We start from the raw sequence: 55,345 nt of genomic DNA on the forward strand, positions 1-55,345 counted from the left end.
TCGTAGATGTACTTCGACAGCGCCTCGAAATTGCGGTTGCTGATGCGATCGTCAGAATATTGGACTCTCTCCGCTTGCCCCACGGCGACGCTCCGTTATGCGAATTCTATGGCAGCGCTGCCGGCTTGCGCCAACGCCGTTTCCGCCCCGAGAAGAGGCGTGCGAGATCGACGATCACGACGAAGCCGCCGTTCCTGCGCACGACGCCCGAGATGTAGTCCGAGCGCCAGCGCACGCCGATGTCCGGCGCACCCTCGATCTCATCCTGACGGAAGGGCACGACCTCGAAGACCCGGTCGGCGACCAAGCCGAGCGTCATGATGCGATCCTTCATCGGTACGTCGAGGACCAGTATGCGTGTGTGCGGCGTCTTGACCGTACGGCTCATCCCGAGGCGCAGGCGCAGATCGATGACCGGCACCCCCTGCCCGCGAACGTCCCTGAGGCCCAGCAGATATTCCGGGCCGTGGGGGATCTTGAAAGCTTCCTCGTGGTCCAGGATTTCCCGGACCACCTCGACAGGCACGGCGAAGACCTCCTCGCCGAGGCTGAATGTCACGAACTGGGACTCGGCAGACGTGCTTGCCATGTTATGCGCTCTCCTTGAAATGCGCGTCGTCGGCATCCGGGCCGCCCATCGACATGTCGATGGCAAAGCCCTTCGCGCGCGCCTGCTGCCCGCTCACCGTATTGGTGTGGGAAGAAGTCGGGGCGGGCTTGCGAGCAGGCGCGGCAGCGATTGGCCGTGCAGGTGCCGGCTTGCGGACCTGGGCAGCCGCCTTCTCGCCGCTGCGATCGACACGGAAGAAGGAGATGGAGGCCTGGAGCTCCTCGGCCTGTGCGGCGAGTTCCTCCGACGTGCCGGACATTTCCTCGGACGAGCCGGCATTGACCTGGGTCACCTTGTCGAGCTGCTGGATCGCCTCGTTGATCTGCGAGGCGCCGATGTCCTGCTCGCGGCAGGCGGCCGAGATCTCGGAAACCAGCTCGGCGGTCTTGCGGATGTCCGGAACCAGCCGGTTCAGCATCTCGCCGGCTTCGGTCGCGACGGTTACGGTTTCACCCGACAGAGCGCTGATTTCCGATGCGGCCGCCTGGCTGCGTTCGGCAAGCTTGCGCACTTCCGACGCCACGACCGCGAAGCCCTTGCCGTGCTCGCCGGCACGCGCTGCCTCGACAGCGGCGTTGAGGGCGAGAAGGTCGGTCTGGCGGGCGATTTCCTGAACGATCGAGATCTTCTCGGCGATCGTGCGCATGGCGCCGACGGCACGGCCGACGGCCTCGCCGCTGGCTTCGGCATCCTTGGCGGACTGGCGGGCGATCTTCTCGGTCTGGGCGGCGTTGTCGGCATTCTGCTTGATGTTCGACGCCATCTCTTCCATCGAGGCGGAGGCCTCTTCGGCGGACGAAGCCTGTTCGGTCGCACCCTGCGACAGCTGCTCGGAGCTTGCGGAAAGTTCCTGGCTGCCGGCCGAAACATTGTCGGCGGCCGAGAGCGCATCGGCCACGACGCCGCGCAGGCGTTCGACCATGCTTTCGAGCGCAATGCCGAGTGTGTCCTTGTCGGACAGTGGCTTGGGCGAGACGGTCAGGTCGCCGTTGGCGATCTGGTCGGCAATGGTCGCCGTGTTGCGCAGGTTGCCGGTCATGACGTTGATCGTGTTGACCAGATCCTTGATCTCGTCGTTCGTCTTGATCTCGACGTTCTGGTTGAGGTCGCCGATGGCCACGGCCTCGGCCACGAGGCTGATCTTTCGCAGGCCGTTGTTGATACCGAGCGCGATCCAGACGGCGGCGCCAATGGCAATGAGGAGTGCGGCGGCCGAGAGACCGAGGATGAACGTCCGGGTCGTTGCGTACTGGACGTTGGTGTCCTGGTCGGCCTGATCCATGAGGGCGTTGTTGGCTTCGACGCGAGCCTCGATCCGCTGCTCGATATCGTCCATGATGCTGCGGGCGTCACCCGTGGCGATCCGCACGCCTTCCGCGGCGTTTCCGCTTCTCACCAGCGAGCGAATCCGGTCATCGAGGGAGAAGAGCTTTGCCGAGAGTTCCTTGACTTCCGCCCAGCTTTTCAGTGCCTCGTCGCTCGTCGAAGTTTGCTGGAGTTCCGCCAGCATTTCCGAGAACTTGACCCGGTTGCGATCGCCGGCATCGATGTACTGGTTAATTTCGTCCTGGGTGTCGGCCGTGACGAGGTTCATCTGCGCACGCGCGATGCGCAGCTGGAAGTTGTTCAGTCGCTGAGCACTTTCGAGGCGCGCTGCCGGCCCGAGATGAGATCGGTGATGGCCTGGTTGAGATTGCCGAGGCTGAAGATGCCGTAACCTGCGGTCGCGACGAGCAACAGGATCGTTACTCCGAATGCCAGAGCCAGTTTGAGTTTTATCGTGAATCGCATGTGGGGTCTTCTCCAAGACGTTCGGCGGACACGTTCGACGGCAACATCGCGGCGGTGTCCAAAATTGCGAGAAGACTGATACATTCACCCTTCTGTGAGCAGTTTTCGTTGCGGCTGGCGCCTGCTCACGCCAGCCGAATTGGTTGCGGGGCCCCGGGATGCGGCCCCGTCATTGCGCCTTAGGCGCTTTCCCTGAAATGCACGTCGTCGGCATCCGGGCCACCCATCGACATGTCCAGCGCGAAACCCTTGGCGCGCGCCTGCTGCGCGGCCACCGAGTGGTCCGGGCGGCGCTGCGGCTGGGGCCGTTTGGCCGGTGCGGCCGGAGCCGGCGCCCTTGCCGCCTGCGGAGCAGTCCTTTGCCCAGCCTGCTTGTCGCGCTTCGATGTATTGTCGACGCGGAAGAAGGAGATGGAGGCCTGGAGTTCCTCGGCCTGTGCGGCGAGTTCTTCCGACGTGCCGGACATTTCCTCGGACGAGCCGGCATTGACCTGGGTCACCTTGTCGAGCTGCTGGATCGCCTCGTTGATCTGCGATGCGCCGATGTCCTGCTCGCGGCAGGCGGCCGAGATCTCGGAGACCAGCTCGGCGGTCTTGCGGATGTCCGGAACCAGCCGGTTCAGCATCTCGCCGGCTTCGGTCGCGACGGTTACGGTTTCACCCGACAGAGCGCTGATTTCCGATGCGGCGGCCTGGCTGCGTTCGGCAAGCTTGCGCACTTCCGAAGCCACGACCGCGAAGCCCTTGCCATGCTCGCCGGCACGCGCTGCCTCGACAGCGGCGTTGAGGGCGAGAAGGTCGGTCTGGCGGGCGATTTCCTGAACGATCGAGATCTTCTCGGCGATCGTGCGCATGGCGCCGACGGCACGGCCGACGGCCTCGCCGCTGGCTTCGGCATCCTTGGCGGACTGGCGGGCGATCTTCTCGGTCTGGGCGGCGTTGTCGGCATTCTGCTTGATGTTCGACGCCATCTCTTCCATCGAGGCGGAGGCCTCTTCGGCGGACGACGCCTGCTCGGTCGCACCCTGCGACAGCTGCTCGGAGCTCGCGGAAAGTTCCTGGCTGCCGGCCGAAACGTTGTCGGCGGCCGAGAGAGCGTCTCCGACGACACCGCGCAGACGTTCGATCATCGTGTTTACGTGCAACAGCAGTTCGCCGATCTCGTCCTTGTTGGTGATCTCGGCAAAGTTGGTGAGATCGCCGTCCGCAACGTTCTGGACAGCCGTCGTGGCTCGACGAAGACCGCGGTTGATGGTGAGAACGATCCAGGTAGCGGCTGCAACGGCAATAAGCAGGGCCACTGCCGCAACGCCGATCATGATCGAACGGGTCGCCGCATACTGCGCTTCCGCGGATTCGTCGGCCTCGGTCAGGCGGCCATCTTCGAGCTTGACGACTTCGTCGAGCAACGTGTCGATCTCGCCGGTAACCTTTCGCGCATCGCCCGTGGAGACGCGCACAGCACCCGCATTGTCGCCGGCCAGGACCAGCGAGCGGACACGATCGTCCTGCTTGCGGAATTCCGCGGTGAGACCGGCCAGCTTGTTCCAGTAAGCCTTGCCTGCTTCCGTGGAGATTGCCTGGATTGCGTTGAAATCTTCATCATAGCTAGCCCGGGCGGCATCGCTCGTCTCGATGTACTTGTTAGCCTCGGCAGGGCTCGTCGCCGCCAGCATGTTCTTCTGTTGGCGGATCTGCTGGAGCTGCATGATGTTCAATTGCTGCGTCCACTTGAGACGTGCCGCCGGGCCGGCGAGCACGTCACCGAGCGTCGTATTCAGTCCACCGAGACTGTAGATCCCGTAGATCGCTGTTCCCAGCAACATGGACACGATGAGGCCAAAGGCCACGAAAAGCTTTAGCTTGATTGAAAGGCGCATGGTGTTCTCCTCCCCCTAGTTCGAAGGGGCGGTTTGCGAGCGATCGCGTTGCGACGAAAAAATGGCTTTGAGGTTCGGTAGGATAATGAACTCGCCCCCGCGCTTGACGAGGCAATTGATGTAGTCGGCCCGCCAGCGCATGCCGACGCTCGGTGGCGCCTCGCTGGCAACCCTTGGAAGTGAAGTGACCTCGTAGACCTTGTCGGTGCGGATGCCGATCAGCGTCTCCTCGCCGTCCAGATCCATCTCGATGACGACGATGCGGCTGTCGATCGTGGTCTTGGTCGCCTCCATGCCGAAGGCCAGGCGAATATCCGCGAGCGGTATGACCTTGCCGCGGAAGTTGATCACGCTCGCAACGAAGGGCTTGCTGCCCGGGACGTGCGTTTCCGGCAGGAGATCCAGTATTTCCTGCACGAATTTCGCCTCGATGGCGAAGGTCTCGCCGTTGAGGTTGAAGGTGAGTACGGAGAGCTCGTCCTCTCCGTTCCAGAGGTTTTCGACGTCGTGTCTGCGAATTGCCGTGTTCATCCCGCTGCCCGCAACTGCGCCTCCTGCTGTTGTCCCACGGCCACGAGGTGCGCGACATCGAGGATCAGGGCCACTCCCCCGTCACCGAGAATGGTGGCGCCGGAGAAGGTCACCACGTCGTGATGCAGCTTGGACATGGATTTGATGACTGTCTGGTGGTCGCCGATGATCTGGTCGACGACGAGGCCCACGCGCTCGTCTCCCGTCGAGATGACGACGACCTTCTGATGCGGATCGGGTGGCGTTCCCGTGTCGAAGAGCTCGCGGAGCCTCAGGAACGGAACCAGTGCATCCCGGAGCGAGATGAAGCTGCGGCCGCGCGAACGCAGATCCTGTTCGAGCGAAAGTTCGAGGCACTCCTCCACCGCCGAAAGCGGAATGACGTAGCATCCGCCGCCGACGCGCACGAGCAGGCCGTCGATGATGGCGAGCGTCAGCGGAATGCGCAGCGAGATCTCGGATCCTTCGCCGGGCCGGCTGACGACGTCGATCGCGCCGCGTAGCGCCTCGACGGTCTTCTTGACGACATCCATGCCGACGCCGCGCCCGGAGAGATTGGTGATCTGCTGAGCGGTCGAGAAGCCGGGCTGGAAGATGAGTTGCAGCAGCTCCTGGTCGCTGAGCGTGGCGCCGGGCTGGATTATCCCGGAAGACTCCGCCTTCGCCCTCACCCTCTCGCGGTTGATGCCTCGGCCGTCGTCCTTGATCGTGATGACGACCTCGCCGCCGGTCTGCCGGGCGGAGAGCAGCACCTGCCCGACCGGGGACTTGCCGGCCGCGACGCGTTCATCCGGCTGCTCGAGCCCGTGGTCGATGGAGTTGCGCACGAGATGCACCAGCGGGTCGGCCAGCCGGTCGATGACCGTCTTGTCGACCTCGGTCGTCTCGCCTTCGGTGATCAGCTCGATCTCCTTGCCGGTCTCGCGCGACAGATCGTGCACGAGGCGACGGAAGCGGCTGAAGAGGCTTGCGACGGGCATCATGCGCAACACCATCATCGTGTCGCGCAGCTCGCCGGAGAGCCGCTCGATTTCTTCGGATACCGAGCGCAGTCCGAGATCGGCAGCGGTTCCCGCCAGCTGCGTGAGGCGCGACTGCGCGATCACCAGCTCGCCGACGCGGTCCATCATCTCGTCGAGCCGCTCGGCCGGAACGCGGACGTTCTCCGCGGCCTTGTTGTTGTTATTGCTGTTGCTGGTTTTCGGATCGCTCTGGGGCGCCGGAGCCTCGCGCTCCTGGGCAACCGCGGGCACGGGCGCGCTTGCGGTGGTAGCGGGCTTCGTCTCCTCGGCCGGCGTGACGGACGCCGCGTTGACCTCGGAAATCTCGAGCTGCATCTCGTCCATGACGAAGATGAACACGTCCTCGATATCGGAGCGCGGCTTCTCAGTCGTCAACGTGACATCCCACGCGAGATGGATGTCGGTCGGGTTGAGCATGTCGAAGGAGGGAACAGCGGAAGTATCTGCAACGATCCGGCAATCGCCGAGGTCGCGCATCTCGTCGAGCAGCCCGAGCGGATTGGTTCCGTTCGCCATCGAATTCGCGGGCAGGCTGAAGCGGATCTGCCAGGTTTTGGCACCACCGGCCTTTGGCTTTTCCTCGCTTTTCACGGGCGCGGCCGCCACGGGGGCGGCAGCGACCGGTGCCCCGCCATTGACGGCGCTGTGAAGGGCGGAAAGCAGGGCGGCGCTCCGGGCATCGTGATCGCCGTTCGGCGTCTCCAGGAGCGCTCGCATGTGGTCCTGTGCCGCAAGAACCGCCGAAACGAGCTGTTGCGTGGCGGGGACGTCACCTTTGCGCACGCGGTCGAAGGCTGTCTCGCAGTGATGGGTGAAGGCCGCGAGCGCGTCGAAACCGAACATCGCCCCCGATCCCTTCAGCGTGTGAAGGCCGCGGAAGACCGCGTCGATCTGGTCCTTGTCGTCCAGGGAGTGCGTAAGATCGAGCAGACCTGTCTCGATCTGCTCCAGAAGCTCTGCTGCTTCGGTCCGGAAGACCGAGATTGGGTCCGGATTGCTCATCTGCCGAGAACCTTGCGCACGACCTTGACGAGGTTCTCGGGTCGAAGGGTTTGGTCAACCAACCCGTCGCGCCTGCCGCCTTGGCCTGCGCCTTGAGTTCGCCATCCGATTCCGTGGTGAGGAAGATGACGGGAACGCCCATGTGCGCCGGAAGCTTGCGCAGCTCCCGGATCATCGTCAGCCCGTCCATGTTCGGCATGTTGAGGTCGGTGACGACCAGGTCGAACTGTCCCGCCTTCAACTTGGAAAGCCCATCCATGCCGTCGACGGCCTCGGTCACGTCATAGCTCGCATTGGTGAGCGTCACGCGGGTGGTCAGACGGATGCTGGCGGAATCGTCAACGGTCAAGATCTTGGCGGTCATTGTGCTGTCTCCTGATGCAGCCAGAATTTCGAGGCGTCGGGAGAGATGCTGTCGAGGAAACCGCCTCGCCTCAGAACGTCCAGCAGGGAACCGGAGGCAGGTTTGGCTAAATTCAGCGTCTTCCCCCGAAGTTGTGAATAGGTACGCGCCGCTTCCAATAGCTGCACGAAACTGAGATCGACTTGCGTATCGTCTTCAAATTCCAGCGATATCGCGTTGTTTTCGTCGATTTGTGAAAGAATATTCGCCTTCACGTCAAGTATAGAACGGATTGTAAGGGTCGCCGGCAACTTGAAGCTGGCGACACTTCTATTATCTAACTGCATTTCCGCCTCGGGAGCATTCGATAGACGCGTAAATTCGCGGGAAAAACTTCTCAAGTCACACTTAATGAATTGTGAACAACACTCGGAATCATCCAGCTTTATTAAACTTCGTCAAAAAGACATGCAAAACTCACCCAACGTAAGGAAGGCGCACTATCTATCTGATTTTATGTCATAAAATCTGACGCATCCAATATGTCTAATATTATTTCTCACTCACGAGAACTGAGGAGCACATTTCCGCCTCTCTTCCGCCGCTTTTGTCGCTCGGCAGGGTCGCAACCAGCCTCGAATCGCTCCCAGCGGAAGGCAGATGGGGAGCCCATTTACGAGACGTTTCCTTGTTGCTTTTAGATCTGTCCGGGTTGTGGCTTGCATACGGGGAAAATCGTGGCTGGGAGAACCAATCTTGCACAGGTCCGGGTTCGTTCGGACGAAACGGAACTGGCGCTGCGCCTGGAAGGCGCGAGGTCGCAGATCGAGCAGCGTTTCCTCGATGGCGGCGGCATCCTTCTGTCGGTGCTCGACATTCTGAACAACCTCCTCTCCGCGCTCGACAATCTCGCCGGATCCCTCGACAAGGAAACGGCGGAAGCGACCGTGTCCCAGCTTGCCGAGACGGTCGCCCAGCTATCGGCGCTGCCCGAGCTCGAAAGCAAACGGCAGCTGCGTCTTGCAAGTGTCGCCGAAACCGAGAAATCGCTCGGCGTTCATGTGGCGGACATGCAGGAGACCCTGCGCTATCTGCGCACCTTCGCGATCACCGCCAAGATCACCGGCGCCGGCATCCAGGACTTCTCGAGCTTCGCCGAGGAGATCCTCGAGCGCATCCAGTTCGGGACCGCGCAGGTCGATCAACTCTCCGAAAAGATTACCGTTCTCGGCAGCACGCTTTCCGTCGCCTCCAGCCGTGGCGGCGAAACCCTCGACGGTTACCAGCAATCGGTTCCGGCCATCGTCGAAAGCCTCTCGCGCAACGTTCGCGACCTGATGGCCCACCGGATGCATCTTTCAGACGTTGCGGAGAAGGTGAAGGTCGTCGCGCGCAAGGTGCAGAACAAGGTCGGCATCACGCTGTCCGCCATGCAGATCGGCGATATCACCCGCCAGCGGATCGAGCATTGCCAATCCGCGTTCGACCTGCTCGCAGAATATCTCGGCTCGCCGGATGGCCAGGCACTCTCCTATGCGGACCGCGAACGCCTCACGCAGGCCGTCCGCCATCTTGTCTTCCAGCAGCTCACACAGATCGCCGCCGACTTCGACAGGGAATGCACGACGGTCGTCGGCACCATTGTCGGCTTCAACTCAGAGATATCAGGGCTGCTTTCGCTTCAGGCCGACATGCAGCCGAAGAACGGGCAGGCAACCGATGCCGCCCTGCGCGTTCTGGAAACCGATATCGGCGCTGCCCGCGGGATCGTCCGCGACATCGAGAAGGCAGCCACCGCCTCGAACGAGTTGAGTCTTGCCACGATCGCCACCGTGCGCGAGCTGCTCAAGGGCATCGAGACGATCAAGCTCGTGCGGACCGACATCCAGTACATGGCGCTGAACACGAACCTGCGCTGCAGCAAGCTCGGCGAGGAGGGTCGCGCCATCAATGTGGTGACGGCCGAATTGCGCGCCTTTTCATCCAGGCTCGACGAGACCGCACAAGGAATCCTCGAGGAACTCCAGGGACTGGAGGCCGATGTCGCCAAGCTCGGGGAGACGCGCACGGACAATCCCCCCGGAGACACGCTCGACAACAGGCTCGAGCTCGCTCTTACCAGCATAAGCGGCGTCGGCAGCAAGATGGAGGACGACATGGCACGCCTCAATGCCTGTAGCCAGGATGTCGCGACCAAGGTGACGGCATCCATGGCGAAGCTCGACTACAAGGCCGAGCTCGGCGATGTGCTTTCCGGCTGCGCCGCGGAGGCCGCGGAACTGGCCGGCCCCACCCTGCCGTCCCTCGACGGCCTGGATGCACCGCTTGCGGAAGTCGGCGGCAAGATCGCCAAGGTCTACACGATGGTCTCCGAACGGGAGATCCATGCGCGCATATTCGGAACGACCGTCAGCGCGGAACCGTCGCCGAGCGCGGCACAATCGGACGATGAGCTGTTCGACGACGCCCTGTTCTAAAGCGACGTCCCCAGGTCTTGGAACGCTGCTCAGGCCATGCCGGTCCGGCGCGCGAGATGACGCTCGAGCGCCGAGAGCCCGTCATAGATGAGGACGGCCAGCATCGCCACGATCAGCCCTCCCTGGAGGACGAAGGCGAGGTTATTGGATTGCAGGCCGGCGATGATCACCTCGCCAAGCGTCTTGGCCGCCACCGTCGATCCGATGGTCGCCGTCGCGAGGCTGATGACGGCGGATAGCCTGATACCGGCGAGCACCACGGGCAGCGCCAGCGGCAATTCCACCTTGGAAAGCCGCTGCCAGCCGGTCATGCCCGTCCCACGCGCCGCCTCCATGACGGCGGGAGGAAGCGTGGTCAATCCGGTCATGGAATTCTCGAAGATCGGCAGCAGGCCGTACAGGAACAGCGCGATGAGCGTGGGCTTCTCACCGAAACCCACGGCGGGCACGGCGAGCGCGAGCACGGCGACCGGCGGGAAGGTCTGGCCGATGTTGACGATGCTCCGCGACAGCGGAAGGAACTCGGCGCCGAACGGCCGCGTGACCAGAATGGCAAGCGTCAGAGCCACCACCGTCGCCGCCGCGGTTGCGATGAACACCGTACCGAGATGCGAGAGCGTCAACGAAAGAAGGCTCCCCTGATTGTAGATCGCGGGCGCGTTTTGCTGCACCAGCGGCTTCAGCAGCGGTTCGAAAAGCGCAGGCTGCAAGAGAAACGCGACGAGTATCGCGATCACCGCGAGCCGGGCGAGATTGGCAATCCACCGCGTCATTTCGCCTGCGCCGCCCGTCTGGCCAGCCCCTCGAGCGTCACGCGCCCCAGGATCGCGCCATCGCTCGCCGCAACGGGCAGGGCATCGCTGCCGGTCCAGAGCAGCCTGGAAAGAGCGTCCCGCTGGCTCAGCGTGTCGGGTATCGGCTCGCCATCCGCATTGCCCGGCTCGACGGCGGCACCGGCCGTCTCGATGGAGAGGAGCCGGAAAGGCCGCTCGCTGGCACCGATCAGCGATTCCACGAAGGGCGTTGCCGGAGCGACCAGCATATCGGACGGGCGCGCATATTGCAGAACCTCGCCCGCATCCATCACGGCAATCTTGTCCGCCAGGTGAAACGCCTCGTCCATGTCATGGGTGACGAGAACGATTGTCGTACCGAAGTGCTTCTGGATCGCCAGCAGGTCGCCCTGCGCCTTACTGCGGATGATCGGGTCAAGAGCCCCGAACGGCTCGTCCATCAGCAGCACATTCGGTTCGGCCGCAAGCGCGCGGGCCACGCCGACACGCTGTTGCTGGCCGCCCGAAAGCTCGTGCGGATAGCGCGGGCCGAAGGTCTCGGGCTCGAGCTGGAAAAGCGTCAGAAGCTCGGCGACCTTCGCGTCGGTCCTTGCCCTGTCCCAGCCAAGCAGGACGGGAACCGTCGCGATGTTCTCGGCGACCGTGCGATGCGGGAAAAGACCATGGCCCTGTATCGCGTATCCGATCCGCCGGCGCAGTTCGTGCCCGGGTATCGAGCGGTTGTCCACTCCGTCGAGGCGGATGCTGCCGGAGGTCGCCTCGACGAGCCGGTTGATCATGCGCAGCAGCGTCGTCTTGCCGGAACCGGACGTCCCGACAACAACCGTCACCGTGTGCGGCTCGATCGTCAGCGACACGTTCTTGACCACGGGCGTGTCTTCGTAGCGCTTGGTAACGTTCTCGATCTCTATCATTCAACCCGTCCGTAATTGGCCGTCAGGTCTGTCATCGCGTCGAGACAGATGGCCGCCGCAAATGCGAGCGCGACCGTAGGCACCGCTCCGAGCAGCACCAGATCCATCGCGGTCTGACCGATTCCCTGGAATACGAAGACGCCGAAGCCGCCGCCGCCGATAAGCGCCGCGATGGTGGCAAGTCCGATGTTCTGCACGAGCACGATTCGCACGCCAGTGAGAATGACCGGAAGGGCGAGCGGGAGCTCCACCCCGACGAGCCTCTGCCAGTCGGTCATGCCGATGCCGCGCGCCGCCTCGTTCGCCTCGCGCGGCACGCCGGCGAGACCGACGACGGTATTGGCCACCATAGGCAGCAGAGAATAGAGGAAGAGCGCCACGAATGCCGGGGCGACGCCGATGCCTCGAATGCCGATCGCCGCGGCACCGGGCACATGGACGGAGATCCAGCCGAGCGGTGCGATCAGGAGGCCGAAGAGAGCGATCGAGGGGATTGTCTGGATGATGTTGAGCACGTTGAGGACGCCTGCGCGCAGATGCGGGATGCGGTGGCACAGGATGCCGAGCGGCAATCCGACCACGGCGGCGGCCGCCAGGGATCCGATCGCCAGGACCACATGGCGACGGGCCTCGTTCCAGAATGTGTCGGCGCGGCTGCCGTACTCCTTCATGATCGAGAGGCCGTCCCACATCCCGAGCTTCAGGATGACGACGACGGCAGCGGCGGCGGCGGCGAGCAGGGCCACGCGAAAGAACGGACGGGGCTTCAGCCGCGCGATCGCGTCGGTTGTCAGCAGGCTCAATGCAAAGACCAGCAACCAGAACCCGGAGGCCGGCGCGACGCGGGCATAGGCGTTGTCCGGCGGTGTCAGGAAGCGTGCGCTGAAGCCGATCGCTGCCGCCAGCGCCAGCAGCCCGCCAAGGCTCGCCACGAGCCGGATTGTAACCGGCGTCCGTGCAAGCGCGAGGAGCGCCACGACGAGGAGGAGTGCGACAAGCGCAACGCCGGATCCGGCAGGCAGGGCCGCAAGGATAGACTTTGCCTCGCCGGGCACGATCCGGTTCGCGCGGGAGGTGGCGAAGGGCGCGACGGAGACAGCATAGCCGATGAGCGCCGCGACGATGACACCAAGCTTGTCGATTTGGGCGGCCATGCACGATCCGGCGTTCTGACGCGATGAATATCGACGCGGCCGTCCCGCAAGGACCGGCCGCGGGCTGTCGCTACTTCAGGAACCCGTTCTTCTTCAGGAAGTCCTCTGCAACCGCCTTGGCCGGTTCCCCGCCAACCTGGACGCGGCCGTTCAGCTCCTGCAAGGTGACAAGATCGAGCTTCTCGAATACGGGCTTCAGCAGGGTCTCTATCTCAGGATGGGCCTTCAGCACGTCCTCGCGGATCACGGGCGTCGGCTGATAGACGGGCTGCACCGCCTTGTCATCCTCGAGCACGACGAGCCCCGAGGGGGCAATGCCGCCGTCAGTGCCATAGACCATCGCCGCGTTCGCGCCGTTCGTCTGGTTTGCGGCAGCGGAGATCGTGGCCGCCGTATCGCCACCCGAGAGCGTGATCAGCTGATCCGGCTTCAACGTGAAGGCATAGGTCGTCTGGAACGCAGGCAGCGCCGCGGCGGAATTCACGAACTCGGACGACGCCGCGAGCACGACCTTGCCGCCGCCGGAGACGTACTTTCCGAAGTCCGTAAGGGTCGCGAGCTTGTTGGCATCGGCAACATCCTTCCGCAGCGCGATCGCCCAGGTATTGTTGGCCGGCGACGGTGTCAGCCAGACAATCTTGTTGGCGTCGTAGTCCAGCTTCTTGGCGGCTTCATAGCCCTTGGCCGCGTCCTTCCACGACGGGTCATCAGCCTTTTCGAAGAAGAAGGCGGCGTTGCCGGTATACTCCGGATAGATATCGATCTCGCCAGCCATGATCGCCTTGCGAACGACCGGGGTCGCGCCGAGCTGAACGCGATCAGTTGTCGTGACGCCGTTCGCGTTGAGAACCGCCAGGATGATGTTGCCGAGGACACCCCCTTCGGTGTCGATCTTTGAAGACACCACCACCTGGGCCTGGGCCGCCGATGCGGCAAGGGTCAATGCCAGGGCGGCACCAAGGAACGTTCGTGAGATGCGCATGGGACAGACCTTCCGTTACTGACAACGACGTCCATTCACGTATCGTGCTTCCTGCAGGCACGGCTTCCTTATATGGCACACATACCGCAATAGGGAAGTGCGGCGCGACCTTTGCGCGAAATTCACACGCCATCCGCAGCAGTATTCGCGTTCCAGCTGCGAGCGAAACGCTCCCGTGCCCTGAAAATCCATTGCAATTCTCGATCGCCTCGCACACTCTCCACGCGACCCGGTCTGTATTTAGAGAATTTGTCGATCATCGTGGTGGCGGAATTCTTGCCTGGGGTCCGCAAGACGTAATCGGTTCCGCACCGCAATTTTCTGGGGGAACAGAATTGATTTACGTTTTAGCACTTCTCATCGGAGTCGTTGCCGGCCTGCGGGCGATGACCGCACCGGCTGCCGTCAGCATCGCGGCTGCGGCCGGGTGGCTGCCCGTTGCAAACACCTGGGCAGCATTCCTCGCCTTTCGCTTCACGCCCTATATTTTCGGTCTTCTTGCGATCGTTGAATTCATCACCGACCAGTTGCCCAGCACGCCGAGCCGCAAGGTGCCGCAACAATTCGGCGCGCGCCTTTTCAGCGGCGCCTTCTGCGGCGCCGTCATCGGCACCGCCGGCGGTACGCTTTTCGGCGGGCTCGTGGCAGGCATCGTTGGCGCCGTCATCGGCACGCTCGGCGGATACGAGGCACGCAAGCGGCTGGTCGCCGCCATCGGCGGCAAGGACCTTCCGATCGCCCTCCTCGAGGACGCCGTGGCCGTTCTCCTCGCGCTCTGGGTGGTGTCCTCGGTCCAATGAGCAGGCACTTCGACGCGATCATCATCGGGGCCGGCCAGGCTGGTCCCTCGCTTGCCGGGCGCCTCACGGCGGCCGGCCGCAGCGTTGCCATCATCGAGCGCAAGCTGATCGGCGGAACCTGCGTCAACACCGGGTGCATGCCGACGAAAGCCATGGTGGCCAGCGCCTATGCCGCGCATCTCGCCCGGCGGGGCGCCGACTACGGCGTTTCGGCGGGCACGGTCTCGATCGACTTCCCGAAGGTCATGGCCCGCAAGGACAAGGTGCGGTTCGACGCCCGCGCGGGCAACGAAAGCTGGCTGGCCGGGATGGCGAACTGCACCGTCATCCGAGGCCACGCGCGCTTTGTCGGGCCGAAGGAGGTTGAGGTCGGCGACGAACGGCTCTCCGCCGACCAGATATTCCTGAACACCGGCGGACGCGCTGTCATCCCCGACATGCCGGGGATCGACGCCGTGCCCTATCTCACCAACACGTCGATGATGGACCTTGCGGACCTCCCGCGGCATCTCCTCATTGTCGGCGGCAGCTACATCGCGCTGGAATTCGCGCAGATGTTCCGCCGTTACGGTTCGGACGTGACGGTCATCGAAAGAGGCACCCGGCTCATTGCCCGGGAGGACCCGGACGTTTCGGATGCGGTACGCGAAATACTCGAGAAGGAAGGCATCGACGTCCGGCTCGGCGCGAACGACATCCGTTTCTCGCCGCAGGGTTCGGACATCGCCGTCCACCTTTCCGATGCCGCTCCCATCGTCGGCTCGCACCTCCTCGTCGCCACCGGGCGCCGGCCGAACACCGACGATCTCGGTCTAGACAAGGCAGGTATCGAGACGGACGTGCGCGGCTACATCGTCGTCGACGATGAACTCCGCACCAATGTCCCCGGCATCTGGGCGATGGGCGACTGCAACGGCCGCGGCGCCTTCACCCACACCGCCTACAACGACTTCGAGATCGTGGCCGCCAACCTGCTCGACAATGACAGCCGCCGCGTGTCGGACCGGATCACCACCTACGCCCTCTACACCGACCCACCGCTCGGTCGCGCCGGAATGACCGAGACCGAGGCACGTAAATCCGGACGTAAGCTGCTTATCGGCCGGCGTCCGATGACGCGTGTCGGGCGGGCAGTCGAGAAGGGAGAAACCCAGGGCTTTATGAAGGTCATCGTGGACGCGGAGACCGGGGAGATCCTCGGCGCCTCAATCCTCGGCACCGGTGGGGACGAGGCCGTGCAGAGCATCCTCGACGTCATGTACGCCAAACGGCCCTACACGACGATAACGCGGGCGACGCACATCCACCCGACCGTGTCCGAACTGATACCGACCGTTTTCGGAGACCTGGCGCCAGCATAGGCGGCAGGTGACGATCCCGTCGCCTGCCCCGTCGACACGTCCGTGGATCGGGATGGGCGACAAACCCATTCAGGGACGGGCGAATCGACGGGACCGGAGTCTGCCCCCGCACGCAGCCTTGGGCGGACGCGCGGGGAGATTCCGGTTGTGTTTCCTTTTTCGCGATCCCGAGGGCGGTTCCCCGCTTTCGGGATCACGATGATCAGCGGCGATCAGGACAGGTGGTGCCGTTCCTGCAGATTGTAGACGGGGGTATCGATCCCGACCTGCCGCGCTTTTAGCTGCAGCGACAGGTACTGCGAGTAATGCCGGGACTGATGCAGGTTTCCGCCATGGAACCAGAGCGCTTCCTGTTGTGTCGGTTTCCACATGTTGCGCTGTTCACCCTCCCACGGACCGGGATCCTTCGGCGTGTCGGAGCCGAGCCCCCAGCATTTCCCGACCTTCTCGGCAACCTCCTTGGAGATCAGGTCGGCGGCCCAGCCGTTCATCGAGCCGTAGCCGGTGGCGTAGACGATGAGATCGGCGGGCAGTTCCGTTCCGTCCTTCAGGACCACCCCTTTCTCGTTGAGATGGCTGACGTCCGAGCCGGATTTCAGCTTGATGCTCCCGTCGATGATCAGGTCGCAGGCACCGACGTCGATGTAGTAACCCGATCCCCGCCGAAGGTACTTCATGAAGAGCCCGGATCCGTCGGCGCCCCAGTCGAGGTTGAACCCCGCCTTCTCGAGGTCGGCATAGAACTTGGCATCCTTCTCCCGCATCTTGTCATAGAGGGGGATCTGGAACTCGTGCATGATCCGGTAGGGAAGCGAGGCGAAGATCAGATCCGCCTTCCGGGTTGTCATGCCGTTGGCGACCGCCTGCTCGGAATAGAGCCCGCCGAGGCCGATATCCATGAGTGTGTCCGAGCGAACGATGTGCGTCGACGAACGCTGCACCATGGTGACGTCGGCGCCCCCTTCCCAGAGCGCCGCGCAGATGTCGTGCGCGGAATTGTTCGATCCGATCACCACCACCTTCTTGCCGCGGTATGCATCGGGGCCAGGATGCTTGGAGGAATGCTGCTGTTCGCCCTTGAAGACGTCCTGCCCCTCGAACTTGGGCACGTTTGCCTTGCCGGACATGCCGGTGGCGAGCACCAGCTGCTTCGGCCGCAGCACGACCTCCTCGCCATTCCGGTCGACCACCACGGTCCATTCCCGGGTCTTCTCGTCATAGCTTGCCGACTTGCAGGTGGTGGAGCTCCAGTAGTTGAGTTCCATGACCTTCGTGTACATTTCCAGCCAGTCGCCGATCTTGTCCTTGGGCGCGAAGACCGGCCAGTTTTCCGGGAACGGAATATAGGGCAGGTGATCGTACCAGACGGGATCATGCAGGCAGAGGGACTTGTAGCGCTTGCGCCAGCTGTCGCCGGGCCGCTCGTTCCTTTCGATGATGATGGTCGGCACACCGAGCTGGCGCAGGCGCGCGCCAAGAGCGATGCCGCCCTGCCCGCCTCCGACAATGACCACATAGGGCTGCGTCTCGTAGCCAAGTTGCGCCGCCTCCTGCTCGCGCTTCTCCTTCCAGGTCGTGCGGCCCCGGCCATGGCCGTGTTGGGCTCCTAGAGGCCGGAGCGTCCCCTTCGGCTCCTCGTGGCCCTTCAGCTCCGTCATCGTGGTCAGGAGCGTCCAGATCAGGCCGTTCTTGAGCCGTATGTGCCCACAGCCGCGTGCCACTTCGGTCTCGAATTCGAACCAGCCATCGGTGATGCCGTCGCTGCTGCTCGCCGGCTCCTTCTCGTCCTGGCGGAAGCCCGATGGCTTGATCGCTGCAAGCTGCTCCTTCAGCATGGCGCGGATCTGGTCCTGTCCCTCCATTGTCCGGATGTTCCATGTGAAGGTCACGAGATCGCGCCAGTAGCAGTCCGCCTGGAACAGGTTTACCGCGGCGTCGATGTCGCCTTCCTCCAGCGCTTTCCCGAGTTTGGCGAGCGCCGTGTCGATCCGCGTGTTGGGGCTGTCGTCAAGCATGTGATTTCCTCCGGTTTGCTTGTTGGCTGGACGCGGCGCGCCGCGGACTCCTCTTCCGCAAGCGCACCGGATCAGGTGCCGTACAACAGGAGAGCAAGGGGTGTGCCAGACCTCCTGCCTCGCTTAAGTGACTGAAATTCAAGCCTCTGATGGCAACGCGGCGACAGATGCGCGCAACGCCGTGCAACAGCTGTTGCAGCGACACTGTTGCACGAAACTGGGCATCGGACGGACGGAGCATCCGTGAAAAATTCCAAAGGGCAGAGACCGGGCAACGATCCTCAGTGGCGCTGGATGAGACCGTAGCGTTTGACCTGACGGTGGATTGTCGAACGATCGCAACCCATGCGCCGAGCTGCTTCCGAGACATTCCAGTCGCAGGATTTGAGCAGGGCTTCGAGCCGCGCTGCCGGACCTCGCCCGCTGCCTCCGATACCGGACGCGGCGATGGCTTCCGGCAGGTCCTCGGGCTCCACCACGCCGTCCTCGCAGAGCGCCGCCGCCACGGCGACGGCATTGTCCAGTTCGCGGATGTTGCCCGGCCAGTCATGGGCCTTGAGCGCGGCGAGCGACGCCTGCGAAATGTTCAGCCGGCGGTCGCCGTCACGGTATCTTTCGAGAATCTGCGCGAGAACCCAGTCGAAATCGGGCCTCTCGCGAAGCGGGGGCAGCGACAGTGTCGCAGCGTTTAGCCTGTAATAGAGATCCTCCCGGAACCGCCCCTCGCGCACAAGCGCCTGCAAGGGGCGGTGGGAGGCAGAGACGATGCGGATGCGGACGGGACGCGGCTCCGTGCCGCCCACCGGCAGCACTTCGTGTTCGGCGAGCACCCTCAGCAGGCGGCTCTGCAGCCCGAGCGGCATGTCCCCGATCTCGTCCAGGAACAGGGTCCCGCCGTCGGCCTCCTCGACCAGGCCCTTTCGGCCCTTCGGCGCGGCGCCCGTGAAGGCGCCGGGGACATAGCCGAACAGTTCGCTTTCGATGAGCTGCTCGGGGATCGCCGCGCAGTTGATGGCCACGAACCGCCCCTTGAGACCACTACCCTCGTGGATGGCGAGCGCAAGATGCTCCTTGCCCGTGCCGGTCTCGCCCTGGATGAGAACCGGCAATCGCGTGCGCGCGAGTTTCGCGGCCCTCGCCTGAAGCGCGACGATCTCGGGGGCCTCTCCGCCGATCCGTCGCAAGGGGGGCGGGATCTGTTCGCGCGTCATCGGCGCGCTGCGCGCGCGGACATGCGGCTCGATTGCATGGGCGAACAGCGCGTTGCCATCGCGGGCGAAGACGAGGCGATCCTGCGTCGGGCGGCGGCGCGTGAGATCCGGGAGCCCGTCTATGTCCAGGTCGAGGAACCGTGAGACCGGCTGGCCGATCAGCTTGCGGGTATCGCGCCAGTCGCCGCCGACCGCCCGCGCGAGAATCCGCGCGCCGCCATGCGTCATGCCGATCACCCGCCCCATGCCGTCGATCGAGACCGCCGCTTCAGGATCGACATCGAGAAATTCCGGCGACCGGGCGAACCTCAAGACCCACTCGTTGCGGGTCTGGGCCATGAGGTTGGCGAGCTCGATCCGCCTTGCGGTCGCAGTGACGAGGTGGAGCGCCAGGTTCTGGCTGGCCTTCAGGATGGGCGAGCTCAAGAGCGATATGTCCAGCACCGCCGAGAGGCGCCCGCCCGTGTCGTAGATCGGCGCGGCCGTACACGAAAGCGGCGTGTGCGTGTTGTCGAAATGATCGGTCTGGTGGATCGTCAGCGCCTCGCCCGCCTCGATGCAGGCACCCACCGCGCAGGTGCCGGCCCGTCCTTCCGACCATTCCGAACCGAGATAGAGACCGGCCTTCCTGAGGTTGTTGTCGAAAAGCGGATCGCCCAGGAATTCGACGGTGACGCCCTTGGCGTCCGAGAGCAGGAGCACGTAGTTCTGCCCCGCCACCTGCCGGAAGAGCTGTTCCAGCCCCGAACGGGCAATGGCGACCAGTTCCTCGGACTGCTGGCGATGCTCCTTCAGCTGCGTTTCGGGAACGATGAAGGCCTCGCAGGCCTGGGTCGGGTCGAGCCGATGTTGCTCCAGGCACCGCAGCCAGGATCGCACGACGGTATCGTCGCGCCCCGTCGAACGGCCCAGCGCCACGCTCTCGATCTCGCGTATGTGCTCGGAATGCGAAAACATGAAAAGCCACGACGCACCTCCCAGCACGCCGCCTTCCGTTCCTCCGCGGGCAGTTTGCGCATGAGGGATGCGATTGTAAACGCCCGCCCGAACGATTCCTCTTGCGGAAAGCCCCTTCGCGGTGAACTCTCGCATCAGCAAAGGGAGGTATCATGAGCCGCAATATCGTGCTGGTCGATCCGCTGCCGCGGACGCTCGAACTGATCATGACGCCGGAGGTCCGATCCCGTCTCGAGAAGCTCGGCGAGGTCGTCGTGTCCGAGGATCGCCAGATGCCCGACGAACTGGTCGATGAAATCCTGCCCGACACCGTCCTGATCTTCGGCCAGACGGCGATGCCGAAGGAAAGGCTGGACCGCGCGACGAAGCTCAAGGCGATCATCAACGTCGAGTCGAATTTCCTGCCGAACATCGACTACCAGGCCTGCGTCGAGCGCGGCATCTGGGTCATCACGCCCGCTTCCGCCTTCGCCTCGCCGGTCGCCGAGGCATCCCTTGCCATGGCGCTCGATCTCGCACGCGGCATCACCGTGGCCGACAGGGATTTTCGCGCCGGAACGGAGGAGTATGGCCTCGCGGCCAACAGGGATACGTTTCGCTTCGCGGGCGCAAACGTCGGGATCATCGGCTTCGGCGATCTCGGCAGACAGCTCCGCGAGCTCATCCGTCCGTTCAGGAACGAGGTCCGCGTCTACGATCCATGGCTGCCGAAGGAGATCATCGAGCGCCTCGATTGCAGGCCGGCGACGCTCGAGGAGACGCTGGCCGAGAGCCGGGTCGTCTTCGTCTTCGCAAGCGTCACCAGCGAGAACGAGGGCTTTATCGGCAGGCGCGAATTCGCACTGATGCAGCCTGGCTCGGCCTTCCTGCTGATGAGCCGGGCGGCGGTCGTGGACTTTCCGGCGATGCTTGACGCGGTAAGGTCGGGACATATCCGCGCCGCCACCGACGTGTTCCCGGAGGAGCCTGTCGCAGCCGACGACCCGGTGCGGCAGATCCCGGGTCTGCTTCTCTCCGCGCACCGGACCGGGGGCACGCGGGACGCCTTCTACGAACTCGGCGCGATGAGCGTTGCGGATGCCGAACTCATCATGAGGGGACTGCCGCCGCAGCTTTGCCGCAGGGCCGATCCGGCGACCGCCAGCCGGTTGCGATCGAAGCCCGTAGCCGTTTCGTGAACGGCCACGCCAGTGCGGATTCCCGGCGGTTTGGGCTAGCTCGCGCCGTGGATTTTGATTTTTTCGCAAGTCTTTGTGCCTAAACCAATTTCCACTTTTGCGAGAGGCACCCCGGACTAGTGGAATGCGAAGGGAAATGCCCGGCTTGCCTTCGAGGCGAGTTGGACAAAATTTTTCCTCCATAACGGGAAATTATGTTAATCGCGTTCGCTCGGCGCCGGCACATGATGGGTTTTCTTCTCGAATTGCCACACAGCTTTGGTATCCTTGCGCATCTCTCCATTCACCCCGAAAGGAACGACAATGAGCCTTCGCATCAACGAGACCGCTCCCGACTTCACAGCCGACACCACGCAGGGTTCTGTAACCTTCCACGAGTGGATCGGCGACAACTGGGCAGTGCTCTTTTCGCACCCCAAGAACTTCACGCCGGTCTGCACCACCGAGCTCGGCACGATGGCCGGACTGGAAGGAGAATTCCGCAAGCGCGGCGTCAAGATCATCGGCATCTCGGTCGATCCGGTAGAGAGCCACGGCAAGTGGAAGAACGACATCAAGGTCGCAACGGGTTTCGACGTCGAATACCCGCTGATCGGTGACCGGGACCTGAAGGTCGCGAAACTGTACGACATGCTTCCGGATGGCGCCGGCGACACGTCGGAAGGCCGGACGCCGGCGGACAACGCCACGGTACGCTCGGTCTACGTCATCGGCCCGGACAAGAAGATCAAGCTGATCCTCACATACCCGATGACGACGGGTCGCAACTTCGACGAGATCCTGCGCGCCATCGATTCGATCCAGCTGACGGCAAAGCATCAGGTCGCGACACCTGCGAACTGGAAGCAGGGAGAGGACGTGATCATCACTGCCGCGGTTTCGAATGAAGACGCTGTAAAGCGCTTCGGCTCGTTCGACACCGTCCTGCCCTATCTGCGCAAGACCAAGCAGCCGACCGCCTGAGGCGATCGCCATCTGCCTCCGGGTGCAAGAGCCCGGAGGCAACGCAGGACCCGCGCCTCGCTTGACGCGCAAGACGCGCCAGCGCCCGAAACGGGACAGCCGCAATGCAATCTAGCCGAGAGCCCGCTGCGGCGCCGTCAGCAGGTTGAGCACCAGCTCCCTCAGTTCCTTGATATCCTCGGCGATCCGGTTTTCGCCGCGGCTTTCGGCGGCATGGAAGATGCCGTCGAGATAGACGCCGATCATTCTTGACATCTTGGCGACGTCCACGTGCCGGTAGGTCTTGTCCTCGATGCCGCGGACGAGCGTCTCCTCGATTAGAACGCGCTCGTGCTCGTAGAATTGCGCCACCAGACTGTCCACCTCCGGATCACGCCTGTCGAGGGCGGCGTAGTCGGCCATGATCTTCACCATGCGCGTCACCGTCGGTGCGATGGTGGCCTGGATGTCGAGCCAGGCGCCGATTTCGCCGAGCGGATCATCGCGCAGACTGCCGCACGACGCCGCGTAGCCGGCCATGATCTGGTTGATCGAGTGAGCGAGAACGCTGCGGAACAGGTGATCCTTGTTCTCGAAGTAATGGTAGATCAGCCCAACATTGACCCCGCAGGCGACCGCGATCTCGCGCACCGTGACGATGCTGTAGTGGGACGTGCCAAAGAGGCCAAGCGCCGCATCCAGGATGAGTTCCGCCCTCTTCGCAGGATCGAGTCGCTGGCGCTGTGGTTTGGCATTCATGTCTTTTCCATACTCCTCGGCAGCTGATGCGGGCAGGGTCTCTTCCTCTTCAGCCGGTCATTTCTTCCCTGACGCACAGTCTTTCGCGAGCGGCAAATGATTTTCGTGTCACGATAATAGGCATCTTTCCGGAATTCCTGCCCAAAGTTTCGGCCATATGCTAAATTTTTGATTTCATTTCATTTTCTTTTGAGGTTCGTCATTTTTCCGCTTGCGGAGTCTATTGAACGCTCGCTTAATAGTGGGAACAAACCAGACAATCAAGCAGCGGAGATACGTGATGAGAAGGCTTTTGGGTACCATTCTGATGTCTATTCTCCTGCTGGCGGGAGTCGTCGGGGGAACCACCCGCGATGCAGTCGCCGCGCAGAAGAAGTCGTTCAAGGTCGGCTATTCGATCTACGTCGGTTTCATGCCGATGTCCTACCTCGCGCAGTCCGGCATCCTGAAGAAATGGGCCGACAAGTACGGCATCGAAATCGAGATGGTCGTCGTCAATGACTATGTCGGCAGCATCAACCAGTTCATCGCGGGCGATTTCGACGCCGTCGGCGTAGCCGGGATGGACGGCCTGACGATGCCCGCGGCCGGCGGCGTCGACACCACGCTCTTCCTCATCACCGACTATTCGAACGGCAACGACCAGCTCCTGTCGAAGACTGCGAGCTCCGTCGCCGACCTGAAGGGCAAGGACGTCTACCTCCTCGAATTCAGCGTGTCGCACTACCTCCTCGACCGCGCGCTCGTCACCAACGGCCTGACCGGACTTGGCGAGGTCAAGACCGTCAACATTTCCGATGCCGATATCGCAGCCGCCTACATCTCGAACGCCGAGATCGAACACGCCGTCTCGTGGAAGCCGATGACGGCCGACATGCTCGATTCGAACGATGCAAGCAAGGTGCTGTTCGACAGCTCCAAGATCCCCGGCGAGATCATGGATGCCTTCATCGGGCATACTGAAACGCTGAAGGACAACCCGGACTTCGGCAAGGCGCTGACCGGTGCCTGGTATGAAGCGCTCGGCATCCTGAAGCAGGGCGGCGATGCGGCAAAGCCGGTCAACGAGCTGATGGCCAGCGCCATGGGCACCGACGAGGCAGGGCTGAAGTCCCAGGTGGACACGACCTACTTCTTCTACACCCCGGCCGATGCCTATGCATTCCTGACCGACGCGAAGACCAAGCAGTCCTGGGACTACATCCGCAAGTTCAGCTTCGACCGTGGCCTCTTCGGCCAGGGCGCGGCAAGCGTGGATGCCGTCGGTATCTCGCTGCCCGACGGATCGATTCTCGGCGACACGGCCAACGTGAAGCTCAGGGTGGACGCCACCTTCGCCAAGATCGCGGCAGACGGCGCGCTCTGAGCCGCTCGAAAGCGAACGGGTGTCTCCGTGAAGCGCATCATCAACTATCCACCGAACCGCCGCCAACGGATCATGCTCGGCATCCTGCCGTTCATCGTTGTGCTCCTGGTCTACGTGATGGGCTCCGAAGTCCGGCTTGCCGCCAATGCGGGGGACAAGATCATGCCAGCCTTCTCCTCCTTCTACGCGGCAATGGAGCGCCTCGCCGTCCAGCCCGACAAGGCAACAGGCAACTACCTCTTCTGGCTGGACACCTATCTCAGCCTCTGGCGATTGTTCGTCGGGCTCGGGCTGTCGGCCCTGATCGCGGTTTTCATCGGCATTCCGGTCGGCTTCATCCCGCACCTGAGGGCTACCTTCGATCCGGTGCTGGCGGCACTATCCCTGGTTCCGCCACTCGCCGTACTGCCCATCCTGTTCATCATCTTCGGGCTCGGCGAGATCTCGAAGATCGTGCTGATCATCTTCGGCGTGGCGCCGTTCCTGACACGGGACGTCATCCTGCGGGTGGACGGCCTGCCTCGCGAACAGATCGTCAAGGCCCAGACGCTCGGTGGATCGACATGGCAGATGATGCTGCATGTCGTCCTTCCGCAAGTCGTTCCCGGACTCGTGAACGCCCTGCGCCTGTCGCTTGGCGCGGCCTGGCTCTTCGTGATCGCCTCGGAGGCGATTACCGCGGAGGGCGGGCTCGGCTACCGGATCTTCCTCGTCAGGCGGTATCTCGCGATGGACGTCATCCTTCCCTACGTGGTCTGGATCACGCTTCTGGCCTTCCTTGTCGACTACGGCCTGCGCCGCCTCAACGAGTTCGCCTTCCCCTGGGCGCACCTGAAGGAGGCCTGAGATGACGGAGATCACCTTCGACAAGGTCTGGAAGGAATACGACGACACCATCGTGCTGGAGAACGTGTGCCTCAGCCTGCGCGATCACGAGTTCCTCTCGATCGTCGGTCCGAGCGGCGTCGGGAAGACCACCATGCTGCGCCTTCTGCTGAGCCAGGAGGTGCCGACGAAAGGCACGATCCTGATCGACGGCGAGCCAATCTCTGGCGAACCCGCCGCCGACAGGGGCGTGGTGTTCCAGCGCTACTCGGTCTTTCCGCACAAGACGGTGCTCGGCAACGTCATGATCGGTCCGCAATGGCAGCAGTCCCGATTTCTCGGGCGGCTGTTCGGCGCCCGGCGCCAGGAGGTGACCGAGCGCGCCTTGACGCTCCTCGAACGGGTCGGGCTGAAGGAGGCGGCGGACAAGTATCCGCAGCAGCTCTCCGGCGGCATGCAGCAGCGCCTCGCCATCGCGCAGGCACTGATCATGAAGCCGAAGGTCCTGCTTCTCGACGAACCCTTCGGCGCACTCGACCCCGTCACGCGCAAATCCATGCATGTGCTCATTCGCGAACTGTGGATGGAGAACGCGATGACGATCGTAATGATCACCCATGACATGGCCGAGGCCTTCGAGCTCGGAACCCGCGTCATCGCGATCGACAAGGTGCGCCGCGATCCGCAGGCCCCGGAAAGGTTCGGCGCCTGCGTCGTCTCCGACTTCGAGGCCAAGCCTCGCATCGTGCGCGACAGCCGGCGCTTCGAACTCGTCCGCGCCGCCACCCGTGGCGCTGCATCCGCGGTCGAGGAAGCGGGCGGCGACGTTCTTTCGAATTTCCCTCCGCTCAGCCGGAATTCTTCTCTCTGAAACGACAAGGAGCTTACACAATGGCGCCGAAGCCGATGCACCTCGCATGGTTCATGAATTTCACCCCGGACGAATGGCGCGAACCCTTCGGCAACGGGGGTACCCCCTGGGACGGCCGCTTCTACATCGAGATGGCGCAGGCCCTGGAGCGCGCCTGCTTCGACTACATCATGATCGAGGACAAGCTGATGGTCCCCGAGACCTATGGCGGCTCGCGTGACTTCGCGCTGAAGAACGCGATGATGGTGCCCAAGGCGGACCCGGCACCGCTGGCAACCGCCATGGGCATGGCGACCTCCAGGCTCGGCGTCGTTGCCACCATGTCGACGATGGCCTATCCGCCCTTCCTGCTGGCGCGCCTCTGCTCGACGATCGACAGCCTGACCCGCGGTCGCTTCGGCTGGAACATCGTCACCAGCGCGGAAGACCTGGCGGCGCAGAACTTCAACCTCGACGTTCTGCCTCTGCGCGAGACCCGCTACGAGATGGCTGACGAGTACATGGATGTCGTGCGCAAGCTCTTCGATAGCTGGGACAAGGATGCCGTCGTGCTCGACCGGGCAAAAGGCGTCTACGCCGACCCGACGAAGGTGCACACCATCGATCATGCCGGCAAGTTCTTCAAGGTTCGCGGACCGCTGAACACCGTGCCCTCGCCGCAGGGTCGGCCGGTCTTCGTGCAGGCCGGCGCCTCGCCGCGCGGCCGCGACTTCGCCGCCATCCATGCCGACTCGATCATCTCGGTGGCGAGCGGCGTTTCCGCGATGAAGGCATTCCGGGATGACATCCGCGCCCGCGCGGAAAAATTCGGGCGCAATCCCGACGAGATCAAGGTGCTTTTCTGCATCACGCCGACGCTCGGCGAGACCGAGGCCGAGGCCTACGACAAGTACAACCGCATGGTCTCCTCGGACTACTTCATCACCGACACGCTTTCTTCCATATCGGCGATCACCGAGATCGACTTCTCGAAGTTCGATGTCGACAAGCCGCTGCCGGAGAAGCTGGTGACCAACGGCGAGTCCGGCACGCTGGACAAATTCCAGCAGTGGGGAAGCGGCAAGACGCTGCGCGAACTGGTGGTCGACGGCGGCGGCGGACTGGTCTCGTCCGTCGAGCTGATCGGAACCCCGGACCAGGTCGCCGACAAGATGGGCGAGGTCATGAGCTACGTCGGCGGCGACGGCTTCCTGCTCACGACCCCGGTCCTGCGCGTGAGCCGGCGCTACATCACCGAGATCACCGACGGGCTGGTGCCGGCGCTCCAGCGTCGCGGACTGGCGCGGACCGAATACAAGCACGAACTCCTGCGCGATAACCTGATGGAATTCTGAGGACCCATTCCGCGCGCCGCCCTACCTGCGGCGCGCGGGCACAAACCAAACTCCGGTCGATCGTTCACTGCGAGAGAGACAATGACCCAGCCACACACGCATCCATCAAGTAACGATGAATCCCGTGCCGTCTCGCGGGAAAACTTCCGCGAGGCGATGTCCCGGCTTGCGGCAGCGGTCAACATCGTCACCACGGACGGGACCGGAGGAAGGGCGGGCTTCACCGCGACCGCTGTCTGCAGCGTCACCGACAGCCCGCCGACCCTTCTCGTCTGCCTGAACCGGAACAGTTCGGCGAGTGCCGCCTGCCTCGAGAACGGTGTGCTCTGCGTCAACACCCTGCATCCGAGCCACGAGACGCTCTCCAATCTCTTCGGCGGCAAGACGCCGATGGCCGAGCGCTTCGACTCCGCCGACTGGGCCGAAACGGCAAGCGGGTCGCCGAGGCTCGCCGATGCCATCGTCGCCTTCGACTGCAAGGTGGAGCGCATGGCCGAGGTCGGCACGCACACCGTCCTCTTCTGCGAGGTGATCGACATCGCCGCGGGCGACAGGCCGGAGGCCCTGCTCTACTTCGCCAGGCGCTATCACACGATCTGAAGCGCTTCGCCTCAGTCGAAATCTCCCAATTCCTCGTGGATTCCCGCGATGATCTCGGAGCGCTGTTGCGCCGACTTTCCGGCATGGGCCGCGTAGGTGAGCATCAGGAGGCGGATGGCGCTGCCGACCGCCGTATGCGAGGCGCCGAGAGCAAAGCTCGCGACATGGCACGGCAAGACGACGCGCGAATGGCGCTGCGCTTCCAGCATCGACCCGCGATCCGTAATGGTGATGACGTTGAGCCGGCTGGTGGCCGCATAGGAGAGGATCGGCTTCAGGAGCGTGTTGTGCGGCGGCAGGGTGATGACGAGCAGCACATCCTTCGGCCCCGTCATTGCGAGATCCTCGGCCCAAGACCCCTGGTTTATTCCGAGGATCATCACGTTGTGGCGCAGCCGCGACAAAAGCAGCCGCGCATAGCGGGCAAACCCCTCCTCTGATCCGAAACCGAGCACCCAGACCCGCGGCGCGGCTGCGATGAGCTCCGCTGCCTCGCGCACCTTGTCCGAACGCATCTCCTCGAAGGTCTTCGTAAGGTTCTTCAGCTCCAGTTCCAGATGCGCGCCTATGGTCCGGCCGAGCGCGACCTGCTCGGAATTGGTGACGGAGTACTCGTAGGGCTCCGTACGGTTCCGTTCCTCCCGTGCCTGCAGCTTCACCTCGTTGAAATCCGAATAGCCGAGGTGCTGGAAGAAGCGGGCAGCCGTTGCCTTCGAGACACCCGCCATTTCGGCGATCTCGGTCGCCGAATGGGTAAGAATGTCGTCCTGCCGGTCGAGGATCAGTTGGGCGAGCTTCTGCTCCCCCGCCGTCAGCCGGGCATATCTTTCCTGGATGCGCAAAACGAGACGTGACGCCATGAGCCTTCGATTCCCCCGCTGCGAACATAAAAAACACTAGCATCCCTCTTGCAATGATGAAACTGTTGTTTCATGATTATGAAACAGTGAAACCACGGGTTCTTACGTGTCGCATCCACGCCTCATACGTCAGCGCATCTGGGAGCGGCTCAAGGATGTCGCCCGGCCGGACACGCGCTTCCATATGCGGTTCTCCGAGTTCATCCCCGATTTCGAAGGCTCAGACAGCGCAACCGACCGCCTCGCGGCCCTGCCGAGTTTTGCGCGCACGTCGCTCGCCTTCGTGACGCCAGACAATTCGATGCTCGAACTCAGGCGGCGCATGATCGTCTCGGGCACACCTTTCGTGATGTCGACCTACAACATCCAGCGCGGCTTTCTCTATCTCGCGCCGGGCATCGTTCCGAAAGGAACCGAACTGCAGGCGGCGTGGCTCGACGGCATCGAGCACTACGGGCGGCCCGTCACGCTGGAGGACCTCACCCATATCGGTCGCTTCGATTTCATGGCCACGGGCGCCTCGGCCGTCTCGATGGACGGCGTGCGGTTCGGCAAGGGCCACACGTTCTTCGACCTCGAATGGGGAATGTTCACCGACCTCGGCCTGGCCGACGAGGCGACGACGATCGCGGCCGTCGTGCATGACGTCCAGGTGGTCGAGGACCGCCTCAACGTCAGCGAGACGGAAATACCGGTCGATTTCATCGCTACGCCGACCCGCACGATCGCCGTCGAGCGCAACCGACGCCGGCCGCGCGGCATCCGCTGGTCCAGCATCACCACCGATGAAATCGACGCCATTCCGCCGCTGAAGGAACTTGCCCGCATGCGCGGGGTCGCATGAACGACGCCTGGAGCATTTGAAAGTCCATTGCTCTCACCAGAACGAAAGGGAACCCACATGAACATCGCCTTCAACAGACGCCGGTTTCTCGGCCTCATGGGAGCCGCCGCGACGCTTCCGATGATGGGCCGCGTCGCCCGTGCAGCAACGCCATTCAACTTCCAGGCTTCCTGGATCAACGATGCCGAGTTCAGCGGCTATTTCGTCGCCGTCGACAAGGGTTACTACGCCGAAGAGGGGCTGGACCTCACCTATCTCTCCGGCGGACCGGACGTCATCCCGGAAAGCACGATTGTCGCGGGCAAGGCGGATCTCACGCTGACGACGCCCGACACGACGATCAAGGCGATCGTCGAGCAGAACGCGCCCTTCAAGATCATCGGCGCCCAGTATCAGAAAAACCCGATCGGTATCGTCTCGCTCGCCAAGAACCCGATCCGTGAGCCGAAGGACCTTGTCGGCAAAACGCTCGCCGTTCCCCCGGTCAACGTCATCTCGGTCGAGGCGATGCTGAAGATCTCGGGTGTCGATCGCTCGCAGGTGAACATCGTCCCCTATGCCTACGATCCGACGCCGCTCATCAAGGGCGAGATCGACGCATCGCTCGATTTCACGACCAACGTCCCTTTCACCATCAAGCAGGCAGGCGAGGAAGCAACGTCCTTCCTTCTCTATGATTTCGGCTTCACCATCTTCAACGACACCGTCGTCGTCACAGAAGAGACGCTGAAGGCGAAGCGCAAGGAAATCGTCGCCTTCCTGAGGGCCAGCCGGAAGGGCTGGGAGGAGAACCTCAAGGATCCGGCCGTCTATCCGCCCACATTTGCGGACAGCTGGTTCAAGGGGACCGGGCGTTCGATCGAGAACGAGGTCTACTTCAACACCGCGCAGAAGCCGCTGATCGAATCCGCCGGCGGGATCTTCTCCATGAGCGAAGAGGCGATCGAGGCGAACATCAAGGCGCTCGCCGCTGTCGGCATTGTCGCCAAACGCGAGCATTTCGATACGACGGTTCTCGAAGAAGTCTGATGGCAAACATGTCCGGCATCCGCCTCGAGCACGTGTCGCGTTCCTTTGCGGGACGCGGCACCGTCGTCACGGCCCTTGCCGATGTCTCTCTCGATTGCCCGGCAGGGTCCTTCACGGCGTTGATCGGGCCCTCCGGCTGCGGCAAGTCGACCATGCTGCGCCTGGCTCTCGGTCTCGACCGGCCGGATGCGGGCACCACGACGGTCGCCGGCATGGCGCCCGGCGAAGCCGCTCGGGCCGGGCTGACCGGCGTCGCATTCCAGGATGCGGCGCTGATGCCCTGGCGCACCGTCGAAGACAACATCGCGTTGCCGCTCGACGTGCTCGGGCGGCCGCGCCGCACGCACGCGGGCAAGATCGCCGATCTCATTGCGCTGGTGGGCCTCACTGGCTTCGAGAAGGCTCTTCCTGGCGAGCTCTCCGGCGGCATGCGCCAGCGCGTCGCGATTGCCCGCTCGCTCGTGACCGATCCGAAGGTTCTCTTCCTGGACGAGCCCTTCGGCGCGCTCGACCAGATCCTCCGTCGCCAGATGAACATCGAACTGCAGCGTATCTGGATGGAAAGTCGCGCCACCACCCTGCTCGTGACGCACGGGATCGACGAAGCCGTCTTCCTCGCCGACCGCGTCGTCGTCATGCAGAGCAAGCCGGGACGCATCGCCCGCGTCATCGACATCCCGTTGCCGCGCCCGCGCCGGCCGGAAATCTTCACCAGCCCCGAGTTCCACGCCCTTGAGGACGAGATCGCGGAGGCCCTCGATGGCCGCTGATCAGGCACGAGAATCCGCACGGCTGGGGACGGTCCGCAACTGGCTCATCCTTCTGGTCCTCTGGGAGATCTGCGGTCGCTTCTCGCTGATCGCCGGAGGCGCCCTGCCCGCTCCGTCGCAGATCCTCGCTCGCCTCTGGATCGACCGGGCCGACTATCCCCCGCATATTCTCGCGACCCTGCAAGGGGCTGGCGCAGGCTTCCTGATCGGCAACCTGGTCGCCATTGCTGCGGGCGGATTGTTCGCACTCTTCCCTGCGGCCGCGCGCCTGGGACGCGGCGTCAACATCGCGCTCTTCGCGCTCCCGCCGATCGCCATTTCGCCTATCCTGGTCCTCACCTTTTCGGGCATGACCCCGCGGATCGCGCTTGCGGCCATCGGCTGCTATTTCGTCACCATGACTGCGACCGTTACCGGGATCACCCAGACCGACCGGCGGATGATCGACCTGGTCCACGCCTATGGCGGCGGCAGGTGGAAGACGCTCATCCTGGCGCAGGCCCGTTCCGCCCTACCTTCCATCCTCACTGGCCTCAGGATCGCGGCGCCGAACGCCGTGCTGGGTTCCATACTTGCCGAATTCGGCGGGGGCGGACGCTTCGGGCTCGGAGCCTACCTGATCGGATCGCTCGGCCGAGCCGAGCCGGACCGGCTCTGGGGGATCGGGCTGTGCGCCACGCTTCTGGCCGGTCTCGCCTATGCCCTCTTCTCGCTGATCGCCTACCGCTTCACCGGCTCGACGCGCGCCGTCACCGTTCCGGCAACCGCGCCCGACTCCGGCTCCGGGCACTGGCCACGCTGGCTCTCCATCAGCCTCAAGCTGGGCTCGATCGCCCTGCCCTTCGCCCTGTGGTGGCTGCTCCTCCTCGTCATGGGAACGCCGCCGATGATCGCCAAGACCCCGGCAGGCCTCGTCGATTATCTCTTCCTGCTGCCAGCCTCCCCGGCCGCACGCGAAAGGCTCGTCGCCGCACTGGCGCAGACATTGCCAATGACGATTGTCGGCATGGCGGCCGGTATCGCCTTCGCCTTCCTTCTCGCTCTCGCCTCCGTGATCCGCCCCGCGATCGTGCGCGGCTTCATGCCGATCGCGCTGGTGACGCAGACCATGCCGCTTGTTGCACTGACCCCGCTCCTGGTCCTCCTCCTCGGCCGGGGACCCTCGGTCATTCTCTGGATCACCATTTCCGTCACGTTCTTTCCCGCGTTCGTGACCATGGCGCAGGGTCTCTCACTGGTCCCGCGGGCAGCACTCGACGTGCCGCGGGCCTATGGCGCGAGCCCCCTGACGCAAATGCGCCTCGTCTCCATTCCGGCTTCCCTGCCATACCTCTTCGCCGCGATGCGCCTTGCCGTGCCGCGCGCGCTCCTCGGCGTCATGATCGCCGAATGGCTCGCCACCGGAACGGGCCTCGGCAACCTCCTCAACCAGTCCCGCGGCTATCTCGACTACGGCATGATCTGGGCGGTCGCCGTCACGTCGGTTCTTCTGTCCGTCCTTTTCTATCAAATCGTCGCCTTCATCGAGCGGTTGGTGCTGACGCGCCGCGGGATGAATTCGGCCGGCTAATGCAAGGAGTTGCTGCCATGAGTATCGTCGATCACAAGGCCTCGGTGCGTGAGCGAGTATGGAGCGAGTTGCGCAAGGTGGCCGTGCCAGACAGCCGCTTTCACTTCGACTTCGGGGAATTCATCGCCGATTTCGAAGGCGGAGAGGCGGCCGTCGCCCGCCTGACGGCGCATCGGTTCTACCAGGATGCCAAGTTCATTTTCATCACGCCGGACAACTGCCTCGATCGTCTGCGCTTCCAGGCGCTGGAGGACGGAAAGACCGTGCTGATGACCACCTATTCGATCAAGCGCGGCTTCTGGGTTCTGGACCCTCGCCTGATCGCGCCGGAGCTGCGTCTCTATGCCTCGACACTCGACGGCATGGAGCGGGTGGGCCAGCCCGTCAGCCTGAAGGACATCGCCTCGATGCCGGTCGTCGACTACATGGTCACCGGCACTGGTGCGATAAACCACGAGGGCGTGCGCTTCGGCAAGGGACACGGCTTCTTCGATGCGGAATGGGGCATGCTCTACCGGCTGGGAAGGATCAGCACCGCGACGCCGTCGGCGGCCGTCGTGCACGACTGCCAGGTCCTCGACGAGAAACTGACGCCCGACGTCTACGACACGGTGGCGGACGTGATCTTCACCCCGACGCGAACGATCGAGGTCCGGGATCCGCACAAGCCGACCTGCGGCATCCTTTGGGATAGGCTAGACCCGCACATGTTCGAAACGATCCCGCCGCTGCAGGAACTGAAGGCGATGGGGCTGTAACCAAGCCACGCTACCCGCGCGCGATCTCGGCAACTGTGTACCCTCTCCGGCACTGGTATCCGTCGAATGCGACCTTGGACAGGCCCCAGGACGGAAAGGTCAGGTCCGCGGGCTTGTCCGACAGGTTCAGGATGATCCTGTAGTCGCCGTCGCCGGTCGGAATCGAGCAGCCCTCGAACGGATAAGGCAAGTCGAAACCCGAGAGCTGAGCCGGCTCGCGGACGGACTGCAGACGGATCGAGGGACGCCGCCCGCCTTTCTCGGCATCGATCAGGATATGCTCGATATCGTCGATCTCTGAATTGAACTTCACGAGCGCATCGACAAGCTCGGGCGGCGTCGCATCCCAGGCAAAGGCCGGGGAGAACGCGAACGTGAAGTAGATGATCCCGACCGCGCCATGGATGATCGATGACCATGCCTGTACGCCGAACTCGGCCGCGGACGCGTTGCGTCCCATGCTTCCATTGAACTGCGACGTTCCGACAAAGGAGAACTGCGGCCTGCCACCGCTCCACCGCAACAGCCGGTCGATCGCGTGCCCCTGCGGCGTCGAGACATAGTCGTCGAGGTCCGTCACCAGTGCTTCCCCCGACGCAACGGGATAGCTGTCGTGGCAAAGCCAGTCGATATAGGGGCTATCGGCGTAGTCGGCCATGATCGCATCGAGGTACATGTTGTTGATGTGGCTGCCGATATGGTTGATCCAAAGCGGCTTGCCGCTGCCTCCCCAAAGCTTGGCGATCTCGTCGACCTGATCGGGCCGCATCGTCACGCCTTCGTAGGTGATCCCCTGGCCTCCCGGCTTGAGGTTGGAGGGTTCGTCGATGAGGGAAAATGCGAGGAGAAGAGGCTGCTGCAGATCCCACTCGAAGGCGTCGCGGTCGGAAAGCACCAGGCTTTTCTGCGGTCCGGAGTAGTCCCAGCCGCGCGGCTCACGCACAATGTTGAGGTGTAGTCGCAGCGCTTCCTGTGTCCATTGCAGGACCTCGCCTCCACCGTTGACAGTGAAGATCGTGTTGACGCCGCGCGACTTCCAGAGCGCCATCGTCTCTACCGGCTGCTGATAGACACCCTTCACGAAGAAGCGTGGGCCAGGCAGCAACTCCATCCGCGCGGACGCTGCCAAAGCCGGACTGACCCACTTTCGCCCAACACCGGCGATGAGTGGCGACGTTGCCAAAGCAAGCAGATTGCGGCGGCTTATTCCCCTCATGATGGCCTCGACTTGGGTGGGAGGACGCCGCCCCCTCGGCGTCCGGTTCATCATAGCGCGAGCTTTCCCCGAACAAGACAGTCGAAATAGGATGACCCTCCTACCTCGAAAGGACCAGTACACGCCGGGGCGGCTATGGGCTTAACTCAGATCTCTTCGGCATTTTCGAAGCATACCTGGGCAGATTGGAATGGTTGGTCAGATTGTGCGTCAATCCCCTCGGACGGTCGACCCGGGATGCTGCGACCCAAAGCGCCGGGCAACCCTCCAAGCCATGTCCCTGCGCACTGAAATCCCTGCGACCTTCCTCTCTCAACCGTCAGAGGTTTCCCGAGACAAGGGATGCATTCGAATATGAACGAGACACGCCGATTGGGCCTGACCAGGCGCCGCGGAGGTGCCTCCGACTTGTCCCTTCCTGGGCAACTAAGACCCCTCCGCAGTAGTAGACAAGGCGGACGGACTGGGGTGCGGCACGTAACTGGACCAATCGCGCCGCCTGACAGCCTGGAAAAGAGCCGATTGCCAGTAGCTGTATTCTTGTTCCTGATCGCGCTTTCCATCCCTTGGATTATCGAGATTGGATCCCTGCGACTGTCGATCTATCGATTTCTTCTGTGCCTCGCTGTTGTGCCCTGCATATGCCTCTGGCTCACCGGTCGCGCCGGGAGAATCCGGATTGTCGATCTCCTGGTGATTTCGTTCGTTAGCTGGAAAGGACTGACCCTCATCCTGCTGCATGGGCCGCAGCAAGCGATGCAACCCGTGGGAATATCCTTCGTGGAAACCCTTGGGGCCTATTTCCTACCCCGTTGCTTCATCCGCAACGCCGACGATTTTCGAACAATGGTCAAGCTGTTGTTCATTGTCGTCGCGTCGATGGTGCCGCTTGGACTTCTGGAAACAGCAACCGGCTTCCCGGCGACGCAACACCTTTTTCGTCTGGTGCTCCCGACCTATCCGGACACTGACATGGGTTGGCGCTCCGGCCTCTTCAGGGCCCAGGGCGCATTCGAGCATCCGATCCTTTTTGGCGTCGTCTGCAGCACCGCGTTCATTCTCACTTTTCTCGTCCTCGGCTACCAAAGGTCACTCGCCGAAAAAGGTGCAAAGGCAGGAATCGTCGTGCTGGCGACCGGTCTCGCCGTTTCATCCGGCCCCCTTCTTGGAATTGCACTTCAATGCCTCCTGCTCGGCTGGAAACGGTGCGCGGATGCAATCGGCCTTCGGACGATGTGGAGTTTGACACTTGCAGGAGTGTTGGCTTACGCGGTGGCGAGCCTGACGTTGCACCGCTCGGTAATCGAGATAGTCATAGCGCGACTCACATTCGATCCGATGTCCTATTGGTCGCGCAACCTGATTTGGGAATACGGCTGGAGTTCGGTATCAAATCATCCTGTCCTGGGTACGGGGCTCGGCAGATGGGATCGGCCACAATGGATGGCCGAGAGTATCGACAATTTCTGGCTTGGAACCGCGGTCATCCATGGACTGCCGGCACTCCTGCTGATCTGCGGCACCGTCCTGGCGGCTCTGATGACCGTTGGACTGAAGCGCGGGCTTGATGAAAGGCACAGGGAGTATCGCGCAGCCTATCTCATCACGATCATAAGCACGTGTCTGGTTGGGCAGACTGTTCACTTGTGGGATGCCGCGTTCGTTCTTTTCGTCTTCCTCCTTGGGAGCGGCATTTGGTTTCTGGACGCGGCCCCGTCCGATTGCCCATCGGAGTCCACTCGACCGGCTCGAAATTCCCGATCTCCTGGCAGGACAGGGCACATTCCATCCAACGAGAAGGCTCCACCCCGAAAGGGATTGCTTCCATAGGTGCAAATGAAGGGGAGTACAGTGCCGACATTGTCAGTTGTAACGCCGAGCTACAGACCCGACATCGAACTGTGCCGCGATCTCCACAGCTCGCTCAAGGCGTTCGCGCCTCCGCACACCAACCATTGCGTCATCGTGCCGAAGTCGGACCGGGCAATCTTTGCCGGCATTGGTGATGTGCACAAAGTGGACGAATTTCTGCCCGCAAGCTTTCGCTCCGTCCCCGGCAACCTCTGGATAAACCTGCGCCGCCCTATCCCACCCGTCAGGGGCTGGATCGTTCAACAATTGATCAAGATCGAAGCCGTTGCCCGGTCCAAAGCCGACGTCGTGCTTCTTGTTGATTCCGATATGGTCTTTATCCGCCCTTTCTCGGCGCACACGTTCTACCGCGACGGGAAGACCAGGTTCTACCGCGCCGTCGATGCCGTTCACGCCGGCTTGCCTCGACACATTCTCTGGCATCGGGTGGCCCGGCAACTACTCGGCCTGCCTCCCTCGGACCGGATACCGCTCCACGACTACATTTGTTGGCCGATGGCATGGGATCCAACCGTGGTCCGAGCGATGCTGTCGCGCGTGGAAGGCGTGGCAGGCACTGCGTGGCAAACGGCGATCGCGTCCCAGCTTCATTTTTCGGAAGGCATTCTCTACGGCGTTTACGTGGACGAAGTGCTCGGAGGCGCACCATACAGCGAAGGCACGATGCTGAGCATCGCCTATTCGGATGAGATTCCGTTCGATCAGGTCGGGGCGGAAAAGTTTCTGTCCAGTGTTTCTCCCGATGACATTGCAGTCATGATCTCCGCAAAATCCGGGACAGGTCTCGAAGAGCGGAGACGCGCATTGGCCGCGATCGGTGGGAGGTAAGCCCGAGCCCTTGATGTTTCTGCAAGCGCGAGGGCAGATAATCTCCCCGCTTGACCCGCGCTCTGACACGGTTCGAACGCCACCAGAATGCCAAAAAGGGTTAGAGCAGCAATGCTGGCTCCTCAAAAAGGAGGGTTGGCGGACAAAACCGCCTGCATTTGCGGGGCGGCATAGATCGAAAGGACGTGCCCTGCTCGAATTATCTATGCAGGGGTGATCGATGGACGCTTTCGAACGAGGCGCTCAAACTTGTTCAGTCCTCAAGCAGCATGGGAACGCTCATGTCCATAACGCGCAGCGAATTCGTAAAACTGTATTGCGCTCTGATCGAAGGTAAGGAGTTCGTTGAGTGCAAGGATTACTATAGCAGATCAGTCGGCCGCTTCTGGAAGGCGTTCGACAAGATACAGCACCTGGGACTCTCTCCTCAGAGCAAGGCAATCGATATTGGCGGAGGCATTATGGCCGTGCTCTTGTCCAAGATCCTTGGCATCCAGGCCAGCGTCGGCGACATCAATGAATAGGCCGCAAAAGACATTCTGCAGTTGGGAATCGATTTTCAGCTCGTTGACCTGACGTCCGACGACACGCTACCCGACGAGCTGTACGACCTGATTGTCTTGCAAGAGGTGATCGAGCATCTGCCACATCCGCCGTACGTGATATTTCAACGAATAATGCGGTTCCTCAAACCGGGAGGAATACTGTTCCTGACCACGCCGAACGGGTCGAGAGTCAGGAACATCCTGTACATGCTTGCGGGCCGGCCGGTGCTCGATAACTTCCGCTACCCTGATCCCGGGGAATCCCTCGGTCACCAGCAGGAATATGTCCTTCCGCAACTGATGTGGCAGTTGAAAAAAGCTGGAATGATCGCTGTCTCGGCGGAACAGTATGACGATGGATGGGAAGGAGCCAGTCTGGCGGCACGCATGTCTCATGCGGTCGTAAGACCAGCCTACATCTTCCCGCATCTCCGCAACGGCCTGATGATTGCAGCCCAGCGAACAACCTGAAGACAAGGAACCTCGCACGAGCACTGCCCCCGCCACAGATTGCGGCGAGGTCTTATAAAGGCTTTACCCCCCGATCTCGCAGGGTGGGCGCAACCAAACCTTCATCCCTCTGCCGCAAGTATCGCGCTGAAGACGCGCAGCGCCGCGTCGAGGTCCGTGTCACTGATGTCCCGCAATACCCTTTCCCTCAACCGGCTGAGAACATCCTCCACCCGGTCTGCAAGCAGCCTTCCCTCCTTTGTGAGCCAGAGCGACTTTGCGCGACGGTCGAGAGGGTCATCCCGCCGCTCGACAAGGCCCGAGGCCGAGAGCTCGTCCAGGAGCCGCACCAGCGAGTTGCTGGTCAGCCCCAGCGTTTCCGCGAGCTTCACCTGCCGCACCCCGCCGCCGAGTCTTCCGATCCACAGAAGCGTGTTGGCCCGCGCCACTGATATGCCGTCCTCCGCCAGCGCCTTCTCCGCCATGCGCCGCCAGACGCTGCTGGTTTGAAGCATGCCCGACGTGACGGCCAGTTGCTTGGAGCGGATGCTATCCATGATTTCCCCGGAAACGAACGGTTTGAGTAAAGACAAATGCGACGGTTATGCAAGCGAACCATAAAGGATTTTTGCCACTTCTCAAATTTTATCTTGAAATCAAGTGATACGTATGCGATTAGAACACATACGAACTAAATAGCGAGCGAAAGAGAACCTTCGCACCCCTAACTGGGGTCGGGGCCATGCCGTTCGATTGCTGCCAGCGCACTTTCGAAACACGAGCTGCCCTCGAAGCGCCTCTCGACCCAAGTCTGACCATGACAATCAAAGCTTCCCTGCTCTCACCCGATGCCGGCGACGTCATCTTTTCCGTCAAGACCTTTGCGGCGGGAAGCCTGGCGCTGTGGATTGCCTTCGCCTTCGATCTGCCCCACCCCTACTGGGCGATCACGACGGCCTACATCGTCGCCCATCCGCTGTCTGGCGCCAGCACCTCGAAGGCGGTCTACCGGTTGGCTGGAACGGTCATGGGCGGCACCGCCACGATCGTGTTCGTTCCCAATCTCATCAACGCACCGCAACTGCTTGTCCTCGCCATCTCTCTGTGGATCGCGGGCTGTCTGGCCTTGAGCCTGCTCGACCGAACGCCGAGGGGCTATGCCTACATGCTCGCCGGCTACACCGCGGCGCTGACCAGCTTTCCGATCGTCAGCGCTCCCGATACCGCCTTCACCTATGTCGTGGCCCGGGTCACCGAGATCTCGGTCGCCATCATCTGCACATCGCTCATCAACCGCACCATCTTTCCGCGCCATGCCGGTCCCGTCCTCGTCGGGCGTGTCGAAGCGTGGCTGAAGGATGGAGTTGCCCTCGCAACCGGCGTGATGCGCGGCGGAAAGGACGCAGGGACCCTCGCCGCCATGAGCCGCGCGCTTGCGGCCGATGCTATCGACATCCGCGGCTTCACCACGCACATTTCCTATGACACGTCGCACCACCGCAGCCTCGTATCGACATCCAGAGAACTGCAGCGGGTGATGGTCGAGCTGCTGCCGGTCATCTCCGGTCTCGCCGACGTCATCGCCGCCCTGTCCCGGGCCTCAGGCGGGGCGCCGACGGCCGAGATCCGCGATCTCCTGGACAGAATCTGCCTATGGATGGAAGCCGGCCAGCCGATGTCGGAGGAGGAACGCCGCAGCTTCCTTGATACGTTCGAGGAGGTCGAAACGCAGGGATGCGCGATTTCCGCCTGGAACGGCATGCTCGTGCGCAACCTCGTCGCCCGCCTGCGCGATCTCGTCCAGCTCTGGGGAGATTGCATCGATCTCAAGGATACGCTGAAAAGCGGCAGGCAGCATCGCCGCCGCTGGCTGCGCTTCGGGGGCCAGGCGGAAAACCGGCCCATGCACAGGGACTACGGCATGGCGCTTTTCTCCGGCTTCGCGGCAGCCCTGGCGACCGGAACGGGCGCTGCGTTCTGGATCCTGACGGGCTGGCCCCATGGGGCCGGGATGGGTATGATGGCCGGCATCCTGACCTGCTTTTTCGCCGCGATGGACAACGCCACGCCGATCCTGAAGAAGTTCCTCATCTTCACGCTCGTCTCGATCGGCGGAACATTCGTGTTCCAGTTCGCGGTCATGCCGCATGTCAACGGCTTCCTGCCGCTGATCCTGGCGCTCAGCTTCCTGTTCATTCCGCTCGGACTGCTGATTGCCAGGCCGCAGACCTTCCTGCTCGGAATGGCGATGTCGACGAACATTCCGAACATGATCGGCCTCGAGTCGCGCGCGAGCTTCGATCTCGCCACGTTCATAAACTCCAACATCGGCACGCCCCTCGGCATCGTTCTGGCGATCGGCGTCGCGACACTGGTTCGCTCTGTCGGCGCGGAGTGGAGCGCCGCGCGCCTGATGCGTGCCGGCTGGCGGGACGTCTCCATGGCCGCGCGCACGCACGACCGGGACGATTTCTCGCGTCTCCTGCACCAAATGCTAGACCGGCTGGGTCTGATCGGCCCCCGTCTTGCCGCCATTCCGGCCAATTCACCCGTCACCGCGCAGGATCTTCTCAAGGATCTGAGGGTGGGTGTGAACGTCATCGAACTGCAGCGCCGGAAGGAAGGGCTGACCGGGCGCAGTGCCGAAAGCGTCGATGCCATCCTCACCGAAATCGCCGCCTTCTACGATGAGAAGCAGCGCTCTGCCGCTGCAAAGCCCGGTCCTTCGATGCTCCGCACGCTCGATTGCGCACTTCTCGCCCTTCAGGCGGACAGCCAGTCGGCACCTGCCGCGGAGGCTGCGATCAACTGTGTGGCGCTGCGCTACAACCTTTTGCCGGAGGCAGCCGAGTTTGCTGCCTCGGAAACCAACGAACTTCGCGAGGCAGCAGAATGAGGCCGGAACTGGACATCTACGGGGTATTCATCCCCACGCTCGGCGCGATCGCGCTCGCAAGCTTCGTGGTGAATGCCATCCTGCGCCGCCTCCTCTCCGCAGTCGGCTTCTATCGACTCGTCTGGCATCGACCGCTGTTCGATACAGCCATGTATTTCTGTGTTCTCAGCCTCATCGCGCTGACAATCAATCGGGTACCCCTATGAAATCGTTCGCAGCATTTTCCGGCCGCTTCCTTCTCACCGGCGTCATGGTCGTCATGGCGGCCGCGCTCGGCTGGCACCTGTGGGACTACTACATGAACGCTCCCTGGACGCGCGACGGCAAGCTTCACGCCGACGTCGTCAGCCTGGCCTCCGACGTCTCGGGCATCGTCAGCGAGGTCGAGGGCGTCGACAACCAGGCGGTAAAGAAGGGCGAAGTCATCTTCCGCATAGATCCCGCGCGGTTCGACCTAGCGTTGCGCCAGGCGGAGGCTGCGATGGAGAGCGCCAAGGCGGCCGTCGACCAGGCCGACAGCGACCTCGTCCTCTACCAGACGCTCGGGGAAAGCGTTTCGACGCGACAGAAGATCCGCCAGGCCGAGACCGCGGTCGCGCAGGCCAAGGCCGCTTACCAGGAAGCAGTCGTCAGCCGCGACATTGCACGGCTCAACCTCGAGCGCTCGCAGGTGCGCGCGCCGGTGAACGGCGTCCTCACGAACTTCTCGCTGCGGCCCGGCGACTACGTGACGGCGGGTTCCGCCGTCACCGCCCTCGTCGACAGCGATTCCTACTACGTTTCCGGCTACTTCGAGGAAAACAAGCTCGACCGCATCGCGATCGGCGATGTCGCCGAAGTCATGCTGATGGGCAGCGACACGAAGATGAAGGGCCATGTCGTCGGCATTGCGGGCGGCATCGAGGATCGCGAGCGCAGCGACAGCGCCGGCAGCCTTCCGAACGTCAATCCGACCTTCACCTGGGTCCGCCTTGCGCAGCGCGTCCCCGTTCGCATCGCGCTCGATGCGGTTCCCTCCGGAACCGCGCTCGTCGCGGGGCGCACCGCGAGCGTCACCATCGTTCACTAAGACCGGTCAGCGTACCGACTTGAGCCATCCCAGCCCCGCCACGGTGTCCCCGGCGGGGCGATACTCGCAGCCGACATAGCCGTCGTAGCCGAGGCGGTCGAGCGCTGCCAGTACATGGAAGTCGTTGAGTTCGCCCGTACCCGGCTCGTGCCTCATTGGCACGGCAGCGATCTGGACATGGCCGATCAGCGGCATCAGTCTTTCCATGGTCTTCAGGACGTCGCCCTGGATGATCTGGCAATGATAGATGTCGAACTGGAGTTTCACATTGGGACGGCCGATCACCTCGATCAACTCGGCGGCCCGATCGAAGTCGTTGAGGAAATAGCCCGGCATGTCGCGGCCGTTGATCGGCTCGATAACGAGGCCCACGCCCACCTCCCCGGCCGCGTCGGCGGCAAAACGCACCGCATCCACGTAGGCCGCGACGGCCGCCGGATCATCCGTGCGTCCGAGGCCCGCCATCATGTGCAGGAGCGGCGTCCGGATCACCTGCGCATAGGCAACCGCCGTGTTCACCGACTGGCGAAAATCGGAGCGGCGGACGGCAAGGCAGGCGAGACCCCGCTCCCCCTTCGCCCAATCCCCGGGAGGCATGTTGAACAGCACCTGCCTGAGCCCGGCCGAAGCGAGACGCTCGGCGACCGTCTCTGCCGAATAGTCGTAAGGAAAGAGATATTCGACGGCCTCGAAGCCGGCCCGGGCGGCCGCTTCGAAACGGTCGAGGAAGCCAACCTCGTTGAACATCATCGAAAGGTTGGCGGCAAAGCGTGGCATCAGCGTCCGTCCTCTGATCCGGGCAGGTCGAGGCCGGCGATGCCCGCAAGCAGCCTGGCCACGGACGCGTCGTCGTCCTTGCCCATACCCGCGGCCTCGGTCATGACGAAAAGCTGAAGCGCAGCGCTTGCGATGGGCAGCGGAAACTTCTGCTTTCGCCCGATGTCGGACACGATGCCGAGATCCTTGGTGAAAATCGAGACGGCGCTGTGCGGCTTGTAGTCCCCGGCGAGCACATGGGGAATGCGGTTCTCAAACATCCAGCTGTTGCCGGCCGACTTGGTGATGACCTCGAAGACACGCGATATGTCAAGATCCAGGCTCTTGGCGAAGGTGATCGCCTCGCAGGCGGCGGCAATGTGCACGCCGGCCAGATGCTGGTTGACGATCTTGAAGGAGGATCCGATGCCCGGCGCGTCGCCCAGTTCGTAGACCGTCTGGGCGATGGCGTCGAGCGCCGGGCGAGCGGCGGCGAAGCTCTCGGGCGTTCCCGAGGCCATGACCGTGAGTTGCCCGGAATTCGCCTTTGCCGATCCGCCGCTGATCGGTGCGTCGAGATAGAGAATGCCGCGCTCCGCTGCACGGGCGGCGAAGGCCTTCGCTTCTGTGGGCGAGATCGTGGCGGAGGAAACGACGACGGATCCCGGCTTCATGGCCGCGATCGCGCCGTCACGTCCGAAGAGCACCGTTTCCGTCTGCTCCGCATTGACGACGACGACGAGGACGATCCCTGCTCCCTCCACCGCCGTGGCCGGCTTGGCAAAAGGCTGGCCACCCTCAGCCTCAAGGGTCTTGAGTGCAGTCTCGTTGACGTCGCAGCCTGCGGTGACATGCCCGGCCCTCACGAGCGACCGGGCGATCCCCAGACCCATCGAGCCTAGTCCGATGACTGCGATTTTCTCCAATGTCGGCATCGCCGGCGACCTCCCCGATCAAAAATGACAGCGCTATCATATTTTCTAATCAAGCCTCTGGCGTCGCGCAACCGAAATATGTTAGCGCTGTCATAGGATACGACAGCACGGCAGAGGAGGCTCCCGGCGGTGCTACCCATGGTGCCAACACTTGCCGATGTCGCAGAACTCGCGGGCGTGAGCGAAATCACCGTCTCGCGCGTCGTGCGCAACAAGGGCCCGATCTCCGAGGCGACGCGCACCCGCGTGCTCGCAGCGGTCGAATCTCTCGGTTACGTTCCGAACCGCGCTGCCGGCTCCCTGGCGATGTCCGGCTCCCTTCTCTTGGGCGTGCTGCTGCCATCGCTTTCCAACATCGTCTTCCCGGAGGTGCTGCGCGGCATCCACGCCGGTCTCGCCTCTACCGGCTACCAGCCCATCATCGGCGTGACGGACTATGATCCCGTCACCGAGCAGGCCCTCGTCGCATCGCTGCTTGCCTGGAAACCCGCCGCCATCATCACCACCGGCTTCGACCACACCGACGCGACCCGCCGGATGCTGTCCAAGGCCGGCGTTCGCGTCGCGGAACTGATGGAAATCGATGCCGAGCCGATCGACATTGCCGTCGGCCTTTCGCATCGCCGCGCGGGCCTGGACACGGCGCGGCACCTCTTCGCCAGGGGCTATCGTCGCTTCGGCTACGTCGGCCATGACTGGACAGCCGACCGCCGCGCGAAGCTTCGCTTCGATGGCCTGCGTGACGGCTTGCGCGAGAACGGCCTTGACCTCGAGGGCCACGAGCTCTCCGGTTCGCCCAGTTCGACGATGGCTGGCCGCCAGACCCTCGCCGCCCTGCTCGCAAGCAAGCCGGATCTCGACGTCGTCGTCTTCTCCAACGACGACATGGCGATCGGGGGATACTTCCATTGCCTGGCGGCAGGCATCGCGGTGCCGCAGTCGCTGGGGATTTTTGGGTTCAACGGACTGGAGATCGGCGAGGCGCTTCCCGCCCGCCTGTCGACGATCCGTTCCAATCGCTTTCTCATCGGCAAGACCGCCGTGGAGCGGGTCCTAGAGCAGAAGGACGCCTCGGGAGAAAGGGTCGTCGTCGACACCGGCTACGAGATCGTCGAGGGCGAGACAGCCTGATCGAATACAAGGATAGTGGGAGATCGAAGATGTTGCTGGGTGCGGTTGCGGACGACCTGACGGGAGCGACGGATCTGTCGCTCACCCTGTCGCGCGAAGGCATGCGGACGGTGCAGGTGGTCGGGGTTCCCCCTGTCGATTTCGACTTCGGCGATGCCGACGCCGTGGTCGTTGCGCTGAAGTCGCGTACGACCCCGGCCGAAACCGCGGTCGCCATGTCCCGCGAGGCCGCGCAGGCGCTCCTCTCCGCGGGGCCGGGCAGATCATCTTCAAATATTGCTCGACCTTCGATTCCACGCCTCAGGGCAATATCGGCCCCGTTGCCGAAGCACTTCTCGATCTCGTGGGCGATTCCCTGACGATCGCCTGCCCTGCCTTTCCGGCGAACGGCAGGACGGTCTATCAGGGCCATCTCTTCGTCGGCGACATGCTGCTGTCGGACAGCCCGATGCGCCACCATCCGCTGACGCCGATGACGGATGCAAACCTCGTGCGGGTGCTCCAGCGGCAGACGCGTCGTCCGGTCGGCCTCGTGCCCCACGCCGTCGTTCGTGGGGGACCAGGAGCGATCGCCGACGCATTCCGGAACGCGATGGTGAAGGGAGAGGCGATGGTCGTCGTCGACGCCATCACGGACGAGGACCTGAGGGCGATCGGCGAGGCCACCGCCGACATGAAGCTCATAACCGGCGGCTCCGGCATTGCGATCGGCTTGCCGGAGAATTACCGCCGGACAGGAGGGCTCGGACGCAACACCGCCCGTGCCGCATTCGCCGCACCGAGCGGGCCGGCGGTGATGCTCGCCGGGTCGTGCTCCGCAGCGACAAGGCGCCAGATCGAGACGGCCATTGCCGCCGGCGTGCCGGCACTGAAGATCGACCCGCTGGAAGTTGCGCGCGGGACCACCACGGCAGCGACGGTCGTCGGATGGATCCGGTCGCGGCCGGACGCCATTCCGCTGGTATATTCCAGCGCGGATCCCGACGATGTGCGTATTGCCCAGGCAAGCCTCGGACGCGATCACGCGGGCGAGATTGTGGAGACCCTGCTGTCGGACGTGGCACGCGAGTTGAAAAGGCAGGGGTTCCGGCGTTTCCTCGTGGCTGGCGGCGAGACATCCGGTGCTGTGGTGCAGGGGCTCGACGTGAGAGCACTCGAGATCGGCCCCGAGATCGATCCCGGGGTTCCCTGGACACGGAGCATCGGAGACGACGAACCGGTGGCCCTCGGGCTCAAGTCGGGCAACTTCGGTGCCGACGACTTCTTCCTCAAGGCTTGGAGCATGCTGAAATGACGGGACGGATATCGGAAGAGACGAAACTGCGCGATGAAATCGCCGCCGTCGGGAAATCGATCTTCGATCGGGCGCTTACATTCGGATCCACGGGCAACATCAGTGCCCGCCTGTCGAACGGCGAGCTCTTGATGACGCCGACCAATGCCTCGCTCGGCGATCTCGATCCCGCGCGCCTCTCCCGCTTCACCGCCGAGGGGGTGCATGTGGACGGCGACAAGCCCACCAAGGAGGCGTTCCTGCATCAGTGCATGTACTGCCGGGGCAAGATGCGTGGCGCCGTCGTCCACCTCCACTCGACATATGCCGTTGCCGTCAGCCTGCTCGAGGACATCGATCCGGCGGATGTGCTGCCGCCGCTCACCGCCTATTATGTGATGCGCGTCGGGACCCTGCCGCTCGTGCCCTATTTCCCGCCCGGCGACGTCGCGCTTGCGGAAGCGGTTGCGGAACGGGCGGAGGCGAGTCACGCCGTCCTGCTTGCCAATCACGGTCCGGTTGTCGCGGGAAAAACGCTTCGGGAGGCGCAATACGCGACCGAAGAGCTCGAGGAAACGGCAAAGCTTTTCCTCATGCTCGACGGACGCAGGATCAGGCCGCTCACCGCGTCGCAGAGGCAGGACCTGCTCGACCGTTCCTCCTAGATGGCTGCCCTTCGAGGGGAACCCGGGAACGCACCGAAATCGCTCAGTTCAGCCGTCCGCGCTTCCGGCCCGTGATCCCACGCGCGCTTCAGTCACCATTCACGAGGTCAAGGACCAGCCGGTGGATATTGCCGCCCTTGCTGAGCTCGGCCCGGTCAAAGTCCCGGCTTTGGCGGCGCTGTTCCTGCGAGATCTCGCCCAGCCGCCTTGTGAGCTCGGCACGGATCTTGCGGCAGCCGGGATCATCGGGGACGGAAAGGCCGACGCTTACGGTCTCGATCTGCTTGACCATGGCCTTGATCATCTCGCCGTGGACCAGTTCGTGCCGGCGCACGCCGGTAATGAAGGTTTCCCAGTTCCTCTTCACGCTCCCCTGCAAAGGTTTTGCGGGCTTCGGCAAGGTGTAGGTGATGACGAGCTTCGGCCGGGCGGTGACCAGCACGCATGAATCTCCCTGGGGTTCGTACTTCCGCGTCCATGTCAGCTTGAAGTTCGTGTGCGCGATGGCACGTCCCATCCCGCCCGCTTCCGGTCCCCTTTCTCCGATCGAGAAGTAGAGCTCGGCGCCAGTCTGCCCGGCAATCGCATAGGACTTGACGGTTTCGACTGCCTGCCATTCCGCGCTGGCGGCGAGCGGGGCCGACGCCAGAAGCGTCGTAAGAGAAATGAGCCGGATGCCTGCCTTCATGCGTTTCGTCGCAGCCTCACACTTTATTTTTGTGCGCGGACAGTAAAGCATCTCAGACGTGAGCGGTAGCCAGTCCGCCTCGGTTGAAGGAACCGCACCTGCCGGGTTCCCGACCGTGGCAGCTTGAAATATTATTATTATACGTTATACATAATTATATATTGTTGAAAGGGATTCGACATGCCCGTTACCAAGATTACCGAGAGGCTTTCCGTCATGGGGCAGCCTGCGGTGGAAGACTTTCGCGATCTGAAAGCCCAGGGCTTCGCGACCGTGGTCAACGCCCGCCCGGATCACGAGGATCAGGCACAGCCGGGCACCCATGCCGAGGAACAGGCTGCCCACGACGCCGGCCTCTCCTATGTCTACATCCCCGTCACCACGCCGACGATCACGCAGGCCGATGTCCGCGCTTTTCAGAAGGCGGTGAACGAGGCGCAGGGACCGGTCGTCGCGCATTGCAAGTCGGGCACGCGGGCACTGATGCTCCATGCGATCGGCGAGGCGCTTGACGGCCGAATGAGGACTGATGATGTCGTCGCCTTCGGCCGGGACCATGGCTTCGACATCGTGGCCGCCGCCAATTGGCTGACGAAGGACGCCGCCCGGCGACCAGTCGTAGAGGCCTTCTTCGACGCGCATACCTCCAGTGTCCAGTACGTGGTCTCCGATCCCGCCACGAACAAATGCGCGATCATCGACGGGGTGCTCGATTTCGACGAGAAGTCCGGAGCGACGGCGACGCGAAATGCGGATGCGATCCTCGCCTACATCAGCGACAGGAAGCTCAGCGTCGAGTGGATCCTAGACACCCATCCGCATGCGGACCATTTCTCCGCCGCCAGCTATCTCAAGCAGCGGACCGGCGCCCCGACTGCGATCGGGGAACGGGTCGTTGACGTGCAACGGCTGTGGAAGGTCATCTACAACTGGCCCGAGCTTGCCACTGACGGATCGCAGTGGGACCGGCTGTTTGCCCACGGCGACACGTTCAAGGTCGGCTCCATCGACGCAAAGGTGATGTTTTCTCCCGGCCATACGCTTGCTTCGGTCACCTATGTCATCGGCGACGCCGCTTTCGTCCATGATACCGTCTTCATGCCGGACGGCGGAACCGCGCGCGCCGATTTCCCCGGCGCCGACCCTCGCATGCTTTGGCACTCGATCCAGGCCATTCTCGAACTGCCGGAAGACACCCGCCTCTTCACCGGGCACGACTACCAGCCCAATGGACGGGCTCCGCGCTGGGAGAGCACGATCGCTGCACAGAAGCAGGCAAATCCCCACCTCGCCGGGATCACCGAGGAGGCCTTCGTTGCGCTCAGGACCAAGCGGGACCGGACCCTGCCGATGCCGAAGCTGATCCTGCATGCCTTGCAGGTGAACGTGAGGGCCGGACGCCTTCCCGAGCCTGAAGCGAACGGCAAGCGCTATCTGAAATTCCCCCTCGACGCGCTCGATGGGGCGGCATGGTGATGGCATGGAAACGAAGCTCGGCACGTCGGCTGGGATGACGCCCGCCACAATGGAGCAAAGGGCGGGCGAAGTCGCGGGCCTCCTCAAGACGCTCGCCCATCCGGCACGCCTGATGCTCGTCTGCACCCTTGCAGAGGGAGAGTATTCCGTTGGCGAGCTGGAGGAAAAGCTCGACCTCCACCAGCCGCATCTTTCGCAGTACCTCACGGTGCTGCGCGAAGCGGACATCGTCGGGACGCGGCGTGAAGGAAAGCAGATCTTCTATCGGCTGAGCGAGGAGAAGGCGGCCCGGCTCGTCGGCGCCCTCTATACGATCTTCTGTACGGAGCATGCCAGATGACCGTGTACCTTCCCTCGCTTGTCGGCGGGATGCTGATCGGGCTCTCGGCGGCGATGCTGCTTCTGCTCAATGGTCGCATCGCCGGGGTCAGCGGCATTGTCGGCGATCTCACTGGGGGCATCCGTATCAGCACCAACCTCGCATTCGTGCTCGGACTGATGATCGGGCCCATTGTCTTTCTGGCCGCCTTTGGCGACTGGCCCACGGTGACGATCCGCGCGAGCTGGCCGCTGATCGCGCTTGCCGGGCTGCTCGTCGGCTTCGGAACGCGAATGGGCTCCGGCTGCACCAGCGGACATGGCGTGCTCGGCCTCGCCCGGCTCTCGCCGCGCTCGATGGTCGCGGTCGCCGTTTTCCTGTCGGCGGGAATTGCGACGGTGACGCTTCTGCGGGGAATGGGGCTATGACCGAGCATCGCAACAGGATCATTACGGCCCTTGTCTCCGGCATCGTGTTCGGCTTCGGACTTTCGCTGTCGGGCATGCTCGACCCCGCGCGCGTACAGGGTTTTCTCGACGTGTTCGGCAATTGGGACCCAAGTCTCGCCTTCGTGCTTTTCGGCGCCGTCCTGGTGGCCTTCGCCGGCGTGCGGATCATGCGCGGTCTCAAGCACCCTGCCTTCGACGACATGTTCCACCTCCCCACGAGCAAAAGGATCGACGCTAGGCTCGTGATCGGATCGACGATCTTCGGCATGGGTTGGGGTCTCGGCGGCTTCTGCCCCGGCCCGGCCATCGCATCCCTGTCGCTCGGTCTGCCCGGCCCCCTCATCTTCGTGGCCGCAATGCTCGTTGGCATCTCCGTCCATGATCGCGGAGCAAAGCGGATCTTCTGATCGGAACACCGGTCACGGCGGCTCGATTCCCGCGAGCCCGCTGCTTCTGCACGCAGCCAGCGCCTTCGCCCTCGCGGCGGTCGCCACCGATGCCCCACCAGCCTCTCTGATGGGACAGCACTATCCTCGCCACCGCGCGTCGCTGAAGGTGGGCCCGCGCGCCTTCGGGCCCTTGCACCCTCTCCGCCTTGCCTGCGTCAGTAGTCCATGCCGCCGCCCGGCATGGGCGGAAGCTGGCTTTCCTTCTTCGGCTTCTCGGCGACCATGGCTTCGGTGGTGATGAGCAGTCCGGCCACCGAGGCCGCGTCCTGCAATGCGGTGCGGACCACCTTGACCGGATCGATGACCCCTTGCGCGAACATGTCCGTGAACTCGTTCATCTGCGCATTCCAGCCATAGCTGAAATCGGGCTTCTCCCTGAGCTTGCCGACGATGATCGAACCTTCGGCGCCGGCGTTCTCGGCAATCTGGCGCACGGGGCCTCGATCGCACGCCTGACGATGTCCACGCCGAACTTCTGGTCCGGATTGTCGATCTGCACATTGTCCAGCGCTTTTGCCGACCGGAGCAGCGCGACACCGCCGCCCGGCAGGATGCCCTCCTCGACGGCCGCACGGGTCGCATGCATGGCGTCATCCACCCGATCCTTGCGCTCCCTCACCTCGACTTCGGTCGAGCCCCCGACCCGGATCACGGCCACGCCGCCAGCAAGCTTCGCCAGCCGCTCTTGCAGTTTCTCGCGGTCGTAGTCGGAGGAGGTCTCATCGATCTGGGCCTTGATCTGCACGACGCGTCCCTGGATATCGCCCTTGGACCCGGCGCCATCGACAATCGTCGTGTTTTCCTTCTCAACGAGGATTTTCTTGGCCCGACCGAGCATGTTGAGAGAGACGTTCTCGAGCTTGATGCCCACGTCCTCGGATATGACGGTACCGCCGGTGAGGATCGCGATGTCCTCGAGCATGGCCTTGCGCCTGTCGCCGAAGCCGGGAGCCTTCACCGCCGCCACCCTCAGGCCGCCGCGCAGCTTGTTGACGACGAGCGTCGCAAGCGCCTCGCCTTCCACGTCCTCGGCGATGATGAGAAGCGGCTTGCCCGATTGTACGACGGCTTCCAGAACCGGCAGCATGGCCTGCAGGTTCCCGAGCTTCTTCTCATGGATCAGAAGATAGGGCTCCTCGAGTTCGACCCGCATCTTGTCCTGGTTGGTGACGAAATAGGGGGACAAATATCCCCGGTCGAACTGCATGCCCTCCACGACCTCGAGCTCGGTGACGGCGGCCTTCGCCTCCTCGACCGTGATCACCCCCTCGTTGCCCACCTTCTGCATGGCTTCGGCCAGAAAACGCCCGATCTCCGTATCGCCGTTCGCCGAGATCGTGCCCACCTGGGCAATCTCGTCATTGTTCGTAACCTTGCGCGCATGGGCCTTCAACTCAGCCACGATCGCTTCGACGGCTTTGTCGATCCCGCGTTTGAGATCCATCGGGTTGATGCCGGAGGCGACGGCCTTCGCCCCTTCCTTGACGATCGCCTGCGCGAGAACTGTCGCGGTCGTGGTGCCGTCACCGGCAACGTCGCTGGTCTTCGAGGCGACCTCGCGGACCATCTGTGCCCCCATGTTTTCGAACTTGTCCTCAAGTTCGATTTCCTTGGCAACGGTGACGCCGTCCTTGGTTATGCGCGGCGCGCCGAAGGATCTGTCGATCACGACATTGCGTCCCTTGGGGCCGAGCGTCACCTTGACGGCATCTGCGAGAATGTCGACGCCGCGCAGCAAGCTGTCGCGGGCTTCGGAATGAAATTTGACTTCCTTGGCAGCCATCGGTTTCTTCCTTTCCAGTCAGCAGTCTTGGCAGGTTCAGGCAGCCTTCTCGGCCTTTGCATCAACCTCGATCACACCCATGATATCGGACCCTTTCATGATCAGCAGGTCCTCGCCATCCAGCCTGATCTCGGTCCCCGACCACTTGCCGAAGAGCACGCGGTCACCGGCCTTCAAGTCGAGAGGCTGCAGATTCCCACTGTCGTCGCGCGCGCCGGGTCCGACGGCGACAACCTCGCCTTCCTGCGGTTTTTCCTGGGCGGTGTCGGGAATGATGATGCCGCCCGCCGTCTTTGCGTCAGCATCGAGACGGCGCACCAGAACGCGATCGTGAAGTGGACGAAACGACATCTCGCTCTCCTCCTCGGCAGACAGATTCAAGAGCTTGCGCCGCGCCCGAAGCAATTCACCGCGAGTTGCACACGTTTCCTGTGCGCAACGATCTCGCTCCTCACGCGATGCATTTCGGCTGTTTCGGGGAATTTAGCACTCTGGGGAGGAGAGTGCCAGTGCGATGTTCGCGCGAGGTGAAGGGGCGAGTGCGCCCGCGTCGGGAGACGGGGCCGCCGACGCCACGGCGGCCCCGTTCGTGCCATTCCTGCACCTATGCATGGGCATGCGGATTCTGCCGCTCGTCCCAGACGGCCCATGCGGAGACCGCAGCGACAAGCGCACCAAGGATCACATGCGTCCACATTGCACCGGCGTTGGACGTGAACCCCAGGAGCCAGGGCGAGGCGATCAGCCAGAGCCCGACGACGAGGTTGGCCCATTCCTCCCACTGCGCAAATACGGAGAGCGTCGCGATCGCCAGAGCGCCCAGCACGACTGCGACGATCCAGGCGTTCCAGGCTGGAACGCTGTCCGCCATATAGCCCATGACCCAGGGAGAAACGAAGAGGCCGGCGGCAAGGACCAGGTTGATGCAGTCCTGCGACTTCTTCCCTTCCATAAACGTGTTTGCCATCAAATCCTCCACGAATGCGGCTTGCAATAAGCGTACATTCGCGTGGGATGCACGCTCTGCCGATTATAATAATTCTAATTGAAAGCGCTTTCAACAACTGTTCCAAGCAGGCTCGGGGTGTCGCAGCTTCGGCGGTCCGAGACCTCGCCGCCAGCCGGTGCACGGCGCGGGCAAAACGCGGATCTCACGGGCCGGATCAGCCGCCATCACTGCCGGTCGAGCGGACGTCGAGGCCATGCCCAGCGTTTCCAGCGCATGTGCGACCGGCTTACGTTTCCGCCGGCCGCGAAAGGCGCGAACCGCCGTCAGCGGTAGACGAGAACCGGCACCTTCGAGTGGGTGAGAACCTTTGTGGTGACGCTTCCAAGGAGAAGCGCATCGATCCCGCGCCGCCCGTGCGAAGCCATCGCGATCAGATCGCAGCCCTTCGCGCCGGCAGTATCGATGATCGCGCGGTAAGCCTCGTTCGCATCGACCTGCAACGTCACGCAGTCGACCCCGAGAGCTCTCGCCTTTTCCGCGGCCGAGGCCAGGTGGCCGGCGGCGACCGAATGTGCGTGAGCCTCGTAGACGTCCCGCGTGCTGCCGAGCTGGTCGCTGTCCGCCGTCAGGATGTGAAACGGCTCGATCACCATCATGAACGTCACGCGCGCGCCGACCTGCTTGGCAAGGGCAAGTCCCTGCTCCACGGCCATTGCCGAAAGATTCGATCCGTCGATCGGAATGAGGATATGTTTGTACATCTCTGCCTCCTTCTCACGGTCGAAAGGTACCCGCGCACGATGGAGGCGCATTGATGCTGGTCAATTCGTTGCATGGCGGACTATGCTTGCGTGTCGTGAAGGAACTTGGCCCAGATAATCGGCGGGCGGCCTTCGAGGCCGCAGTTCCCTACATTGGAAACGGGCCAATGCCGTCGTTGACACGGGTCGATGAGCGCGCCGGCCCGGTTCCTTGCTCAGATTTCCGTTTTGTGGGCACGAAGGAGCCTAGCCATGGAACATCAAGCATCTGCGCCGATTTCCGGCTTTTCCCCTGCCTGGCCGCCCTTTGGTCCGGATGTCCGGTCGACCGCCAGCGTGGCTGCACACCTGCAGGCCGAGGCGGTTCACGCGATGATGCGTTGCCAGATAGAGTTCTTGTCCTTCCTGAACCATCGCTACGAGAAGGACTTCAAGCTGATCGATGACCTGATCACCAGCCAGGAGACAGGCGACTCTTTCGAGGTTCTCGGCGAATTCATGCAATCAGCCGTAACCGAGTACGCCACCGAGGCAGGCAAGCTCGCCAGGATCAACTCCAGGGCGCTCTACGCCGCCGCCGACCGTATTCGCGATGGAGCGAGAGTTATCGCCGACGATATGTCTGCCGCGACGGTCGGATGAACCCGTCGCCTGCGAGGAGCTCGGATGGCGGGACCGGATCATCTCGCCAAGCGCTCCTGGCAGGCGCTTGATGTCTGTAGCGTGTGGGTACGGGCTTGCATGTTTACAGTAGGCGTGAATACGGATAAATTATATCCGTAAATAGCGGAGTAAACGCGCTTGTTCCGGAATGACGCCGAATGATCCTCAAGAGCCAAGTTGAATGGGCGTTGCATTGCTGCGCGATTCTTGCCGGTCTCCCGCAGAACAAGTACCTTTCGACGAAGGCGCTTGCCGAGTTCCATGGCGTGCCGAAGGAATACCTCTCGAAGGCTCTTCAAAGCCTCTCCCAGGCCGGCATCGTCCACACCACGCTTGGGCCGAGCGGCGGCTACAGGTTGGGCAAGCCGCCCGCCGACCTCAGCTTTCTGGATATCGTCGAGGCCGTGGAAGGCAACGCGCGCACGTTCACCTGCAGCAACATACGGGCCAACAATCCCTGCCGGCCGCAGGGCTTCTGCGACAGCGGTCCTTGTGCCGTCGCCCGCATCATGTGGGAAGCGGATGAAGCCTGGCGCAGCAAGCTTAGAAGCGTGAGCCTGGCACAACTGATAGAAATGCTCGGACAGGAAATCCCTGCTGATCTCTGGAAAAGCACCGCCCA

The 55,345-nt window shown here is 63.0% G+C and carries 54 protein-coding genes and 3 pseudogenes (2 of these 57 cut by a window edge); 32 read left to right on the forward strand and 25 right to left on the reverse strand.

What is annotated here, in order from left to right; genetic code table 11:
• The 8 genes and pseudogenes from F3Y30_RS00275 to F3Y30_RS00310 all read right to left on the reverse strand — a co-directional run.
• Nucleotides 1–83, reverse strand: the 5' portion of a protein-coding gene (locus F3Y30_RS00275; protein ID WP_246752826.1) for a CheR family methyltransferase. Its footprint begins 769 nt before the window's first position; 83 of the gene's 852 nt are visible here — the first part of the coding sequence; it begins with the start codon at nucleotides 81–83; its stop codon lies beyond the left edge, outside the window.
• Nucleotides 84–106: 23 nt separating this feature from the next.
• Nucleotides 107–589: a chemotaxis protein CheW gene (locus F3Y30_RS00280; RefSeq protein ID WP_203424618.1), complete on the reverse strand. Its 483-nt coding sequence runs from the start codon at nucleotides 587–589 to the stop codon at nucleotides 107–109.
• A 1-nt stretch (nucleotide 590) separates the two neighbouring features.
• A pseudogene (locus F3Y30_RS00285) lies at nucleotides 591–2,401 on the reverse strand (methyl-accepting chemotaxis protein).
• Between the two features lie 179 nt (nucleotides 2,402–2,580).
• Nucleotides 2,581–4,281: a methyl-accepting chemotaxis protein gene (locus tag F3Y30_RS00290; protein WP_203424619.1), complete on the reverse strand. Its 1,701-nt coding sequence runs from the start codon at nucleotides 4,279–4,281 to the stop codon at nucleotides 2,581–2,583.
• A 15-nt stretch (nucleotides 4,282–4,296) separates the two neighbouring features.
• Entirely contained in the window at nucleotides 4,297–4,812 is a 516-nt protein-coding gene (locus F3Y30_RS00295; RefSeq protein ID WP_203424620.1) for a chemotaxis protein CheW, read from the reverse strand.
• Nucleotides 4,809–6,836, reverse strand: coding sequence for a chemotaxis protein CheA (locus tag F3Y30_RS00300; protein WP_203424621.1), 2,028 nt, complete (start codon nucleotides 6,834–6,836; stop codon nucleotides 4,809–4,811). Before F3Y30_RS00300 ends, F3Y30_RS00295 begins: the two co-directional genes overlap by 4 nt.
• Nucleotides 6,833–7,200, reverse strand: a pseudogene (locus F3Y30_RS00305) (response regulator). The gene F3Y30_RS00300 and the pseudogene F3Y30_RS00305 overlap by 4 nt, the downstream one beginning before the upstream one ends.
• A complete protein-coding gene (locus F3Y30_RS00310; RefSeq protein ID WP_203424622.1) occupies nucleotides 7,197–7,526 on the reverse strand; it encodes a hypothetical protein in 330 nt (109 codons plus the stop codon). Before F3Y30_RS00310 ends, F3Y30_RS00305 begins: the two are co-directional and overlap by 4 nt.
• Before the next feature lie 390 nt (nucleotides 7,527–7,916).
• Between F3Y30_RS00310 and F3Y30_RS00315 the strand changes: the two genes are divergently transcribed.
• Nucleotides 7,917–9,656 (forward strand): chemotaxis protein, encoded by a 1,740-nt coding sequence (locus F3Y30_RS00315; protein WP_203424623.1) that lies wholly within the window; start codon nucleotides 7,917–7,919, stop codon nucleotides 9,654–9,656.
• Between the two features lie 29 nt (nucleotides 9,657–9,685).
• Here F3Y30_RS00315 and F3Y30_RS00320 read toward each other — a convergent pair whose 3' ends face one another.
• The 4 genes from F3Y30_RS00320 to F3Y30_RS00335 form a co-directional block, all read right to left on the reverse strand.
• The gene (locus F3Y30_RS00320) at nucleotides 9,686–10,429 is read right to left on the reverse strand and encodes an ABC transporter permease (protein WP_203424624.1); all 744 of its coding nucleotides are present in this window, start codon (nucleotides 10,427–10,429) and stop codon (nucleotides 9,686–9,688) included.
• The gene (locus F3Y30_RS00325) at nucleotides 10,426–11,364 is read right to left on the reverse strand and encodes an ABC transporter ATP-binding protein (RefSeq protein ID WP_203424625.1); all 939 of its coding nucleotides are present in this window, start codon (nucleotides 11,362–11,364) and stop codon (nucleotides 10,426–10,428) included. The genes F3Y30_RS00320 and F3Y30_RS00325 overlap by 4 nt, the downstream gene beginning before the upstream one ends.
• Entirely contained in the window at nucleotides 11,361–12,518 is a 1,158-nt protein-coding gene (locus tag F3Y30_RS00330; RefSeq protein WP_203424626.1) for an ABC transporter permease, read from the reverse strand. The genes F3Y30_RS00325 and F3Y30_RS00330 overlap by 4 nt, the downstream gene beginning before the upstream one ends.
• Before the next feature lie 70 nt (nucleotides 12,519–12,588).
• The gene (locus F3Y30_RS00335) at nucleotides 12,589–13,500 is read right to left on the reverse strand and encodes an ABC transporter substrate-binding protein (RefSeq protein WP_203424627.1); all 912 of its coding nucleotides are present in this window, start codon (nucleotides 13,498–13,500) and stop codon (nucleotides 12,589–12,591) included.
• Between the two features lie 335 nt (nucleotides 13,501–13,835).
• Between F3Y30_RS00335 and F3Y30_RS00340 the strand changes: the two genes are divergently transcribed.
• The gene (locus F3Y30_RS00340) at nucleotides 13,836–14,300 is read left to right on the forward strand and encodes a DUF4126 domain-containing protein (protein WP_203424628.1); all 465 of its coding nucleotides are present in this window, start codon (nucleotides 13,836–13,838) and stop codon (nucleotides 14,298–14,300) included.
• Nucleotides 14,297–15,661 (forward strand): FAD-containing oxidoreductase, encoded by a 1,365-nt coding sequence (locus tag F3Y30_RS00345; protein WP_203424629.1) that lies wholly within the window; start codon nucleotides 14,297–14,299, stop codon nucleotides 15,659–15,661. Before F3Y30_RS00340 ends, F3Y30_RS00345 begins: the two co-directional genes overlap by 4 nt.
• 212 nt (nucleotides 15,662–15,873) lie before the next feature.
• On the opposite strand, the gene F3Y30_RS00350 is transcribed toward F3Y30_RS00345, so the two are convergent.
• Nucleotides 15,874–17,676 carry an NAD(P)/FAD-dependent oxidoreductase gene (locus F3Y30_RS00350; RefSeq protein ID WP_203424630.1) on the reverse strand — a complete coding sequence of 601 codons (1,803 nt, stop codon included), beginning with the start codon at nucleotides 17,674–17,676 and terminating at the stop codon, nucleotides 15,874–15,876.
• A gap of 281 nt (nucleotides 17,677–17,957) precedes the next feature.
• Entirely contained in the window at nucleotides 17,958–19,844 is a 1,887-nt protein-coding gene (locus F3Y30_RS00355) for a sigma-54-dependent Fis family transcriptional regulator (RefSeq protein WP_203424631.1), read from the reverse strand.
• A gap of 152 nt (nucleotides 19,845–19,996) precedes the next feature.
• Here F3Y30_RS00355 and F3Y30_RS00360 point away from each other — a divergent pair, with 152 nt between their 5' ends.
• Complete coding sequence (locus tag F3Y30_RS00360; RefSeq protein WP_203424632.1) at nucleotides 19,997–21,022, forward strand: hydroxyacid dehydrogenase; 1,026 nt, start codon at nucleotides 19,997–19,999, stop codon at nucleotides 21,020–21,022.
• Between the two features lie 303 nt (nucleotides 21,023–21,325).
• Entirely contained in the window at nucleotides 21,326–21,985 is a 660-nt protein-coding gene (locus F3Y30_RS00365) for a peroxiredoxin (protein ID WP_203424633.1), read from the forward strand.
• 111 nt (nucleotides 21,986–22,096) lie between these two features.
• On the opposite strand, the gene F3Y30_RS00370 is transcribed toward F3Y30_RS00365, so the two are convergent.
• Nucleotides 22,097–22,723, reverse strand: a complete 627-nt coding sequence (locus F3Y30_RS00370) for a TetR/AcrR family transcriptional regulator (RefSeq protein WP_203424634.1) — start codon at nucleotides 22,721–22,723, stop codon at nucleotides 22,097–22,099.
• A 280-nt stretch (nucleotides 22,724–23,003) separates the two neighbouring features.
• Between F3Y30_RS00370 and F3Y30_RS00375 the strand changes: the two genes are divergently transcribed.
• From F3Y30_RS00375 to F3Y30_RS00395, 5 genes are all read left to right on the forward strand, one after another.
• Nucleotides 23,004–24,089, forward strand: a complete 1,086-nt coding sequence (locus F3Y30_RS00375) for a putative urea ABC transporter substrate-binding protein (protein WP_203424635.1) — start codon at nucleotides 23,004–23,006, stop codon at nucleotides 24,087–24,089.
• 27 nt (nucleotides 24,090–24,116) lie between these two features.
• Complete coding sequence (locus F3Y30_RS00380) at nucleotides 24,117–24,935, forward strand: ABC transporter permease (protein WP_203424636.1); 819 nt, start codon at nucleotides 24,117–24,119, stop codon at nucleotides 24,933–24,935.
• Between the two features lies 1 nt (nucleotide 24,936).
• Nucleotides 24,937–25,785: an ABC transporter ATP-binding protein gene (locus F3Y30_RS00385; protein WP_203424637.1), complete on the forward strand. Its 849-nt coding sequence runs from the start codon at nucleotides 24,937–24,939 to the stop codon at nucleotides 25,783–25,785.
• Nucleotides 25,786–25,805: 20 nt separating this feature from the next.
• Nucleotides 25,806–27,119 carry an NtaA/DmoA family FMN-dependent monooxygenase gene (locus F3Y30_RS00390; RefSeq protein WP_203424638.1) on the forward strand — a complete coding sequence of 438 codons (1,314 nt, stop codon included), beginning with the start codon at nucleotides 25,806–25,808 and terminating at the stop codon, nucleotides 27,117–27,119.
• A gap of 81 nt (nucleotides 27,120–27,200) precedes the next feature.
• Nucleotides 27,201–27,719 (forward strand): flavin reductase, encoded by a 519-nt coding sequence (locus tag F3Y30_RS00395; RefSeq protein ID WP_203424639.1) that lies wholly within the window; start codon nucleotides 27,201–27,203, stop codon nucleotides 27,717–27,719.
• A gap of 11 nt (nucleotides 27,720–27,730) precedes the next feature.
• Here F3Y30_RS00395 and F3Y30_RS00400 read toward each other — a convergent pair whose 3' ends face one another.
• A complete protein-coding gene (locus F3Y30_RS00400) occupies nucleotides 27,731–28,579 on the reverse strand; it encodes a MurR/RpiR family transcriptional regulator (protein ID WP_203424640.1) in 849 nt (282 codons plus the stop codon).
• A 106-nt stretch (nucleotides 28,580–28,685) separates the two neighbouring features.
• Here F3Y30_RS00400 and F3Y30_RS00405 point away from each other — a divergent pair, with 106 nt between their 5' ends.
• Genes F3Y30_RS00405 through F3Y30_RS00425 form a run of 5 tightly spaced genes read left to right on the forward strand, consistent with a single transcriptional unit; the run spans nucleotide 28,686 to nucleotide 33,550 of the window.
• On the forward strand, nucleotides 28,686–29,423 hold the full coding sequence (locus tag F3Y30_RS00405; RefSeq protein WP_203424641.1) for a 5-formyltetrahydrofolate cyclo-ligase: 738 nt from the start codon (nucleotides 28,686–28,688) through the stop codon (nucleotides 29,421–29,423).
• 57 nt (nucleotides 29,424–29,480) lie between these two features.
• Nucleotides 29,481–30,452 (forward strand): ABC transporter substrate-binding protein, encoded by a 972-nt coding sequence (locus F3Y30_RS00410; RefSeq protein WP_203424642.1) that lies wholly within the window; start codon nucleotides 29,481–29,483, stop codon nucleotides 30,450–30,452.
• Nucleotides 30,452–31,222 carry an ABC transporter ATP-binding protein gene (locus F3Y30_RS00415; RefSeq protein WP_203424643.1) on the forward strand — a complete coding sequence of 257 codons (771 nt, stop codon included), beginning with the start codon at nucleotides 30,452–30,454 and terminating at the stop codon, nucleotides 31,220–31,222. Before F3Y30_RS00410 ends, F3Y30_RS00415 begins: the two co-directional genes overlap by 1 nt.
• Nucleotides 31,212–32,792 carry an ABC transporter permease subunit gene (locus F3Y30_RS00420; protein ID WP_203424644.1) on the forward strand — a complete coding sequence of 527 codons (1,581 nt, stop codon included), beginning with the start codon at nucleotides 31,212–31,214 and terminating at the stop codon, nucleotides 32,790–32,792. Before F3Y30_RS00415 ends, F3Y30_RS00420 begins: the two co-directional genes overlap by 11 nt.
• A gap of 17 nt (nucleotides 32,793–32,809) precedes the next feature.
• Nucleotides 32,810–33,550 (forward strand): 5-formyltetrahydrofolate cyclo-ligase, encoded by a 741-nt coding sequence (locus F3Y30_RS00425; protein ID WP_203424645.1) that lies wholly within the window; start codon nucleotides 32,810–32,812, stop codon nucleotides 33,548–33,550.
• A gap of 10 nt (nucleotides 33,551–33,560) precedes the next feature.
• On the opposite strand, the gene F3Y30_RS00430 is transcribed toward F3Y30_RS00425, so the two are convergent.
• Nucleotides 33,561–34,766: a hypothetical protein gene (locus tag F3Y30_RS00430; protein WP_203424646.1), complete on the reverse strand. Its 1,206-nt coding sequence runs from the start codon at nucleotides 34,764–34,766 to the stop codon at nucleotides 33,561–33,563.
• A gap of 540 nt (nucleotides 34,767–35,306) precedes the next feature.
• Between F3Y30_RS00430 and F3Y30_RS00435 the strand changes: the two genes are divergently transcribed.
• The 4 genes from F3Y30_RS00435 to F3Y30_RS00450 all read left to right on the forward strand — a co-directional run bounded on the left by F3Y30_RS00435 (nucleotide 35,307) and on the right by F3Y30_RS00450 (nucleotide 38,482).
• A complete protein-coding gene (locus tag F3Y30_RS00435; RefSeq protein WP_203424647.1) occupies nucleotides 35,307–36,596 on the forward strand; it encodes an O-antigen ligase family protein in 1,290 nt (429 codons plus the stop codon).
• A gap of 21 nt (nucleotides 36,597–36,617) precedes the next feature.
• Nucleotides 36,618–37,466, forward strand: a complete 849-nt coding sequence (locus F3Y30_RS00440; protein WP_203424648.1) for a DUF6492 family protein — start codon at nucleotides 36,618–36,620, stop codon at nucleotides 37,464–37,466.
• Nucleotides 37,467–37,747: 281 nt separating this feature from the next.
• Nucleotides 37,748–37,990 carry a hypothetical protein gene (locus tag F3Y30_RS00445; RefSeq protein WP_203424649.1) on the forward strand — a complete coding sequence of 81 codons (243 nt, stop codon included), beginning with the start codon at nucleotides 37,748–37,750 and terminating at the stop codon, nucleotides 37,988–37,990.
• Nucleotides 37,991–38,011: 21 nt separating this feature from the next.
• Complete coding sequence (locus tag F3Y30_RS00450; protein WP_203424650.1) at nucleotides 38,012–38,482, forward strand: methyltransferase domain-containing protein; 471 nt, start codon at nucleotides 38,012–38,014, stop codon at nucleotides 38,480–38,482.
• A 101-nt stretch (nucleotides 38,483–38,583) separates the two neighbouring features.
• Here F3Y30_RS00450 and F3Y30_RS00455 read toward each other — a convergent pair whose 3' ends face one another.
• Nucleotides 38,584–39,018: a MarR family transcriptional regulator gene (locus F3Y30_RS00455; RefSeq protein ID WP_203424651.1), complete on the reverse strand. Its 435-nt coding sequence runs from the start codon at nucleotides 39,016–39,018 to the stop codon at nucleotides 38,584–38,586.
• 260 nt (nucleotides 39,019–39,278) lie between these two features.
• Between F3Y30_RS00455 and F3Y30_RS00460 the strand changes: the two genes are divergently transcribed.
• From F3Y30_RS00460 to F3Y30_RS00470, 3 genes are read left to right on the forward strand one after another with little or no spacing between them, the layout of a single operon-like run.
• Complete coding sequence (locus tag F3Y30_RS00460; RefSeq protein ID WP_203424652.1) at nucleotides 39,279–41,357, forward strand: FUSC family protein; 2,079 nt, start codon at nucleotides 39,279–39,281, stop codon at nucleotides 41,355–41,357.
• A complete protein-coding gene (locus F3Y30_RS00465; protein WP_203424653.1) occupies nucleotides 41,354–41,563 on the forward strand; it encodes a DUF1656 domain-containing protein in 210 nt (69 codons plus the stop codon). The genes F3Y30_RS00460 and F3Y30_RS00465 overlap by 4 nt, the downstream gene beginning before the upstream one ends.
• Nucleotides 41,560–42,426 (forward strand): HlyD family secretion protein, encoded by an 867-nt coding sequence (locus tag F3Y30_RS00470; RefSeq protein WP_203424654.1) that lies wholly within the window; start codon nucleotides 41,560–41,562, stop codon nucleotides 42,424–42,426. Before F3Y30_RS00465 ends, F3Y30_RS00470 begins: the two co-directional genes overlap by 4 nt.
• Before the next feature lie 6 nt (nucleotides 42,427–42,432).
• On the opposite strand, the gene otnI is transcribed toward F3Y30_RS00470, so the two are convergent.
• Nucleotides 42,433–43,203, reverse strand: coding sequence for a 2-oxo-tetronate isomerase (gene otnI, locus F3Y30_RS00475; protein ID WP_203424655.1), 771 nt, complete (start codon nucleotides 43,201–43,203; stop codon nucleotides 42,433–42,435).
• Nucleotides 43,203–44,117: an L-threonate dehydrogenase gene (ltnD, locus tag F3Y30_RS00480; RefSeq protein ID WP_203424656.1), complete on the reverse strand. Its 915-nt coding sequence runs from the start codon at nucleotides 44,115–44,117 to the stop codon at nucleotides 43,203–43,205. Before ltnD ends, otnI begins: the two co-directional genes overlap by 1 nt.
• A gap of 138 nt (nucleotides 44,118–44,255) precedes the next feature.
• Between ltnD and F3Y30_RS00485 the strand changes: the two genes are divergently transcribed.
• Genes F3Y30_RS00485 through otnC form a run of 4 tightly spaced genes read left to right on the forward strand, consistent with a single transcriptional unit; the run spans nucleotide 44,256 to nucleotide 47,186 of the window.
• Entirely contained in the window at nucleotides 44,256–45,248 is a 993-nt protein-coding gene (locus F3Y30_RS00485; protein ID WP_203424657.1) for a LacI family DNA-binding transcriptional regulator, read from the forward strand.
• Between the two features lie 29 nt (nucleotides 45,249–45,277).
• A complete protein-coding gene (locus F3Y30_RS26670) occupies nucleotides 45,278–45,607 on the forward strand; it encodes a four-carbon acid sugar kinase family protein (RefSeq protein ID WP_348649858.1) in 330 nt (109 codons plus the stop codon).
• A complete protein-coding gene (gene otnK, locus F3Y30_RS00490; RefSeq protein ID WP_348649872.1) occupies nucleotides 45,514–46,542 on the forward strand; it encodes a 3-oxo-tetronate kinase in 1,029 nt (342 codons plus the stop codon). The genes F3Y30_RS26670 and otnK overlap by 94 nt, the downstream gene beginning before the upstream one ends.
• The gene (gene otnC / locus F3Y30_RS00495; RefSeq protein ID WP_203424658.1) at nucleotides 46,539–47,186 is read left to right on the forward strand and encodes a 3-oxo-tetronate 4-phosphate decarboxylase; all 648 of its coding nucleotides are present in this window, start codon (nucleotides 46,539–46,541) and stop codon (nucleotides 47,184–47,186) included. Before otnK ends, otnC begins: the two co-directional genes overlap by 4 nt.
• Before the next feature lie 88 nt (nucleotides 47,187–47,274).
• On the opposite strand, the gene F3Y30_RS00500 is transcribed toward otnC, so the two are convergent.
• Entirely contained in the window at nucleotides 47,275–47,874 is a 600-nt protein-coding gene (locus F3Y30_RS00500; protein ID WP_203424659.1) for a DUF922 domain-containing protein, read from the reverse strand.
• Nucleotides 47,875–48,054: 180 nt separating this feature from the next.
• Between F3Y30_RS00500 and blh the strand changes: the two genes are divergently transcribed.
• Genes blh through F3Y30_RS00520 form a run of 4 tightly spaced genes read left to right on the forward strand, consistent with a single transcriptional unit; the run spans nucleotide 48,055 to nucleotide 50,525 of the window.
• Nucleotides 48,055–49,350, forward strand: a complete 1,296-nt coding sequence (gene blh, locus F3Y30_RS00505; protein WP_203424660.1) for a bifunctional sulfur transferase/dioxygenase Blh — start codon at nucleotides 48,055–48,057, stop codon at nucleotides 49,348–49,350.
• Between the two features lie 4 nt (nucleotides 49,351–49,354).
• Nucleotides 49,355–49,690 (forward strand): sulfite-sensing transcriptional repressor BigR, encoded by a 336-nt coding sequence (gene bigR, locus F3Y30_RS00510; protein ID WP_203424661.1) that lies wholly within the window; start codon nucleotides 49,355–49,357, stop codon nucleotides 49,688–49,690.
• The gene (locus F3Y30_RS00515; RefSeq protein ID WP_203424662.1) at nucleotides 49,687–50,097 is read left to right on the forward strand and encodes a YeeE/YedE family protein; all 411 of its coding nucleotides are present in this window, start codon (nucleotides 49,687–49,689) and stop codon (nucleotides 50,095–50,097) included. Before bigR ends, F3Y30_RS00515 begins: the two co-directional genes overlap by 4 nt.
• On the forward strand, nucleotides 50,094–50,525 hold the full coding sequence (locus tag F3Y30_RS00520; RefSeq protein WP_203424663.1) for a YeeE/YedE family protein: 432 nt from the start codon (nucleotides 50,094–50,096) through the stop codon (nucleotides 50,523–50,525). Before F3Y30_RS00515 ends, F3Y30_RS00520 begins: the two co-directional genes overlap by 4 nt.
• Before the next feature lie 197 nt (nucleotides 50,526–50,722).
• On the opposite strand, the pseudogene groL reads toward F3Y30_RS00520, so the two are convergent.
• The 4 genes and pseudogenes from groL to F3Y30_RS00540 form a co-directional block, all read right to left on the reverse strand.
• Nucleotides 50,723–52,350 (reverse strand): annotated as a pseudogene (gene groL / locus F3Y30_RS00525) (chaperonin GroEL).
• 36 nt (nucleotides 52,351–52,386) lie between these two features.
• The gene (locus F3Y30_RS00530) at nucleotides 52,387–52,701 is read right to left on the reverse strand and encodes a co-chaperone GroES (RefSeq protein ID WP_203424664.1); all 315 of its coding nucleotides are present in this window, start codon (nucleotides 52,699–52,701) and stop codon (nucleotides 52,387–52,389) included.
• 253 nt (nucleotides 52,702–52,954) lie between these two features.
• Nucleotides 52,955–53,317 (reverse strand): SPW repeat protein, encoded by a 363-nt coding sequence (locus F3Y30_RS00535; protein WP_203424665.1) that lies wholly within the window; start codon nucleotides 53,315–53,317, stop codon nucleotides 52,955–52,957.
• Nucleotides 53,318–53,622: 305 nt separating this feature from the next.
• Entirely contained in the window at nucleotides 53,623–54,060 is a 438-nt protein-coding gene (locus F3Y30_RS00540; RefSeq protein WP_203424666.1) for a universal stress protein, read from the reverse strand.
• Nucleotides 54,061–54,312: 252 nt separating this feature from the next.
• On the opposite strand from F3Y30_RS00540, the gene F3Y30_RS00545 reads away from it, so the two are divergent.
• Both F3Y30_RS00545 and F3Y30_RS00550 read left to right on the forward strand, forming a co-directional pair.
• The gene (locus tag F3Y30_RS00545; protein WP_203424667.1) at nucleotides 54,313–54,702 is read left to right on the forward strand and encodes a phasin family protein; all 390 of its coding nucleotides are present in this window, start codon (nucleotides 54,313–54,315) and stop codon (nucleotides 54,700–54,702) included.
• A 179-nt stretch (nucleotides 54,703–54,881) separates the two neighbouring features.
• A protein-coding gene (locus F3Y30_RS00550) for an Rrf2 family transcriptional regulator (protein ID WP_203424668.1) crosses the window boundary here: on the forward strand, nucleotides 54,882–55,345 show its 5' portion. Its footprint extends 25 nt past the window's final position; only the first 464 of its 489 coding nucleotides appear in the window; its start codon is at nucleotides 54,882–54,884; its stop codon lies beyond the right edge, outside the window.

It is taken from the genome of Sinorhizobium sp. BG8, assembly GCF_016864555.1.
GTDB lineage: Bacteria > Pseudomonadota > Alphaproteobacteria > Rhizobiales > Rhizobiaceae > BG8.

Excerpts from the sequence above, each read along its gene's own strand:
- F3Y30_RS00280 (WP_203424618.1), bottom strand. The coding sequence starts at position 589 with ATGGCAAGCACGTCTGCCGAGTCCCAGTTCGTGACATTCAGCCTCGGC.
- F3Y30_RS00290 (WP_203424619.1), bottom strand. The coding sequence starts at position 4,281 with ATGCGCCTTTCAATCAAGCTAAAGCTTTTCGTGGCCTTTGGCCTCATC.
- F3Y30_RS00295 (WP_203424620.1), bottom strand. The coding sequence starts at position 4,812 with ATGAACACGGCAATTCGCAGACACGACGTCGAAAACCTCTGGAACGGA.
- F3Y30_RS00300 (WP_203424621.1), bottom strand. The coding sequence starts at position 6,836 with ATGAGCAATCCGGACCCAATCTCGGTCTTCCGGACCGAAGCAGCAGAG.
- F3Y30_RS00310 (WP_203424622.1), bottom strand. The coding sequence starts at position 7,526 with ATGCAGTTAGATAATAGAAGTGTCGCCAGCTTCAAGTTGCCGGCGACC.
- F3Y30_RS00320 (WP_203424624.1), bottom strand. The coding sequence starts at position 10,429 with ATGACGCGGTGGATTGCCAATCTCGCCCGGCTCGCGGTGATCGCGATA.
- F3Y30_RS00325 (WP_203424625.1), bottom strand. The coding sequence starts at position 11,364 with ATGATAGAGATCGAGAACGTTACCAAGCGCTACGAAGACACGCCCGTG.
- F3Y30_RS00330 (WP_203424626.1), bottom strand. The coding sequence starts at position 12,518 with ATGGCCGCCCAAATCGACAAGCTTGGTGTCATCGTCGCGGCGCTCATC.
- F3Y30_RS00335 (WP_203424627.1), bottom strand. The coding sequence starts at position 13,500 with ATGCGCATCTCACGAACGTTCCTTGGTGCCGCCCTGGCATTGACCCTT.
- F3Y30_RS00345 (WP_203424629.1), top strand. The coding sequence starts at position 14,297 with ATGAGCAGGCACTTCGACGCGATCATCATCGGGGCCGGCCAGGCTGGT.
- F3Y30_RS00350 (WP_203424630.1), bottom strand. The coding sequence starts at position 17,676 with ATGCTTGACGACAGCCCCAACACGCGGATCGACACGGCGCTCGCCAAA.
- F3Y30_RS00355 (WP_203424631.1), bottom strand. The coding sequence starts at position 19,844 with ATGTTTTCGCATTCCGAGCACATACGCGAGATCGAGAGCGTGGCGCTG.
- F3Y30_RS00360 (WP_203424632.1), top strand. The coding sequence starts at position 19,997 with ATGAGCCGCAATATCGTGCTGGTCGATCCGCTGCCGCGGACGCTCGAA.
- F3Y30_RS00365 (WP_203424633.1), top strand. The coding sequence starts at position 21,326 with ATGAGCCTTCGCATCAACGAGACCGCTCCCGACTTCACAGCCGACACC.
- F3Y30_RS00370 (WP_203424634.1), bottom strand. The coding sequence starts at position 22,723 with ATGAATGCCAAACCACAGCGCCAGCGACTCGATCCTGCGAAGAGGGCG.
- F3Y30_RS00375 (WP_203424635.1), top strand. The coding sequence starts at position 23,004 with ATGAGAAGGCTTTTGGGTACCATTCTGATGTCTATTCTCCTGCTGGCG.
- F3Y30_RS00385 (WP_203424637.1), top strand. The coding sequence starts at position 24,937 with ATGACGGAGATCACCTTCGACAAGGTCTGGAAGGAATACGACGACACC.
- F3Y30_RS00390 (WP_203424638.1), top strand. The coding sequence starts at position 25,806 with ATGGCGCCGAAGCCGATGCACCTCGCATGGTTCATGAATTTCACCCCG.
- F3Y30_RS00395 (WP_203424639.1), top strand. The coding sequence starts at position 27,201 with ATGACCCAGCCACACACGCATCCATCAAGTAACGATGAATCCCGTGCC.
- F3Y30_RS00400 (WP_203424640.1), bottom strand. The coding sequence starts at position 28,579 with ATGGCGTCACGTCTCGTTTTGCGCATCCAGGAAAGATATGCCCGGCTG.
- F3Y30_RS00410 (WP_203424642.1), top strand. The coding sequence starts at position 29,481 with ATGAACATCGCCTTCAACAGACGCCGGTTTCTCGGCCTCATGGGAGCC.
- F3Y30_RS00415 (WP_203424643.1), top strand. The coding sequence starts at position 30,452 with ATGGCAAACATGTCCGGCATCCGCCTCGAGCACGTGTCGCGTTCCTTT.
- F3Y30_RS00420 (WP_203424644.1), top strand. The coding sequence starts at position 31,212 with ATGGCCGCTGATCAGGCACGAGAATCCGCACGGCTGGGGACGGTCCGC.
- F3Y30_RS00425 (WP_203424645.1), top strand. The coding sequence starts at position 32,810 with ATGAGTATCGTCGATCACAAGGCCTCGGTGCGTGAGCGAGTATGGAGC.
- F3Y30_RS00430 (WP_203424646.1), bottom strand. The coding sequence starts at position 34,766 with ATGAGGGGAATAAGCCGCCGCAATCTGCTTGCTTTGGCAACGTCGCCA.
- F3Y30_RS00445 (WP_203424649.1), top strand. The coding sequence starts at position 37,748 with ATGTCCATAACGCGCAGCGAATTCGTAAAACTGTATTGCGCTCTGATC.
- F3Y30_RS00455 (WP_203424651.1), bottom strand. The coding sequence starts at position 39,018 with ATGGATAGCATCCGCTCCAAGCAACTGGCCGTCACGTCGGGCATGCTT.
- F3Y30_RS00460 (WP_203424652.1), top strand. The coding sequence starts at position 39,279 with ATGACAATCAAAGCTTCCCTGCTCTCACCCGATGCCGGCGACGTCATC.
- F3Y30_RS00465 (WP_203424653.1), top strand. The coding sequence starts at position 41,354 with ATGAGGCCGGAACTGGACATCTACGGGGTATTCATCCCCACGCTCGGC.
- F3Y30_RS00470 (WP_203424654.1), top strand. The coding sequence starts at position 41,560 with ATGAAATCGTTCGCAGCATTTTCCGGCCGCTTCCTTCTCACCGGCGTC.
- otnI (WP_203424655.1), bottom strand. The coding sequence starts at position 43,203 with ATGCCACGCTTTGCCGCCAACCTTTCGATGATGTTCAACGAGGTTGGC.
- ltnD (WP_203424656.1), bottom strand. The coding sequence starts at position 44,117 with ATGCCGACATTGGAGAAAATCGCAGTCATCGGACTAGGCTCGATGGGT.
- F3Y30_RS00485 (WP_203424657.1), top strand. The coding sequence starts at position 44,256 with ATGGTGCCAACACTTGCCGATGTCGCAGAACTCGCGGGCGTGAGCGAA.
- F3Y30_RS26670 (WP_348649858.1), top strand. The coding sequence starts at position 45,278 with ATGTTGCTGGGTGCGGTTGCGGACGACCTGACGGGAGCGACGGATCTG.
- otnC (WP_203424658.1), top strand. The coding sequence starts at position 46,539 with ATGACGGGACGGATATCGGAAGAGACGAAACTGCGCGATGAAATCGCC.
- F3Y30_RS00500 (WP_203424659.1), bottom strand. The coding sequence starts at position 47,874 with ATGAAGGCAGGCATCCGGCTCATTTCTCTTACGACGCTTCTGGCGTCG.
- blh (WP_203424660.1), top strand. The coding sequence starts at position 48,055 with ATGCCCGTTACCAAGATTACCGAGAGGCTTTCCGTCATGGGGCAGCCT.
- bigR (WP_203424661.1), top strand. The coding sequence starts at position 49,355 with ATGGAAACGAAGCTCGGCACGTCGGCTGGGATGACGCCCGCCACAATG.
- F3Y30_RS00515 (WP_203424662.1), top strand. The coding sequence starts at position 49,687 with ATGACCGTGTACCTTCCCTCGCTTGTCGGCGGGATGCTGATCGGGCTC.
- F3Y30_RS00520 (WP_203424663.1), top strand. The coding sequence starts at position 50,094 with ATGACCGAGCATCGCAACAGGATCATTACGGCCCTTGTCTCCGGCATC.
- F3Y30_RS00530 (WP_203424664.1), bottom strand. The coding sequence starts at position 52,701 with ATGTCGTTTCGTCCACTTCACGATCGCGTTCTGGTGCGCCGTCTCGAT.
- F3Y30_RS00535 (WP_203424665.1), bottom strand. The coding sequence starts at position 53,317 with ATGGCAAACACGTTTATGGAAGGGAAGAAGTCGCAGGACTGCATCAAC.
- F3Y30_RS00540 (WP_203424666.1), bottom strand. The coding sequence starts at position 54,060 with ATGTACAAACATATCCTCATTCCGATCGACGGATCGAATCTTTCGGCA.
- F3Y30_RS00545 (WP_203424667.1), top strand. The coding sequence starts at position 54,313 with ATGGAACATCAAGCATCTGCGCCGATTTCCGGCTTTTCCCCTGCCTGG.